Source organism: Rhodopseudomonas infernalis, assembly GCF_022271405.1.
In the GTDB taxonomy this organism is placed as follows: domain Bacteria; phylum Pseudomonadota; class Alphaproteobacteria; order Rhizobiales; family Xanthobacteraceae; genus Rhodopseudomonas; species Rhodopseudomonas infernalis.
This window is the reverse complement of record NZ_JAJNAL010000002.1, coordinates 1-56,005: the sequence shown is the minus strand read 5'-3', so window position 1 is coordinate 56,005 and position 56,005 is coordinate 1. Positions and strand designations below refer to the sequence as shown.

General features: G+C 65.8%; 53 protein-coding genes, 1 pseudogene and 1 riboswitch (1 of these 55 cut by a window edge). Of the genes and pseudogenes, 27 read left to right on the top strand and 27 right to left on the bottom strand.

From position 1 onward, the window contains the following. Together LPW26_RS01980 and LPW26_RS01975 are read right to left on the bottom strand one after the other, a co-directional pair. Window positions 1-583: the start of an acyl-CoA synthetase gene (locus tag LPW26_RS01980; RefSeq protein ID WP_238732566.1), read on the bottom strand. The gene continues 941 nt to the left of window position 1, outside the view; 583 of the gene's 1,524 nt are visible here — the first part of the coding sequence; it begins with the start codon at window positions 581-583; its stop codon lies off the left edge, out of view. 87 nt (window positions 584-670) lie between these two features. Beyond that, complete coding sequence (locus LPW26_RS01975) at window positions 671-1,780, bottom strand: AraC family transcriptional regulator (RefSeq protein WP_238732565.1); 1,110 nt, start codon at window positions 1,778-1,780, stop codon at window positions 671-673. Between the two features lie 113 nt (window positions 1,781-1,893). Between LPW26_RS01975 and LPW26_RS01970 the strand changes: the two genes are divergently transcribed. Then, window positions 1,894-2,880, top strand: a complete 987-nt coding sequence (locus LPW26_RS01970) for an NADPH:quinone oxidoreductase family protein (protein WP_238732564.1) — start codon at window positions 1,894-1,896, stop codon at window positions 2,878-2,880. A 101-nt stretch (window positions 2,881-2,981) separates the two neighbouring features. Here LPW26_RS01970 and LPW26_RS01965 read toward each other — a convergent pair whose 3' ends face one another. Continuing rightward, entirely contained in the window at window positions 2,982-3,386 is a 405-nt protein-coding gene (locus LPW26_RS01965) for a carboxymuconolactone decarboxylase family protein (RefSeq protein ID WP_238732563.1), read from the bottom strand. A 209-nt stretch (window positions 3,387-3,595) separates the two neighbouring features. Here LPW26_RS01965 and LPW26_RS01960 point away from each other — a divergent pair, with 209 nt between their 5' ends. The 3 genes from LPW26_RS01960 (at window position 3,596) to LPW26_RS01950 (ending at window position 6,430) form a co-directional block, all read left to right on the top strand. Further along, on the top strand, window positions 3,596-4,576 hold the full coding sequence (locus LPW26_RS01960) for an NADPH:quinone oxidoreductase family protein (protein ID WP_238732562.1): 981 nt from the start codon (window positions 3,596-3,598) through the stop codon (window positions 4,574-4,576). A 165-nt stretch (window positions 4,577-4,741) separates the two neighbouring features. Beyond that, on the top strand, window positions 4,742-5,167 hold the full coding sequence (locus LPW26_RS01955) for a VOC family protein (protein ID WP_238732561.1): 426 nt from the start codon (window positions 4,742-4,744) through the stop codon (window positions 5,165-5,167). 57 nt (window positions 5,168-5,224) lie between these two features. Then, window positions 5,225-6,430: an MFS transporter gene (locus tag LPW26_RS01950; protein WP_238732560.1), complete on the top strand. Its 1,206-nt coding sequence runs from the start codon at window positions 5,225-5,227 to the stop codon at window positions 6,428-6,430. A 9-nt stretch (window positions 6,431-6,439) separates the two neighbouring features. Here the strand turns inward: LPW26_RS01950 and LPW26_RS01945 are convergent, their stop codons facing one another. Beyond that, window positions 6,440-6,778 (bottom strand): 2Fe-2S iron-sulfur cluster-binding protein, encoded by a 339-nt coding sequence (locus LPW26_RS01945; RefSeq protein ID WP_238732559.1) that lies wholly within the window; start codon window positions 6,776-6,778, stop codon window positions 6,440-6,442. Further along, on the bottom strand, window positions 6,775-8,514 hold the full coding sequence (locus tag LPW26_RS01940; protein ID WP_238732558.1) for an FAD-dependent oxidoreductase: 1,740 nt from the start codon (window positions 8,512-8,514) through the stop codon (window positions 6,775-6,777). The genes LPW26_RS01945 and LPW26_RS01940 overlap by 4 nt, the downstream gene beginning before the upstream one ends. Window positions 8,515-9,093: 579 nt before the next feature. Between LPW26_RS01940 and LPW26_RS01935 the strand changes: the two genes are divergently transcribed. Further along, complete coding sequence (locus LPW26_RS01935) at window positions 9,094-10,548, top strand: sensor histidine kinase (protein WP_238732557.1); 1,455 nt, start codon at window positions 9,094-9,096, stop codon at window positions 10,546-10,548. Window positions 10,549-10,560: 12 nt separating this feature from the next. On the opposite strand, the gene LPW26_RS01930 is transcribed toward LPW26_RS01935, so the two are convergent. Further along, window positions 10,561-11,085, bottom strand: a complete 525-nt coding sequence (locus tag LPW26_RS01930) for a hypothetical protein (RefSeq protein WP_238732556.1) — start codon at window positions 11,083-11,085, stop codon at window positions 10,561-10,563. A gap of 13 nt (window positions 11,086-11,098) precedes the next feature. Then, window positions 11,099-13,345, bottom strand: a complete 2,247-nt coding sequence (locus LPW26_RS01925) for a CHASE2 domain-containing protein (protein ID WP_238732555.1) — start codon at window positions 13,343-13,345, stop codon at window positions 11,099-11,101. 238 nt (window positions 13,346-13,583) lie between these two features. On the opposite strand from LPW26_RS01925, the gene LPW26_RS01920 reads away from it, so the two are divergent. Beyond that, window positions 13,584-14,012 (top strand): hypothetical protein, encoded by a 429-nt coding sequence (locus tag LPW26_RS01920; protein ID WP_238732554.1) that lies wholly within the window; start codon window positions 13,584-13,586, stop codon window positions 14,010-14,012. Window positions 14,013-14,038: 26 nt separating this feature from the next. Here LPW26_RS01920 and LPW26_RS01915 read toward each other — a convergent pair whose 3' ends face one another. The 3 genes from LPW26_RS01915 to LPW26_RS01905 form a co-directional block, all read right to left on the bottom strand. Further along, on the bottom strand, window positions 14,039-15,787 hold the full coding sequence (locus LPW26_RS01915) for a FecR domain-containing protein (RefSeq protein WP_238732553.1): 1,749 nt from the start codon (window positions 15,785-15,787) through the stop codon (window positions 14,039-14,041). Between the two features lie 124 nt (window positions 15,788-15,911). Next, window positions 15,912-17,228, bottom strand: coding sequence for a tetratricopeptide repeat protein (locus LPW26_RS01910; protein WP_249785010.1), 1,317 nt, complete (start codon window positions 17,226-17,228; stop codon window positions 15,912-15,914). Between the two features lie 226 nt (window positions 17,229-17,454). Further along, the gene (locus tag LPW26_RS01905; protein WP_238732867.1) at window positions 17,455-18,129 is read right to left on the bottom strand and encodes a Spy/CpxP family protein refolding chaperone; all 675 of its coding nucleotides are present in this window, start codon (window positions 18,127-18,129) and stop codon (window positions 17,455-17,457) included. Between the two features lie 291 nt (window positions 18,130-18,420). Here LPW26_RS01905 and LPW26_RS01900 point away from each other — a divergent pair, with 291 nt between their 5' ends. Then, window positions 18,421-18,906 carry an anthrone oxygenase family protein gene (locus LPW26_RS01900; protein WP_238732551.1) on the top strand — a complete coding sequence of 162 codons (486 nt, stop codon included), beginning with the start codon at window positions 18,421-18,423 and terminating at the stop codon, window positions 18,904-18,906. Window positions 18,907-19,049: 143 nt separating this feature from the next. Beyond that, window positions 19,050-19,517, top strand: a complete 468-nt coding sequence (locus LPW26_RS01895) for an SRPBCC family protein (protein ID WP_238732550.1) — start codon at window positions 19,050-19,052, stop codon at window positions 19,515-19,517. Here LPW26_RS01895 and LPW26_RS01890 read toward each other — a convergent pair. Beyond that, the gene (locus tag LPW26_RS01890; RefSeq protein WP_238732549.1) at window positions 19,506-20,876 is read right to left on the bottom strand and encodes an SIR2 family NAD-dependent protein deacylase; all 1,371 of its coding nucleotides are present in this window, start codon (window positions 20,874-20,876) and stop codon (window positions 19,506-19,508) included. The genes LPW26_RS01895 and LPW26_RS01890 overlap by 12 nt on opposite strands. 876 nt (window positions 20,877-21,752) lie before the next feature. Beyond that, complete coding sequence (locus LPW26_RS01885) at window positions 21,753-23,378, bottom strand: peptide chain release factor 3 (protein ID WP_238732548.1); 1,626 nt, start codon at window positions 23,376-23,378, stop codon at window positions 21,753-21,755. Between the two features lie 241 nt (window positions 23,379-23,619). Between LPW26_RS01885 and sugE the strand changes: the two genes are divergently transcribed. Next, window positions 23,620-23,934 (top strand): quaternary ammonium compound efflux SMR transporter SugE, encoded by a 315-nt coding sequence (gene sugE / locus LPW26_RS01880; RefSeq protein WP_238732547.1) that lies wholly within the window; start codon window positions 23,620-23,622, stop codon window positions 23,932-23,934. An 18-nt stretch (window positions 23,935-23,952) separates the two neighbouring features. On the opposite strand, the gene corA is transcribed toward sugE, so the two are convergent. From corA to LPW26_RS01865, 3 genes are all read right to left on the bottom strand, one after another. Beyond that, on the bottom strand, window positions 23,953-24,987 hold the full coding sequence (gene corA / locus LPW26_RS01875) for a magnesium/cobalt transporter CorA (RefSeq protein WP_238732546.1): 1,035 nt from the start codon (window positions 24,985-24,987) through the stop codon (window positions 23,953-23,955). A gap of 80 nt (window positions 24,988-25,067) precedes the next feature. Then, on the bottom strand, window positions 25,068-26,078 hold the full coding sequence (locus LPW26_RS01870) for an inorganic phosphate transporter (RefSeq protein WP_238732545.1): 1,011 nt from the start codon (window positions 26,076-26,078) through the stop codon (window positions 25,068-25,070). A 15-nt stretch (window positions 26,079-26,093) separates the two neighbouring features. Then, complete coding sequence (locus LPW26_RS01865; RefSeq protein WP_238732544.1) at window positions 26,094-26,738, bottom strand: DUF47 domain-containing protein; 645 nt, start codon at window positions 26,736-26,738, stop codon at window positions 26,094-26,096. A gap of 572 nt (window positions 26,739-27,310) precedes the next feature. Between LPW26_RS01865 and LPW26_RS01860 the strand changes: the two genes are divergently transcribed. Further along, window positions 27,311-29,923 carry a DUF4407 domain-containing protein gene (locus LPW26_RS01860; RefSeq protein WP_238732543.1) on the top strand — a complete coding sequence of 871 codons (2,613 nt, stop codon included), beginning with the start codon at window positions 27,311-27,313 and terminating at the stop codon, window positions 29,921-29,923. 108 nt (window positions 29,924-30,031) lie between these two features. Here LPW26_RS01860 and LPW26_RS01855 read toward each other — a convergent pair whose 3' ends face one another. From LPW26_RS01855 to LPW26_RS01835, 5 genes are all read right to left on the bottom strand, one after another. Further along, the gene (locus tag LPW26_RS01855; protein WP_238732542.1) at window positions 30,032-31,003 is read right to left on the bottom strand and encodes a branched-chain amino acid ABC transporter permease; all 972 of its coding nucleotides are present in this window, start codon (window positions 31,001-31,003) and stop codon (window positions 30,032-30,034) included. A gap of 1 nt (window position 31,004) precedes the next feature. Next, complete coding sequence (locus LPW26_RS01850) at window positions 31,005-31,868, bottom strand: branched-chain amino acid ABC transporter permease (RefSeq protein WP_238732866.1); 864 nt, start codon at window positions 31,866-31,868, stop codon at window positions 31,005-31,007. 51 nt (window positions 31,869-31,919) lie between these two features. Continuing rightward, entirely contained in the window at window positions 31,920-32,666 is a 747-nt protein-coding gene (locus LPW26_RS01845; protein ID WP_238732541.1) for an ABC transporter ATP-binding protein, read from the bottom strand. Then, window positions 32,659-33,414 (bottom strand): ABC transporter ATP-binding protein, encoded by a 756-nt coding sequence (locus tag LPW26_RS01840; RefSeq protein ID WP_238732540.1) that lies wholly within the window; start codon window positions 33,412-33,414, stop codon window positions 32,659-32,661. Before LPW26_RS01840 ends, LPW26_RS01845 begins: the two co-directional genes overlap by 8 nt. Window positions 33,415-33,611: 197 nt before the next feature. Beyond that, window positions 33,612-33,959 (bottom strand): ArsC family reductase, encoded by a 348-nt coding sequence (locus tag LPW26_RS01835; protein WP_238732539.1) that lies wholly within the window; start codon window positions 33,957-33,959, stop codon window positions 33,612-33,614. 224 nt (window positions 33,960-34,183) lie between these two features. Here LPW26_RS01835 and LPW26_RS01830 point away from each other — a divergent pair, with 224 nt between their 5' ends. After that, window positions 34,184-35,662: a pyruvate kinase gene (locus tag LPW26_RS01830; RefSeq protein ID WP_238732538.1), complete on the top strand. Its 1,479-nt coding sequence runs from the start codon at window positions 34,184-34,186 to the stop codon at window positions 35,660-35,662. A gap of 279 nt (window positions 35,663-35,941) precedes the next feature. On the opposite strand, the gene LPW26_RS01825 is transcribed toward LPW26_RS01830, so the two are convergent. Continuing rightward, a complete protein-coding gene (locus LPW26_RS01825) occupies window positions 35,942-36,367 on the bottom strand; it encodes a DUF2023 family protein (RefSeq protein ID WP_238732537.1) in 426 nt (141 codons plus the stop codon). Next, window positions 36,346-36,828: a flavodoxin FldA gene (gene fldA, locus LPW26_RS01820; protein ID WP_238732536.1), complete on the bottom strand. Its 483-nt coding sequence runs from the start codon at window positions 36,826-36,828 to the stop codon at window positions 36,346-36,348. The genes LPW26_RS01825 and fldA overlap by 22 nt, the downstream gene beginning before the upstream one ends. A 734-nt stretch (window positions 36,829-37,562) precedes the next feature. Here fldA and tcuA point away from each other — a divergent pair. The 6 genes from tcuA (at window position 37,563) to cobJ (ending at window position 43,116) form a co-directional block, all read left to right on the top strand. After that, window positions 37,563-38,909: an FAD-dependent tricarballylate dehydrogenase TcuA gene (tcuA, locus tag LPW26_RS01815; RefSeq protein ID WP_319942153.1), complete on the top strand. Its 1,347-nt coding sequence runs from the start codon at window positions 37,563-37,565 to the stop codon at window positions 38,907-38,909. After that, complete coding sequence (gene tcuB, locus LPW26_RS01810) at window positions 38,896-40,020, top strand: tricarballylate utilization 4Fe-4S protein TcuB (RefSeq protein WP_238732535.1); 1,125 nt, start codon at window positions 38,896-38,898, stop codon at window positions 40,018-40,020. Before tcuA ends, tcuB begins: the two co-directional genes overlap by 14 nt. Before the next feature lie 120 nt (window positions 40,021-40,140). Beyond that, a riboswitch (cobalamin riboswitch) is annotated at window positions 40,141-40,347 on the top strand. 111 nt (window positions 40,348-40,458) lie between these two features. Continuing rightward, window positions 40,459-41,007: a hypothetical protein gene (locus LPW26_RS01805; RefSeq protein WP_238732534.1), complete on the top strand. Its 549-nt coding sequence runs from the start codon at window positions 40,459-40,461 to the stop codon at window positions 41,005-41,007. After that, window positions 41,004-41,633 carry a precorrin-8X methylmutase gene (locus LPW26_RS01800; protein ID WP_238732533.1) on the top strand — a complete coding sequence of 210 codons (630 nt, stop codon included), beginning with the start codon at window positions 41,004-41,006 and terminating at the stop codon, window positions 41,631-41,633. Before LPW26_RS01805 ends, LPW26_RS01800 begins: the two co-directional genes overlap by 4 nt. Next, entirely contained in the window at window positions 41,630-42,358 is a 729-nt protein-coding gene (locus LPW26_RS01795) for a precorrin-2 C(20)-methyltransferase (RefSeq protein WP_238732532.1), read from the top strand. Before LPW26_RS01800 ends, LPW26_RS01795 begins: the two co-directional genes overlap by 4 nt. After that, entirely contained in the window at window positions 42,355-43,116 is a 762-nt protein-coding gene (cobJ, locus tag LPW26_RS01790; RefSeq protein ID WP_238732531.1) for a precorrin-3B C(17)-methyltransferase, read from the top strand. Before LPW26_RS01795 ends, cobJ begins: the two co-directional genes overlap by 4 nt. Here cobJ and LPW26_RS01785 read toward each other — a convergent pair. Beyond that, on the bottom strand, window positions 43,083-43,865 hold the full coding sequence (locus tag LPW26_RS01785; protein ID WP_238732530.1) for a cobalt-precorrin-6A reductase: 783 nt from the start codon (window positions 43,863-43,865) through the stop codon (window positions 43,083-43,085). The genes cobJ and LPW26_RS01785 overlap by 34 nt on opposite strands. Here LPW26_RS01785 and cbiE point away from each other — a divergent pair. Genes cbiE through cobA form a run of 5 tightly spaced genes read left to right on the top strand, consistent with a single transcriptional unit; the run spans window position 43,864 to window position 48,334 of the window. Next, window positions 43,864-45,087: a precorrin-6y C5,15-methyltransferase (decarboxylating) subunit CbiE gene (cbiE, locus tag LPW26_RS01780; RefSeq protein WP_238732529.1), complete on the top strand. Its 1,224-nt coding sequence runs from the start codon at window positions 43,864-43,866 to the stop codon at window positions 45,085-45,087. The two genes, LPW26_RS01785 and cbiE, sit on opposite strands and share 2 nt — an antisense overlap. After that, window positions 45,084-45,473, top strand: coding sequence for a cobalamin biosynthesis protein (locus LPW26_RS01775; RefSeq protein WP_238732528.1), 390 nt, complete (start codon window positions 45,084-45,086; stop codon window positions 45,471-45,473). Before cbiE ends, LPW26_RS01775 begins: the two co-directional genes overlap by 4 nt. Further along, window positions 45,473-46,252, top strand: a complete 780-nt coding sequence (gene cobM, locus LPW26_RS01770; protein ID WP_238732527.1) for a precorrin-4 C(11)-methyltransferase — start codon at window positions 45,473-45,475, stop codon at window positions 46,250-46,252. Before LPW26_RS01775 ends, cobM begins: the two co-directional genes overlap by 1 nt. Then, a complete protein-coding gene (locus LPW26_RS01765; RefSeq protein WP_238732526.1) occupies window positions 46,245-47,585 on the top strand; it encodes a cobyrinate a,c-diamide synthase in 1,341 nt (446 codons plus the stop codon). The genes cobM and LPW26_RS01765 overlap by 8 nt, the downstream gene beginning before the upstream one ends. Then, a complete protein-coding gene (cobA, locus tag LPW26_RS01760) occupies window positions 47,582-48,334 on the top strand; it encodes a uroporphyrinogen-III C-methyltransferase (protein ID WP_238732525.1) in 753 nt (250 codons plus the stop codon). Before LPW26_RS01765 ends, cobA begins: the two co-directional genes overlap by 4 nt. Before the next feature lie 19 nt (window positions 48,335-48,353). Here cobA and LPW26_RS01755 read toward each other — a convergent pair whose 3' ends face one another. Then, the gene (locus tag LPW26_RS01755) at window positions 48,354-49,004 is read right to left on the bottom strand and encodes a LysE family translocator (protein ID WP_238732524.1); all 651 of its coding nucleotides are present in this window, start codon (window positions 49,002-49,004) and stop codon (window positions 48,354-48,356) included. Between the two features lie 340 nt (window positions 49,005-49,344). Here LPW26_RS01755 and LPW26_RS01750 point away from each other — a divergent pair, with 340 nt between their 5' ends. Beyond that, a complete protein-coding gene (locus LPW26_RS01750; protein ID WP_238732523.1) occupies window positions 49,345-49,755 on the top strand; it encodes a hypothetical protein in 411 nt (136 codons plus the stop codon). Window positions 49,756-49,766: 11 nt separating this feature from the next. Then, window positions 49,767-50,264 carry a hypothetical protein gene (locus LPW26_RS01745; protein ID WP_238732522.1) on the top strand — a complete coding sequence of 166 codons (498 nt, stop codon included), beginning with the start codon at window positions 49,767-49,769 and terminating at the stop codon, window positions 50,262-50,264. 146 nt (window positions 50,265-50,410) lie between these two features. Here the strand turns inward: LPW26_RS01745 and LPW26_RS01740 are convergent, their stop codons facing one another. Next, window positions 50,411-51,055, bottom strand: coding sequence for a glutathione S-transferase family protein (locus LPW26_RS01740; RefSeq protein WP_238732521.1), 645 nt, complete (start codon window positions 51,053-51,055; stop codon window positions 50,411-50,413). Window positions 51,056-51,138: 83 nt separating this feature from the next. Between LPW26_RS01740 and LPW26_RS01735 the strand changes: the two genes are divergently transcribed. The 3 genes and pseudogenes from LPW26_RS01735 to LPW26_RS01725 all read left to right on the top strand — a co-directional run. Then, window positions 51,139-52,149 carry a helix-turn-helix transcriptional regulator gene (locus tag LPW26_RS01735; protein ID WP_238732520.1) on the top strand — a complete coding sequence of 337 codons (1,011 nt, stop codon included), beginning with the start codon at window positions 51,139-51,141 and terminating at the stop codon, window positions 52,147-52,149. Further along, a complete protein-coding gene (locus tag LPW26_RS01730; RefSeq protein ID WP_238732864.1) occupies window positions 52,145-52,690 on the top strand; it encodes an AAA family ATPase in 546 nt (181 codons plus the stop codon). The genes LPW26_RS01735 and LPW26_RS01730 overlap by 5 nt, the downstream gene beginning before the upstream one ends. 500 nt (window positions 52,691-53,190) lie before the next feature. Next, window positions 53,191-53,315, top strand: a pseudogene (locus tag LPW26_RS01725) (transcriptional regulator); the annotation flags it as partial. 82 nt (window positions 53,316-53,397) lie between these two features. On the opposite strand, the gene LPW26_RS01720 reads toward LPW26_RS01725, so the two are convergent. Continuing rightward, window positions 53,398-54,054 (bottom strand): transglycosylase domain-containing protein, encoded by a 657-nt coding sequence (locus LPW26_RS01720; protein WP_238732519.1) that lies wholly within the window; start codon window positions 54,052-54,054, stop codon window positions 53,398-53,400. Window positions 54,055-54,144: 90 nt separating this feature from the next. Beyond that, a complete protein-coding gene (gene guaA, locus LPW26_RS01715; protein ID WP_238732518.1) occupies window positions 54,145-55,767 on the bottom strand; it encodes a glutamine-hydrolyzing GMP synthase in 1,623 nt (540 codons plus the stop codon). Window positions 55,768-56,005 lie beyond the last annotated feature (238 nt).

Here is a 56,005-nt window from a genome sequence, read left to right as displayed (position 1 = left end):
ACCCGAAATTCTCCCGCACCCAGTCGCCGGACGCCTGCGCCTGGCGCAGATTGGAGAACAGCGGCTGCTTGATGCCTTTCGGCCGCCCGGTGGTGCCGGACGAATAGAAGAAGTCCTTGCCGACCGGACCATCCGGGATCTCGATCATGCGATCGAACTTCGCGAGCTCCTTGACGTAATCGAGACCGCTGCCGCCCTCGCCGACCGTGAAGATCGTGCAGCCGTGCGGATTATCGGCTTCCAGCGCCTTGACCGCTTCGGTGAACCGCGCCCCGGCGAAGAACACTTTGGCGCCGCTGTCGCGGACGATGTAGGCCGCCTCCTCCGGCTTCAGATGCGTACTCACCGGCGTATAGTACACGCCATGACGGCGCGCGCCCCACAGCAGCTCGAAATAGCGCAGATCGTTGTCGAGCAGGACCGCAATGCCGTCGCCGGCGGATAATCCCATCCACATCAGCAGCTGGGTGACCGCATTGGCGCGACGATCGAGTTCGCGATAGCTGATCGCCTCGTCGGTGAACGCGATCAGCGCGGCGGTCTTGTCGGGATGGCGTTCGGCCCACTGACGTAGCGTTGGCATATCTTCCCCATCAACGGCCTTGAGAGCGGCCCATTGCGGGGAGTATCTGTTCAATAGCGGCCGCGTTGAATGACCGTGCGCGCCATTTCAGTTGGCTGAATCCGACCGCATGGCGGGATTAGCGGCGTGCCGCTCGCGGAATTCGCCCGGCGCCATTCCGGTCCAGCGCCGGAACGCGCGGTGAAACGTGCTGAGTTCGGAGAAGCCGAGCGACAACGCCACCTCCTCCAGCGGCAGCCGCGACTTCTTCAGCATGTGCGTGGCCACGTCTCGCCGCACCTGATCCTTGATCTCCTGAAAGCCGCACTGCTCCTCGTCGAGCAACCGCCGCCGCAAGGTCTGCGGCGACATCGCCACCATCCCGGCGACGTCTTCGAACGACAGCGTACGCTTCAGATTGCGCCGCAGAATGCCGCGCACGCGCTCCGCCACGCTGGCGTCGTCGCGATAGCGCACCAGCAGCGCGCTCGGCATCGACGCCAGGAAACGGCGCAGCCGCTGCTCGTCCGGCATGATCGGCAGATCGAGCAGCTCGGCATCGAACCGGATCTCGGTGCGCGGCTGATCGAACAGCATCGGCGCGCGGTACACCGGTTCGAGCTCGGAGCTGAACGCCTCCTCGGGAAATACGTAGTGCACGGTGATCAGCGGCAGCCGCCGTCCGACCAGCCAGCACATCAGCCCGTAGGTGAACATCAGGATCGCGCCATTGACCATCCGCCGCCGCTTCGGCTGCTCGATCGTGTCGGTGACGTAGACCGAGGCGTCGTGCTCCCCCTCGGCGAGACGCACCACGAAATCGTCGACCACCAGATGATAGAATTGGCAGCCGATCCGGATCGCCTGCCGCAGGCTGCCGCAATGGATCAGCAGCCGGCACATCATGCGGAAGGTGCCCGGCTTGATCGGTCGGCTGCCGAGCAGCCACAGCTCGTCGCGCGTCACCCGCGTCAGCAGCGCGATCATGCGGGCGAACTGATCCTGCGGCAGCCGCGTGCCCGGCTGCTCCAGCTCCTCCGGCCGGATGCCGGCTCGCGCCAGCAGGCGATCGAGATCTAGCCCGGCTTCGCGCGCGCCACTAAGAATGAGGCCGACATATCCCGTGTCGATCGCAGAGCGGGATGAGACCGCTTTGCGCGGTCCGGTTCGGCGTGAGGTGATGTCCGGCATGCCCACAGGATAGCGGCGCCGGCGCATGCTCGCCAGCGTAACCTTGGCGCCCGGCGCCAACCGGAACGGTCGATCCGGTCATTGCGCCGACGCCGCATCCCGGCCACCCCAGGAGACGACGCAATCGAAGGAGCCGCATGATGCGCGCATTGATGAGCTGCGAGCCGGGCGGACCGGAGACGCTGAAGCTGCTCGAGCTGCCGGCCCCGGTCGCCGGTCCCGGCCAGATCGTGATCGCCATCAAGGCCTGCGGCGTCAACTATCCGGATCTGCTGATGATCCAGGACCTCTATCAGGTGAAGGCGCCGCGTCCGTTCGCGCCGGGCGCCGAGGTCGCCGGCGTCGTGACGGCGCTGGGCCCGGACGTCACCGGCTTCCGCGTCGGCGATCGCGTCACAGCGCGGATCGGCACCGGCGGCATGGCCGAAGCGGCGGCGGTCGATGCGGCGCGCTGTGCGCCGATCCCGGACGGCATGTCGTTCGTCGATGCGGCGGTGATGCAGTTCACCTTCGAGACCGCGCTTTATGCGCTGCGCAACCGCGCCCGGTTGAAGCCCGGCGAGACCGTTCTGGTGCTCGGCGCCGGTGGCGGCGTCGGCATCGCCGCGGTGCAGGTCGCGCGTATCATCGGCGCACGCGTAATCGCGGCCGCATCGTCCGAGGACAAACTCGCTTTCGCCCGTCAGCACGGCGCAGCAGACGGCGTGCTGTATCCGGCGAGCGCGCCGGCGGACCGCAAGGAGATCGGCCAGCGCCTCAAGGCGGCGGTCGGAGCCGGCGCCGACGTGGTGATCGATCCGGCCGGCGGCTGGCTTGCCGACACTGCGATCCGCTGCGTCGCAGACGGCGGCCGCTACTGTGTGCTCGGCTTCACCGCCGGCATCCCGTCGCTGCCGCTCAACCTGCCGCTGCTGAAGAATTGCGACGTGCTCGGCGTCAACTGGCGGACCTTCACGCTCACGCAGCCGGACGCACTGGCGGTCAACAAGGCCGAGCTGCAGCTCTGGTACAAGAACGGCCTGCTCTCGGCGGGCGTGACGGCGCGGTTTCCGCTCGCTCAAGGTGGCGAGGCGATCCATCTGCTCGCGGATCGTCGCGCGGTCGGCAAGATCGTCGTGACGATCTGAGCAGTTCTGCGACCGGGCGAGTCAGCACTGAACGCTGCGACACCTGCCGGCACCGGGCCGAGGCCGAACGCGGCTCCGCGCGGTGCGCAGCGCGAGTCTCCCTATTCGACTTCGCCGAGCTCCTTGAGCACCTCGTTGGCCGCCTTGAACGCGTCGAGGCCGGCCGGGATGCCGCAATACACGGTGGCATGCAGCAGCACTTCCTTGATCTCGTCGACGGTCACCCCGTTGGTGATCGCGCCGCGGGTGTGCAGCTTGATTTCCGGCGCGCGGTTGAGCGCGGTGAGCATGGCCAGGTTGAGCATGCTGCGGGTCTTGCGGTCGAGGCCCGGGCGATTCCACGCATAGCCCCAGCACCATTCCGTGGTGATGTGCTGGAACGCCATCATGAAGTCATTGGTCGACTGCAGCGACTTGTCGACATAGTCGGCGCCGAGCACCTCGCGACGCGCCGCAAGGCCGATGTCGAACATGCCGCCGAGAGTGATGGTTTGATCGTAACTCATCCGTTCGTTCCTTCCCTGTTGCCGCGCCGGCGTCCGCCAGGTCATTCAATTCCGTCGTATGGCACGCCGAGTTTTTCGCTTGACCGACAACTCGGCACAGAACTACGCATGGGTCAACGCTCGTCCCGCCGCCCTCCGCGCGGCAATGTCACCGGCGCGCTACAGACGCCGATGTTCTCATCTGTCCATCACGCGAGGCCCACCATCCCATGAAAGCCGTCGTCGTCGAAACCTACACGGACATCGAACAGGTCGCGTTGCAGGATATCGCCGTCCCGCCGCTCCCGCCCGGATCGGTGCGCGTCCGCGTTCGTGCCGTCGGCATCGGTTTCGTCGATGGTCTCAAGGTGCAGGGGCGTTACCAGACCAAGGATCCGCTGCCCTTCATACCCGGAACGGAATTCGCCGGCGAGATCGATGCCGCTGCCGACGATGTCGCCGCCTACCAGCCGGGCATGGCGGTGATGGGCATGACGCGCTCCGGCGCGCTCGCCGAATACGTCGTCGTTCCGGCCGACGCGGTGACGCCGCTCCCGGACGGCGTGTCGCCCGAAGTCGGCGCCGGGTTTCGCGCCAACTACCTGACGGCTCACTATGCGCTGACCGAGCGCGCCAGGCTTGCGGCAGGCGAGCAACTGCTCGTCCTCGGTGCGGCCGGCGGCGTTGGATCGGCCGCGATCCAGCTCGGCAAAATTCTCGGCGCGCGCGTGATCGCGGCGGCCTCCACCGCGGCGAAGCGCGACTTCGCTGTCGGGCTCGGCGCCGACGCGGCGATCGACTACACGCGCACCGACTGGCGCGACGAACTCAAAGCGCTCACCGATGGCCATGGCTGCGACGTCATTATCGATCCGGTCGGCGGCCCGGTCTCGATCGAGGCCTTCCGCTCGATCGCCTGGAACGGCCGCCACGTCGTGGTCGGCTTCGCCGCCGGAAGCATCCCGGCGCTGCCTTTCAATCTGCCGCTGCTGAAAGGCGGCGTGCTGACCGGCGTCGATCTCGCCCAGGTGCCGCGCCGCGAACCGGAGGCTTATCGGCGCGTCAACGCCGAGCTGTTCCGATTGCTGAGCGAAGGCCGGCTGCAGCCGCCGGTCGGTCAGGTGTACGATCTCGCCGACTTCCGCGAGGCCTTCCGCACGCTCGCGGGCCGCGAGGCGCTGGGCAAGGTCGTCGTCCGCGTCACCGCGTAGCGCCGGGACGGCGCAAGGCGGTGCCGACCAGGGCGCCCCCGGAAAAAACGACCAAAAAAATCGAGCAGCCGTGTCGGGTCTCGTTACGCTGATCCGTCTTGAAGGAACTCGCGCAGGCATGTGCAGCGAGTCCGTCCTCGTCTGGCGGATCAAGGGAGACACCATATGAAGATCGTCACCAGCCTCAGCTTTCAGGGTCAATGCCGGGAAGCCTTCGAATTCTACGCCGAGGTGCTTGGCGGCAAGATCACCGCCGCGATGCCATACAGCGACGCGCCGCCGGACATGCCGATCACCGATCCGAAATATAAGACCTGGCTGATGCATTGCTGGCTCGAGGTGGGGGATCAGTCGCTGATGGGCGCCGACATGGACGTCGGCTGGGCTCCGAACATCGCCCAGCCGAAGAACGGCTTCGACGTCACGTTGCACACCACCGATCAGGCCGAAGCCCAACGCTGGCACGAACGGCTGTCCGAAGGCGGCCGGGTGATGATGCCGTTCGCTCCGACGTTCTGGTCGCCGGGTTTCGGCTCGCTGATCGACCGCTTCGGCATCCCGTGGATGATCAACACCCAGCCCGCCGCCTGAGGCGACGACGACGGTCGCACTGCTTCGACCAATCGCCGAGCCTATCGGAGACGACACATGAACCATCCCTATCGTTGGGTGATCGTCGCCGCCGGCGGCCTGCTCGGCTGCGTCGCGGTCGGGGCGATGTTTTCCCTCCCCGTCTTCCTGCAGCCGATGGCGGCCGACACCGGCTGGTCGGTCACCGGCATCTCGACCGCGATGACGATCGGCTTTCTGGCGATGGCGGCGGCCAGCATGGCCTGGGGCAATCTCTCCGACCGGTTCGGACCGCGCCCGGTCGTGCTCGCGGGCTCCGCAGTGCTGGCGGCGAGCCTCGCGCTGGCCAGCCGCGCCAGCTCACTGATCGAATTCCAGTTGCTGTTCGGGATGCTGGTCGGCGCCGCAACGGCCGCGGTGTTCGCCCCGATGATGGCCTGCGTCACCGGTTGGTTCGATACCCAGCGCGGCCTCGCCGTGTCGCTGGTCTCGGCCGGCATGGGGATGGCGCCGCTGACCATGGCGCCGCTCGCCGCCTGGCTGCTGACCGTCACCGACTGGCGCGGCGCGATGCTGATCGTTGCGGCGATCGCCGCAACGCTGATGATCCCCGCCGCGCTGCTGGTGCGTCGCCCGCCGGCGCTGGACGGCGGCTCCGCGCTCGGCGCCGATACGCCGCAAGCCGAGATGACCTTGGCGACGGCGGTGCGCTCGCCGCAATTCGCTACGCTGCTGCTGGCGAACTTCTTCTGCTGCGCAACGCATTCCGGCCCGATCTTCCACACCGTCAGCTACGCGGTCACCTGCGGCATCCCGATGATCGCCGCGGTGTCGATCTACAGCGTCGAGGGACTGTCGGGCATGTTCGGCCGGATCGGCTTCGGCGTCGCCGGCGATCGCTTCGGCGCGCAACGCGTGCTGGTGCTCGGCCTGCTGGCGCAGGCGTTCGGCGTGATGTCCTACGCGTTCGTCAGCGGGCTCGGCGGCTTCTACACGGTGGCCGTGGTGGTCGGCTTCATCTACGCCGGCACGATGCCGCTCTACGCCGTGATTATCCGCGAGAACTTCCCGCTGCGGATGATGGGCACCATCATGGGCGGCATCGGCATGGCCGGCAGTCTCGGCATGTCGACCGGCCCACTGGTCGGCGGCATGATCTACGATCAGTTCGGCAGCTACGCGCCGATGTATCTTGCCGCCTGCGGCATGGGCATCACCGCGATGCTGATCCTCGCCGCGTTCCGGCCATTTCCGCCCCGGCAGGCCGAGATGGCGATGGCTTGAGCGACCCGACTATCCGGATCGCCCGTATAGCCGCTCGTCGGGCGGCGCGATCTCGGTGACGAGGTCGCGCACCAGTGTCTTCTTCGGCAACGGCGCCAGCGCGGTCACGCCCTCCTTGAGGCGGACCGTGCAGGCGTAGTCGACGTCGCCGTCGATCAGCATCATGCATTCTTTGCAGGCGTTGGCATTGATACACGAGTAGCGGAACGACAGCGTCGCATCGGCGGTGAGGCGCAGCGCGCGCAATCCGTCCAGCACCGACTGGCCCGCCTCGAACGATACGTCGAAGCTTTCGACCCGCGGCGCTTCGCCGGGGCCGCCGCGTTGAATTTGCAGCGTCGCTTTCATGCCGCGACCTTTCCGCTCGGCGGCGCGCTGCGGGTCAGGCTCAGTTCGCCGCCCGACAAGGTGATCGTCTGATTGATGGTCCACGCCTCGTCGAGGCCCGGGTGATCCTCGCGCTGATGCGCACCGCGGCTTTCGGTCCTCGCCAACGCGGGCAGCGCAACCGATTGGGCGACCATCACCATGTTGCGCAAATCGAGCCAGTCGACCAGTTCGGCGTCATAGCCGCGCGGAGCCGCAAATGGGCCTGCGCCGACTTCCTGCTTCAGCGCGTCGAGCCCGGCGATCGCTCGGCGAAGCTTGTCCTCGGTCCGGAACGGGCCGACGAGGTCCGCCATCAGCGCCTGCAACTGCGCGATCAGCGCCGCGGGGTTGGCCCGCGGCTCCGACCCTGCGCCGCCTAGTAATTCCATCGACGGCCGCGCGGCCTCGGGCGACCACGCCAGCGACATTTTCGCGGCTCGCCGCGCCGCATTGCGGCCGGCCCGCGCACCGAACACGAAGGCTTCGGTAATCGCGTTGCCCGACAGCCGATTGGCACCGTTGGCGCCGCCGACCGCCTCGCCGCAGGCATAGAGGCCAGGCACGCCGGTTGCGAGCTCGGTGTCGACGCGAACGCCGCCCATGTGATAGTGCGCGATCGGCGCGACCTCGACCGGCGCACGCGCGAGATCGATGCCGTTGGCGGCGAGCCGATCGACCACCGGACCGAAAGCGCGACGAATGTCGGCCTCGGGAACGTGCTGGAAACTAAGATACGCACCACCGGCCGGACTGCCGCGTCCGGCTTCGACTTCCTTGGTGATCGCGTAGGTGGCGAGATCCCGGGTGAGCACGTAGCGGCCGTCGCTGCGCGTGTCCCGGGTCGCGTAGTCTTGCTCAAATTCGCGCATCTGCGCATTCAGCAGCTTGCCGCCGAGCTTGTAGCGGAATGGATCCCACATGATCGGGTCCATGCCGACCAGCCGCGGCGCCAGATGCCCGATCGGAAAGAACTGCACGAACTCCATGTCGATCAGCTCGGCACCGGCGCGCAGCGCCAGCGCGTAGCCGTCTCCCCCCATGTTGGACGACGCACTGTTACGACGATACAGCCGTGTCAGCCCGCCGGTCGCGATCACCACCGCTTTGGCGGCGATCGTCACGATCTCACCGGTGGTGAGATGCAGCGCTGTCGCGCCGCAGGCCACGCCATCGTGCACGGCGATATCGATGATCGCCAGATCGCCGACCCGCCGGATGCCGCTGGCGCCGTTGAGCTGCGTCCGCAACGTTCGCGACACGGCGGGACCGGTGGAGAGAAAATCCACATAGGCGCAGCGCGGACGATCGTGGCCCGGCGCCTGAGCCTGCTTGATATGACCGTCCTCGCGCGCCCAGCCGACCTTCCAGACGTCCATCTCGCGCAAACGATGTGGCCCGTCCTCGCACAGCAGCGCCGCGAGGCTTGGATTGCAAAGTCCGCGGCCGGCCGTCAGCGTGTCGGCCAGATGATGCTCCCAATGATCCGGCGTCTGTTCGCCGAGCGCCGCCGCGACGGTCATCTGCGCCATCACCGTAGCGCCACCGCGACCGATCAGGCTGCGGTCCGCCAGCAGCACGGACGCGCCCTCGCGCGCAGCCTCCAGCGCCGCATACATGCCGGCACCGCCGGCTCCGATGATCAGAACGTCGGTTGCGAGATGGCTCGCTTCCTGACTCGTGTCGCGTGCCCCACCCGAACTCACCATCGCCGCCATCACCTCCCCGGCGCCGCGCAGACGCCTTCAGCCGTACCGCCGCGGTACGACCTTACGGATTGTCCAGACAGGCCAGCGCCAAGTCAAAGCATAGGAGACATGCGTGCGCGGCGCGGAAACGAAGTCAGCTGATGACCTCGATCGTTGCTGTTTTATTCAGCGCCGTGCCTTCGCAATGAACTCGACACGACTTGAGAATCCTATTCTGGCGTGGATGCGTCACGCGATCTGCCGCGAAAGCGCAGGGCGTCGCCACGCCGTTCGAGAACGGCACCTCCTCGACGACGAGGGCAAGATCGTTCGCCGTCAGCCAGTCGGCGCCGGTTGTGGTCGTGAATCTGTGCTGGTTGCGGGAAACATCGACGAGTTGCCGTCGGCGGCCTGCAGGCTCCCCACTCCGTTACCGATACCGTCGAGCAAGTCGTTGATGTCGCTGGCGCGCGCTCCGGTGGAGTCTCCGCGACTTGAGCAAACCGCCGAGCGGCTTCGGCGGCGTGGGTCTCCGCCGCAACAGGTCCCGCACATTGAGCTTTGTCAGTGCGCGACCTAGGGTAGTCGGGCACTGTTCCGATGATGCCAATGACCCGCAAACCACTTGCAACTGCCACCCACGCGCCGCTCCTGCTCGGCGCGACCCTGCTGCTGTTCATCGTGATCGCGGGCGCGCTGTTCCTGAATCTGATGCGGCTGCGGGACAGCTTCTCCTGGGTGCAGCACACCAACGACGTGCTGCTGTCGCTCTCCGGTATCCAGCGTGCCGTGCTCGAAGCGGAAACCAACGAGCGCGGCTACCTCCTGACCGGCATCGACAGCTACAGCGACGGTTATCGCCACGCCCACGACTCGCTGGGGTCGCGGCTCGACAGTCTGCGGGCGCTGGTCGGCGACAATTCCGCCCATGTCGCGCGCGTCGACGAATTGCGGCTGTATGTCGATATGCGCACCGCTCAACTCGGCCGTGTCGTCGAACTCGGCCCGGAGCGGATGCGTGAGGCGCTCGACATTCTCGAACAGGCCCGCACCGACCGGCTGACCGAGCGTGTCGAAGCGAGTCTCACGGCATTCACCCGCGTCGAACAGGCGCTGCTGACCGAGCGGATGCTCAAGCACGACAGCGAAAGTCTCGCAGCCGCGTTGATCACCGCCTGCCTGCTGATCCTCGCCGTCGCCAGCGCGGCGATCGCAGCGTTTCTGCTGGAGCACCAGCGCGCCGCCGCGCGTCAGCAGGAGGCCGACCAGCGGCTGCAAAGCCTGCAGGCCGAGTTGATGAGGGTGGCGCGGCTCAGCACCATGGGCGAAATGTCCAGCGCGCTGGCGCACGAACTCAACCAGCCGCTCGGGGCCATCACCAACTACGTGCAGGGCTCGCGTCGGCTGATCGAGGCCAGCAGCCATCCCGACAAGGCCAAGATCGGCGCGGCGCTCGACAAGGCGGCGCAGCAGACGCTGCGCGCCGGCGCGGTGATCCAGCGGCTGCGCGACTTCGTCGGCCGCGGCGAGACCGACAAGAGCATCGAAAGCCTGCGGGCCATCGCTGAGGACGCATTGTCGCTCGCCTCGGTCGTGACGCGCGACCGTCCGGTCGACGTCTCGCTGGCGCTCGATCCGACGGCCGATCGTGTGCTGGTCGACAAGGTCCAGGTGCAGCAGGTGTTTCTCAACCTGATCCGAAACGCCTTCGAGGCGATGCGTGACGAACCGGAGCGCCGGCTGCGCATCTCCAGCCGTCCGGCCGCGAGCGGCATGGTCGAGATCGTGGTCTCCGACACCGGTCCCGGCCTCGACGCTCAGATCAACGACCGGATGTTCCAGCCTTTCGCCACCACCAAGGCCGACGGGATGGGCATCGGCCTGTCGATCTCGCAGACCATCGTCCAGGCCCACGGCGGCTCGATCACCGCATCGACTCCAGCCGAAGGCGGCACCGTCTTCAGCTTCACACTGCCGCGCGCGGATAACTCGGACGGACATCGAGAAACCGACGCCGCCGATCCTCAAAGAAGCATTTGTTTACGAGCCAAGATTGGCTCCTAATATATGGATAACCTACTCTAAGAGACAGCGGTTCAGCTTGTCGAAATCAAAAAGACTATTTCCATCAAATGCTAGGAACTCAAAAGGCGGAAACTCTACTTCAGCCTCAAAGATTCGAGCCCCCATCTCACAGCGTCCGGATTTTTCACGGGCGACGCTATACTCAGCCAACCCCGACGTCTTCGCCATCGCAACGATTTTTTTCTTACGACAAGGGTCGATGTCATCCACTGTTGTCGCTAAGCTGGAAATGAAGCAAGAATACATAATATACGATAGATTGTAGTAATTAGTCTGCAGACCTTGAATTGCTAAGCGAAGCGCGTTCGACTTTACGTCATTTTGGATTGCCAGATATCTCAGCTTCCGAGCATCCTCATCGAACTTTGGCTTGATATCTCCACGGATCATTTCGCGCAGATGTGATAATTGGTCTGGTGATAATGTCTGGGACGAAGCCTCGCAAGAAGCATTGAAGAACGTGACAAGACAGCCGAGAGCCAGCCCTCGGAAGATTCGAGAAATGCCTATTTTCACTTGAAATGCTTCCTTATACTAAACGTCTGTAGAAATGATCGTATAACCCGATCAACGCCGGCCCAGCATGGACGCGACAGCGCTCGAGTGCGGACCGACCGCCGACCGCATCGCCGGCCTTGAGCGCCGCGAGCAGCGCGGTGTGGGTCTGCTTGAGGGCGGCGAACCGCGACGTGCCGGCGAGTGCCTCGTCGCCGGCGAGCGCGTAGAGCCGCGTCGGCTTGGACTTGCCCTTCAGCATGATCTCGCCGGCCTCGAGCAGCGCCAGGCCGGGCGCGGCGCGCGCGACGTCTTCGGAGACGAGCAAGTCGCTGCGGAATTCCTTCGAGGCGCTTTCGATCCGCGCCGCGACGTTGACCACGTCGCCCATCGCCGAGTAGTTGAAACGCTTGGCCGAGCCCATATTGCCGACGCAGGCGGAGCCGGTGTTGATGCCGACACCGATCCGCACCAGCGGATCGGTGAGCCCGCGCGCCGCGAAGCCGAACGCGTCGGCGTCGTTGAGCTGCTCGACCACCGCCCGCATCTTCAGCGCGGCCCGACAGGCGCGCGTGGCGTGATCCGGGACGTCCACGGGAGCGTTCCAGAACGCCATGATGGAGTCGCCGATATATTTGTCGATGGTGCCGAGTTCATCCTGGATCGCGTCCGACAGCGGCGACAGCAGCGTGTTGATGAAATCGACCAGCTCGGTCGCACTCAGCGTTTCGGAGATCGGCGTGAAGCCGCGCACGTCCATGAACATGACGCTGACATCGCGGGTCTCGCCGCCGAGCCGCATCGGCTCCGTCGATTGTTCGAGCTTGGCCAACAGCGCCGGCGCGAGGTACTGCCCGAACGCCTGGCGGACGAAGGTTTTTTCGCGCACCGAGGCGACGTGCAGCACGCGCTCGACCGCCACGTAGGTCGCCAGCGTCGCCAGCGATGGAAACACCGGATCGATCAGCAGCCGGAAATGCGAAAATGCGATCCAAGAACCGCCGATCGCGTTGAGGAACACCACGCCGCAGGCGATCAGCGAGAACCGGGCGCCGGCGATCAGCAGCAGCGCCGTCACCAGCGTGCCGAGCAGCAGCGTCAGCACGATCTCGAAGCCGTCCGCCCAGTCGGGCCGCTCGATGAAATCCTGCGCGATGATCTGCTCGATCAGTTGCGCCTGGATCGCCACGCCCGGGATCACCTGCCCGAGCGGCGTGGCGCGGGCGTCGAGCAGGCCGGAGGCCGAGGTGCCGACCAGCACGATCGTGCCTTCCAGCCGCTCGCGCATCTCGGCATCCTTCGCCGGATCGAGCACATCCTTGACCGACATGGTGCGGCTGGGCTGCTCGCGGTGATAATAGACCCAGACTTCGCCGTCGCGCGTCAGCGGCAGTTTGAACTGGCCGACCCGCATGTCGACCAGCGCGGCGCGGCCGGTGTCGGCGTCGCCGCTGGCGCCGGTGCCGCGCACCACGATGCCCTTCTGGTTCTGCGCCACGCGCAGCGCCTCGATGGCGAGGCTCGGGTAGATCTGCGTGCCGTCCGACATCAGCATCGGCAGCCGCCGCACCACGCCGGCGCTGTCGCGCGCCGACAGGTTGATGGCGCCGATGCCGGCGGCGGCCTGATCGAGCAGCGGCAGATTCGACACCGCACCGCGGAACGCCGGCAGAACCTGCGTCGGCGTCACACCGACCACCGCCAGCCCGGTCTTCACCGTCGGCCGCGACGTGTTCGGGACGCGGCTGGCCGCGAAACCGAGCACGGTCGGCGTCGTCTGCATCGCCTGTGCGAAGGTCGTATCGTGATCCGGCAGGCTCTTGAGCAGCGCGATGGTGAGATCGCGGTCGGGCAGATCGGCGGTGCCGAGTTCGCCGATGAGCCGGCCCGGCGTCGTGCGGTCCGGCTCGGAGAAGATGATGTCATAAGCCACCACGCCGGCGCCGAGTTCGCCGAGCCGCCTGGTCAGCGCCGCCAGCCGCGTCCGCGGCCACGGCCACTGCCCGAACGCCGCGAGCGAGGCCTCGTCGATGTCGACGATCCGCACCGGCAGATCGGCCACCGGCCGCGGCGACAGCCGCTGATAGGCGTCGAAGGCGCGCTCCTTGATTTCGTTGACGATGCGCGGATCGTAGGCGCGGAGCGCGGTCAGCAGCATCAGCGTCGCCAACGCCGCGGCGACGGCCCTGACCGACTTGCTGCGCCCGAGCCGCCGCAACCGCACCCAGGCGGCCGCCGCACGGCTGCGCAGCGGATGCGCTCCACGGCTCAGACGCCGCATAGCTCACCCCGATTTGACGCACCGCACAGCCGGCCGCCGCGCCGCCGTCCGAACCACGAGCCATGATGAAGACGGAACCGGTTCATGCAATCGAACGTTGAGGTAGCAACGACGGGCCGGATGATTCCGGACCGCAACAACAGAGGTCGCGATGTTAGGAAGATCTGCCGGGTCTGGCCACTGCTTTCGCCGCATGACCGCGACAGTCCTGGCGACGAGGCGATGAGGGAGCGAGGCGATGCTGCGAAGGGAATCCCCGGCCGAGCGACTTGGTTCGCTCCTCGCCCTGGCAATGCTGCCGCTGGTCGCGATCGCCATCTACGCGTTCATGGCTCGCGCCCACGGCCATCCGCATCTCCAGCAGATTGCCGACGAGGCCGCTATCGCCGGCGTCCACGCCCTCGCCGCGAGCGATCATTCCACCGAAGCCGGCCGCCACGCGGCCACCACGGTCGCCGCCAGGCGCGCGATCGGTGATCAACCGGCCACGATCCGATCGGTCACGCCATCGGCGGACAAGCTGTCGGTGTCGATCGAACTGGTCGACCCTGCCAGCAACGCCGAAGCGACCTCGATCGCCCGCTACGTGCCACCCGGCGTCAGGCCGGCCGGGCAGCAAGCCGCTGCGGTTTCCGGTCATGCCGGCCCGGTGGCGCATCGTTTTTGAGCCGCGCTGGCCCACCGCCGGGGCGATTACTTCATCTTCGCGGCGAAAATCCCGGAGCCGAGATAGTTGGTACCGGTGAGCGCCACCGCGCCACCCATTTCGCCCACCGGGCTCGATACGCCTCTGAAGAAGCTGCCGGTCAGCGCCATCTGTCTGTCACCGGTGTTTCCGGCGAGCGAGCCAACGAAATTGCGCGGGTCCTGCATGAACTGCACCTGGCCGACGTAGTTGGTGCTGTCCAGCCCGGTCACCGTCACCTGGCCGGTGCGCGAGCCGAAATTCACCGTGTTGCTGAAATCGGCCGACGCCACGTAGTTGGCGCCGTTATTGTCGATATTGGCTATGACGTGACCGTTATAGGTCGCTACGCCATAGGTCGGCACCTCGGCGACCGTCGTCGGACGGCCCGCGACCCAGAAGCCGAGCGCGTTGTCGAGATAAGGCCCCTGAGTGCTTTGGCTGGTCCACAGGCCCCAGCGCGTGTAGTCGCATTCGCAGAAGGTGGTGGCGGTCGAACCACTCTCCGCGGACAGCATCCGTGCCGTCTCGGGAGTCACCGTGATCATCGCGGCGGTGTGGTTGGTGATCGCCATCCCGTTGATGGTCGACAATGGCTTGCCGGTCTTGTCATGCGCGGCGCTGCCGCCGAAATTATTGTAGTCGGCATAGACGCTTTGCGGGTCGAGCGCCGGATCGGTCGAGCCGAACTGATAGGAGAAGTCGGACGGCAGATAGGCCGAGTCCGGCGGATGCGCGACCTGACCGTTGAAGTTGGCCTGCATCCGCCCTGAGGTCCCGTCGAGCGCGACAGTCGCCGTGCCCCCGATCAGGCCCGTTGAGGGACCGCTCTCTGAATCATTGACGAACGTTCTCATCAGGCCGGTGACGAACCCGGACAGCGACAACGACGGACGCGGATCCGGCGGTGGCGGTGGAGGCGGCGGCGGATTGGGCGTCGGCCGCTGATCGATCTGCTGCTGCACCGCGGCCTGCTGGGTCGAGGTCTGGATCGTCTGGGTCAGCGTTGATGCGACCGGCGGCGGCGGTGGTGGCGGCGGCGGCGAAGGCGTCAGCGAACCCGCGACCGAACCGCCCGGCGTGCCGGTGGCGCGTGCTTCGGCGCGTCGGACATTGGCCGGCGACGCGGTGCCGCGCGCGACACCGCCGCTCTGGCCGCTACCGCTCTGGAACAGCTGGATTTGGCTCAGCACAAAATTAGGTGGCGGCGGACCGGGCGGCGACGGGCCCTGCCCCGGCTGCAACGCGGTGTATTCCCCGGCTCCAAGCGACACCGTGGTGCCGCCTGCCGACACCGTCAGGGCGCCGTAGCCGGCATAGACGTGCCCGACGCCGATCAGCGCCACGCCGCCGCGGATGCCGACCGTCGCCGACGCGGTCTTGATCTCGGCGTCGCCGCTATGGCTGATCTGGCCGCCGACGAACCGCAACGCGCCCTTGCCGAGCGTCGCCGCCAGCTTGCCGCGGCCGGCGTTCGGGTCGTAGACGTATTCGTCGATGGTCAGATCGCTGTTCGGCCCGATCGTCATCGAGGTCTTGTCGACGAACAGCAGCTGCACCGAACCAGCGGAGGTCGTCTGGATCCGCTCCTTGTGGGTGATCGACGAGCCGATCGCGATGGTGCGCATGTTCGCGGTCGCGTTCGGATTCACCGCCGACGCCTTGCCGACCTCCTGCGCCAGCGCGCTGCTGCCGAGCAAGGCGACGATGAGCGCGGCGAACGCGCTGCGGCCGACGCTCACCACCGCCTTCGTCATGGCCGGGCTCGTCCCGGCCATCCACGCCTTTGACGCCGCTGTCTCTGCAAGGCGTGGATGCCCGGCACAAGGCCGGGCATGACGGCGGAGGGAAGTGGGTCTAATCATTCGCATCGCCATCCCCTCAAAACCGCAGCGTCGGGCCGACCGAGGCCGACAGATTGTCGGTGCGGTAGTTCGGCAGATTGGAGTCGATCTTGGTGTAGGTCACCTGGGTGCGCAGGCCGATATTGTCGACGAGTTGCGCATCGAAGATCGCGCCGTAGCGATATTCCTGGTCGCGGCGGACGATCACCGGATCGACGATGAAGTTCGGTGCGTCGTAGCTGGCCTGGCTGAAGCCCGCGGTCGGCGCGAACACGAAAGCGCGCGGCGCGCCGAACACCGGCAGCACGAACTCGATCGGCAGTGCGACGTCGATCGAATAGCGCTTGTAGCTGTTGTAGTCGGCGACCGCCTTGTTGCTGTCGAAGCCCGCGCGCGTCGTCCAATGCACCCCGCCCCAGCGGAAATCCGTCAGGATGGCCGCCGTCAACAGGTCGCCGCTCTGGTCGCTGGCGGTCGGGAAGTAGTTCGAGTCGCTGAAGCGGCGATGCCGGGTTTCGACATAGCCCTCGACCAGGCCGAGGCCGCCGATCTGGGTGCGCGCCGACAGGCCGCCGCCGAGCGCGTTGAAGTAGCTGTAGTCGCCGAGCCAGACCTTGTCGCCGATCGCGTAGTACTTGAACGAGGAGTCCTGCCCCAGCCCGACGCGATGGCCGGCCGTGACCTCGATAAAGCCGAGGTTGAACTGGCGCTGTGTCATCTGCCGCGAGTTCAGGCCGAGGAAAGTCGTCTCGATCGCGTCGCCCCGCAGATTGAGCTTGTAGGCGTAAGCCGCCGCGACCGACTGGAAGGCGTTCCAGTCCGGCTTCTTGCCGAAGCGCGGGTCGAGAATTGCATCCTGGCCGAGCGCGCGCACCTGCAGATCGTTCGGGCCGATGTTGGCGTTGGTCTGGTAGCGCATGCCGGAATGCATGAAGACGCTGTATTCGTAGGGCGCTAGCCGTCGGTCGATCTCCGACAGATAGGCCATCACCTGAGCACGGATGTCGGCCGGGACGTTGCTGCCCTTGATGGCGTCGAGCAGATAGCCGCGCGCGATCTCGTAGGAGGCAAGTTTGAAATACAGCACGCCGAGTTCGAGCTTCACCCGGGGCAGATCCGGATTGAAGAACAGCATGCGCTCGAGCGCGCCGATTGCTGCTTCGTAGTCGCCGCGTGCAACCGCCTCGTGGGCGAATTTGAAGCTGACGTCGAGATCGGACGGCCGTTGATACATCTGCGCGAACAGCGCATCGTAATCCGGCTGAACCGCCGATGCGGGGACGGGTTTCACCGCACTTTGCTGTGCGGAAGCGCCCGACGCGGCGACACCCATCGCCGCCAGCAGACCCAACATGGTGGTTCGTAACGTCACGCAGCACCCCGAAATCAAATGCGATCGAAACCGATGGCTCGTGCATGAGCTAATTCGTCGGGATTTTGCTGAGAACGTTCGCGCTACGGTACCATTTTCTGCGCCATCCAGGCGGGATTGCCCGCGGTCGTGGCTTTTGTGTCACGCGGGACACGATTCAATGTCCTGAAATCGAACGAGATCACACAAGACGACGCCGATTTGAGCATCAGTCCAGCCCGCGCTCCGTGCTGAGCCGGACCATTTCTGTGACGAAGATCGCTTTCTGCTTGTCGTCGAGGGTCGCAAACAGCGGCTCCGCAGCGTCTGCGACGGCGCGCTGGTCGGCGCCCCGGTCGTACAGGAATTGCGCCTCGTTGCGCATCTGCTCGACGATGTCGTCCGGCGGATCGCGCTGCGCCCGCGCCTTGCGCAGAGCGAGCCGCTCGGCGCCGTGCTGGCCGAGATAGTGCATCGCGCTGGAGAACAGGCCCCAGTGCTTCTCCTGCTCCGGCGTGAGGTTCAGCTCACGCTTGATGCGTTCGATATTGGCGTCGGAATCGGCGACGATCTGCTCGGCGGTGAGTTCCGCGGGCACCGCGGCCGCCGGCGCCGCCTTGCCCTTGGCCTGCGCGGCCTTGGCCGCCCTCGCCTGCTTGCGCGCCTCGCGGGCGTTGCGCGGCGGTTCGGTCTGGGTCGCCGGCGCGGCCCGCGGCCGCACCGGGCCGGCCGCGCTCCGACCGTTCTGGCCGGTAACGCCGCCGAGCACCCCGCCGACGACCCCGACCACCCCGCCGATCGCCCCGCCCAGCACCCCGCCGACCGGCCCGGCCGCCTTGTTGCCCTCGCGCGCGCCCTGCTGCACGCCCTGAACGAGCCCCTGCGCGTGGGCCTGCGGCGCCATCGCCGCCAGCAACGCCGTCCCCGCGGCCAGCGTGATCAACACTCGGCCGCGTCGCAATCCAAGTCCCGGCATTCTCAAATGTCCCCATGCTCCGCGCCTGCATGCAACAGCGGACAGTGCGCAGATCGATTCGCCAGGAAGTCTGGCAGACGTCGGCGGCGGGGTGAAGGTGCAGCGCCAGGCGACGCGGCGCTTGCAGACCAATTCCAGGCTGCGATGAAGTGCCGAGTTGAAATCCCCGGCGCGATGCATTCGTCTTGCCCCGGCCGCACCCCGAAGCAGGTTCCCGCCATGACGCAGAGTCTCGTCACCATGCTGTTGTGGTTCGCCGCGATCGGCTGCGGCCTGATGGCCGGTGTGTACTTCGCATTCTCGGCCTTCGTGATGACCTCGCTGGCGCGGCTGCCGCCATCATCCGGCATCGCGGCGATGACCGCCATCAACACCGACATCGTCCGCTCGCCGTTCATGCCGCTGTTCTTCGGCACCACGCTGGCCGCGACCGTGCTGGCGGCGTTGGGCGTGCTGCACTGGGACGCGCCCGGCGCCACGGCGATGATCGCCGGCGGCGCGATCTACGTCCTCGGCATGTTCATCGTAACGATGGTCCGCAACGTGCCACTCAACAACGCATTGGACCGCGCCGATCCGGCGAGCGCAGCGGCGGCCGATTTGTGGACCAGCTACGTGCGCGACTGGACGTGGTGGAATCATGTTCGGACGAGCGCGTCGACTGTAGCGTGCGGAGTGTTCGTCGCGGGGCTGGTTGCAAGCTGACGTCGTCAGCCGCGGGTCCCCGCCGCATCGGCGCGACCGGCATCGAGGCGCACCGGACTCCGGGCATGGCGGCGGCGAAGCCGCTCGCCTAAACTGCCGCCAACGAAACCGCGCGCGGGCCAACGCGCCATCCGGGAAACGCCATGACCACCGACCGTTCACGCACGCAGACGCATCCCTTCGAAATCCGCCACGCCATCGACATCGCCGCACCGCCCGAGACCGTGTTCGACTACGTCACCAACCCGAAGTCGTGGCCCGAATGGCTGCCCTCCTCGCACGCCCTGGATTGCGACGATCGCCCGATGGGCTTCGGCGACACCTTCCACGAACACTGGTCGACCCGCACCGGCCCGGTCGACCTCGACTGGCTGGTCATCGCCTGCGACCGCCCGACCCTGTGGATCGGCCTGACCCAGACCAGCTTCATGGGCCCGGTGATGGTGCACTACACGTTCGAAGCGACCGCGGGTGGCACCACCTTCACCCGCATCCTCCGCAACCCTGCCCGCCCGAAGCCGCCGACGGCGGAGATGGTGGAGCGCATGAGCACGGAAGCGGAGTTGGGATTGGGGAATATCAAGAAGATTGTGGAGACATCAAATTCGTAAGGTGTAATCAATGCCATCCCGCACTTTTTCTAGAAGCGAGACGGCCTCCTTGGAATACTTATGAGAAACCGATTTTTGACCCGTTTTAACAGCACAATGATAGCAATTATCAGTTTCCATGATGTTGACACCCTTGTCTTCCGCAATCTTTCTTATCAATCGATGCGCCCCATGCCAAAGAGGGTATCCTAACTGCTGACCAACTTGCGTGAGAACGAACGGGTGGGTCAGATTAGCATTATTCGCCTCCACCAAGCCTAGAATTCTGGGAAGTTCCTTGTCTGAGCCGACAACATTTTCAAGAGTATCATAATCGACCTCGAATTTCTTCCTCGGAATGTCCGTTCTGATCAGGCGATACATCCTTGAAGCCATTGCACGGAGGACGCGCGTGTTGACTGCCCCTAACTCTCGCTCCTGTGCAATGGCCTTATAGATCCACCCGAAGTCGCCAGCCACGATCGCTCGTACTCTATATTGCCGCTCGCCGCTACCAACTACGTATTCCTCTCTCAGTTCATCGAGCTTGGGAGAGTCCCGCCACTGCACATAGAAGATATTCTTGATAAACCTCTCAGCGCCCCCGATGATCTCAGCGACATCCTCGATAATGTCGGTTACGTTTGGATCTCCGAAGCCATACCCAAAGATGAAGACGGGATGCTCAGCCAAATAAGTCAGAAGTTTTGCAGATATGTATTTTTTCTTGTGCCGATAGTTTCTGTAATCATCTTCAGTCAGCACTATTGTGGAAGGGTCATCCGTACTGCCATGAATCTTGAATATTTCGCCAACCATATTCAAGTTTGAACGGATGACTTGTTCACCCACAATGGGATCGTAACCATCAAACAAACTCTCGAGAAAATTGTCGTAGTTCGTCGTTATAATTGCATGAGGATTAGTGGTCTTTAATAAGAGCAACTCCTCAGCGCGCGGCAACTTTGCAATCTTCGCTTTACTGGGCATCACCTGTGAAATCAGGTCGCAAGCTAGAAATTTCAAATAATTACTTTGCGGCGTCCCCGCTTCAAAGTAGGCCTTGGGGAATCTTGCTTTTCCTTTTTTCCATGCCCACTCAAATACTCTTTCCTGAAGAACCTGCCCTAGAGGGATGGCCTCACCTCCATTCTTCTGGAGGAGATAGTTAAATTCGTCGTCATCCATTCCGATCCGGCCAGCAGCAAGCTTGAGCAATTCAATCCAACCGGGCGCCCCAAAGTACCTTCGAGAGAATCCCGAACCGATGAAAAACACCGGCTGACACTGCATCTCGTCGAGCGTGTTTCGGATTAGGGCATCCTGCTTGTCTACATAAGCCTGATGCTGCGGGCTATCTTTGACTTCCTCGGCAGGCATTCACATCACTCTGTCTGATAAAAGGCGGCCGACAAGATGACGCAACAACCAAAAGATGCAAGCATATAGAAACTCACCCGAGGAACTCATGCGAACACGGGTCTTGACAATTAGCGCGATTTGACTATATTCCTATTCATCCCGTTCGCGAGGGGCGCTTCTCGAGGGCGCTTGCGAGGCGGAGCGGGATACGGCGTCCGCGCGCGGGGTTCGCAGCCTCGCTCCCGGAGGCTTGGGGTTCCCGTCCGGGCCCACTACGGGGCCCTGCCGCTCATGCCGGCTGGACGCGGGACAGGCGAACGGCGGGAAACCGCCGGGATGGAGCGCTAAGGCGCTCCGGCCACGTCCCCGGAAGAACGGTCCCCTCGCCCATAATCGCCGGGGTGGCGCGCCGCAAGGCGACGCGCGGTCCACGCTCTCGCCGCTCGCGCTGGCGATAGCCGGATCGCGACACTACCAACGCCGCGCTTTGCGGCGCGCCGCCGCCCCTCATTTTCGGGGCGGCGCTCCTGGCAAAGCTCGGGCGCTTCGCGCCGCGAGGCTGCGGAGGCGTGGCTGTTTGAAGCTGTTATTTTTGAGCTGAGCGGCCGGGAGATTGCCGGCTGCGAGATGGCGCCGGCGGCCGTGCAGATCGAGGCATCGTCTCCAAGCACGACGTCATCGCCCGACTTGATCGGGCGACCCAGTATTGCAGAGCGCTTGTGTGCTGCCGGTGCAATCAATCGGCGCTCTGGGATACTGGGTCCCCCGCATTCGCGGGGGATGACGACGGTGGGCAAAGTAAAGGCGACGAATTAACCGGGCTATCAGAAGCTCTACTAGCCGAAGCGAGCCATCTGCAATGATGCATCATGAAACGGTGCGAGCGCCCTCGCCTCACGCCACCTTCTTCACGTCCTTGATCTCCGAGAACACGATGCCTTCGGCGCGGTCGCGGGTGTAACCGAGATAGAATTCGTTCTTGGCCAGATACACCGGGTCGCCGTCGACGTCGTCGGCGATCGAGGAATTGTTGGTGGTGATGAAGGTGTCAAGCTTCTTGCGGTCCTCGGCCGAGATCCAGCGCGCGAGCTGGAATTCGGAGACCTCGAAGTCGACCGGGAGCTGATACTCGGCTTCGAGCCGCGCCTTCAGCACGTCGAGCTGCAGCGGGCCGACGACGCCGACCAAAGCGGGCGCGCCGTCGCGCGGGCGAAACACCTGCACGACGCCCTCTTCGGACATCTGCTGCAGCGCTTCCTTCAGCTTCTTGGCCTTCATCGCGTCGCCGAGCCGGACGCGGCGGACGATTTCGGGCGCGAAGCTCGGCACGCCGACGAAGGTGACGTCCTCGCCCTCGGTCAGCGTGTCGCCGATCCGCAGCGTGCCGTGATTGGGAATGCCGACGACGTCGCCGGCGAAAGCTTCGTCGGCCACCGAGCGGTCCTGCGCGAAGAAGAATTGCGGCGCCGACAGGCTCATGTTCTTGCCGGTGCGGACCAGCTTGGCCTTCATGCCGCGCGTCAGCTTGCCGGAGCAAAGTCTGGCGAAGGCGATGCGATCCCGGTGATTGGGATCCATGTTCGCCTGGATCTTGAAGACGAAGGCGCTCATCTTCGGCTCGTCGGCCTCGACCTTGCGCAGGTTCGACTCCTGGGCGCGCGGCGGCGGCGCGTAGCGGCCGAGCCCTTGCAAGAGATCACCGACGCCGAAATTGCGCAGCGCCGAGCCGAAATACACCGGCGTCAGATGGCCTTCGCGGAAGGCCTCGAGGTCGAACGGCTTGCAGGCCTCGGTGGCGAGCGCCAGCTCCTCTTTCACCGCGGCGACGTCGAGATTGGGGTTGCGCTTGCCGAGGTCGTCGATATCGATCTGCTCGGCCGCTCCGGTCTTGGCGCCGCCGCCTTCGAGCAGGCGGATGCCGCCGGTCAGCACGTCGTAGGTGCCGAGGAAATCGCGGCCGCGGCCGACCGGCCAGGTCATCGGCGTGGTGTCGAGCGCCAGCGTCTTCTCGATCTCATCCAGGATGTCGAAGGTGTCGCGGCTTTCACGGTCCATCTTGTTGATGAAGGTGATGATCGGGATGTCGCGCAGCCGGCAGACCTCGAACAGCTTTCGCGTCCGCGCCTCGATGCCCTTGGCGGCGTCGATCACCATCACGGCGCTGTCGACCGCAGTGAGGGTCCGGTAGGTGTCTTCCGAAAAGTCTTCATGGCCCGGCGTATCGAGCAGGTTGAAGACGTGGTTCTCGAACTCGAAGGTCATCACCGAGGTGACCACCGAGATGCCGCGGTCGCGCTCGATCTTCATCCAGTCCGACCGGGTGTTGCGGCGCTCGCCCTTGGCCTTGACCTGACCGGCGAGATTGATCGCGCCGCCGAACAGCAGCAGCTTTTCGGTCAGCGTGGTCTTGCCGGCGTCGGGATGCGAGATGATCGCGAAGGTGCGCCGCCGCGCCACTTCATGGGCGAGCGAAGACGGGGTCGAGGACGGCGCGTCGGCCGGAACAGCGGTGTCGGACATACTCAGCCTGTGGCAGGGAAAGCCGGCGTAATCAAGGGCTTCCGGCGGGTCGCTGCGCGCCTGGTTGCGTGGCGCACCGCTGTCCCTCATATAGAGGTTCGAGGACGACCTCAAAATCACCTTTTCGGCCGGGACGACCCGGCTTCCTCGCAGACCGCGCCAAGCGCCGGTGCTATCCCGCTGGATGGCCTGCACATTTCCCCCGGGATCGAAACCGCCGGAGCTGCGCAAAGGAGGCCTCATGGCCTGGTTCTATCTGTTCATCGCCGGCCTGATGGAAATCGGCTGGGCGATCGGCCTGAAATATACCGAAGGCTTTACCCGTCTGGTCCCGACGGCGCTGACGCTGGCGGCGATGACGGCCAGCATCCTGCTGCTCGGCCTGGCACTGAAGACGCTGCCGATCGGCACCGCCTACGCGATCTGGACCGGCATCGGCGCGGTCGGCACCGCGGCGCTCGGCATCGCGCTGTTCGGCGATCCGGCCACGCTTGCCCGCCTCGCCTGCATCGGCCTGATCGTCGCCGGCATCATCGGGCTGAAGGTGGTCGGTTGAAGTCGCACGGGTCGGCGATCAGAGCCAGCCGACCCGCTTGAATCGGTAATACAGAAACCCGCAGACGCAGGCGATGGTGCCGAGCACGACGTAGTAGCCGTACTCCCACTTCAACTCCGGCATGTGCTCGAAATTCATCCCATAGATGCCTGCAATGGCGGTCGGCACCGCGAGGATGGCGGCCCACGCGGTCAGCCGCCTCGCGATCTCGGTTTGCTGGGCCTGTCCTGCCATCATGGCAGCTTCAAACACGAAGGCCAGGATCTGCAGAAGCTGATCGATGTCCTCTTCGGCGCGATTGACGTGGTCGAGGATGTCCCGGAACAGCGGCTTGAGCGGGGCATCGAGCGCGATCATGTCGCCATGCTCGAGCCGCTTGCAGACGTCGACCATCGGACCGACTGCCCGCTTCAGCTTGAGCAACTCGCGCCGTAGCCGATACAGACCGTCCATCTGGCCGAGATGCGAACGGCGCAGCACCTCTTCCTCGAGATTGTCGACCTCGCCCTGGATCCGGTCGATCACCGGGCGGTAGCTGTCGACGATGAAATCGAGAATGGCATAGAGGATGTAGTCTTCGCCCTCGGCGAACCAGTTCGGGCTGGCTTCGCAGCGCGATCTCACGACATTGTAGGAAGTCGACGCGCCGTGACGGACAGACACGACGTATCCCTTGCCGACGAAGATGTGCGTCTCGCCGAACGCAATCCGCTCGTGCTCCATCTGCGCGGTTCGGGCGACCACGAAGAAGGCGTCATCATATTGTTCGACCTTCGGCGGCTGGCGCGCGTTGGTAGCGTCCTCGATCGCCAGCGGGTGCAAATTGAGCTGCCCGGCAACCCGCGCCAGCAGATCCTTGCTGGGTTCGTGCAGACCGATCCAGACGACGTGGCCGTCCTTGGCGGCCCATTCGCCCGCCTGTTCGATCGTGATGTCGGCGACGAGCTGGCCGTGCGCATAAGCGCTCGCTGCGACGACACCGGGTTCACAGGACGGCGCGTGCGGTTTCGGCGGCGGCGCGTCGATGCTGCGCAATCGGGGCTGCTTCAGCATGACGGGCCGCACTTTCCTCAGCGATTGAATACCTTTGACAAGCGCGAGACGTTCGGCTGGTTCCGCCGCGTGCAGAGCGGTCAGAACGTCGGCAGCAGCCGCGTGCCCCAATAGGCTGCGGCGGCGACGATCGCCGAGGCCGGGATGGTGATCACCCAGGCATAGACGATCGAACTGGCCACGTTCCAGCGCACTGCCGACATCCGCCGCGCCGCGCCGACGCCGACGATGGCACCGGTGATGGTGTGGGTGGTCGACACCGGCACGCCGAGGAAGGTCGCCATGAACAGCGTCGCGGCGCCGCCGGTCTCGGCGCAGAATCCCTGCATCGGCGTCAGCTTGGTGATCCGCAGCCCCATGGTGCGGACGATCCGCCAGCCGCCCATCAGCGTGCCGAGCGCCATCGCCGACTGGCACGAGATCACTACCCAGAACGGCACCGAGAACTCGCTGCCGAGATAGCCCTGCGAGTACAGCAGCACGGCGATGATGCCCATCGTCTTCTGCGCGTCGTTGCCGCCATGGCCGAGCGAATACAGCGATGCGGAGGCGAACTGCAGGATGCGGAACGCGCGATCGACCGCGAACGGCGTCGAGCGTACCGACGCCCAGGACACGATCGCCACCAGCACCAGCGCCAGAAGGAAGCCGACCAGCGGCGACAGCACGATCGCCAGCAGCGCCTTCGACACCCCGCCCCACACAGCGGCCGAAAGTCCGGCCTTGGCCAGCCCGGCGCCGAGCAACCCGCCGATCAGCGCGTGCGACGAACTCGATGGAATCCCGAGCGCCCAGGTGACGATATTCCAGACGATCGCGCCGACCAGGGCGGCGAAGATCACCGCGGAGTCGATCACGCTCGGCTCGATGATGCCGGTGCCGATGGTGTTGGCGACGTGCAGGCCGAACACCAGGAAGGCGACGAAATTGAAGAACGCCGCCCAGAACACCGCATAGTGCGGCCGCAGCACACGGGTCGAGACGATGGTGGCGATCGAATTGGCGGCGTCGTGCAGGCCGTTCAGAAAGTCGAACAGCAGCGCGACGGCGATCAATCCGACCAGAATGGGCAGCCCGATCGAAGCATCCACAATACGGCCCTGCCCTTAGACCTGCTCGATGACGATGCTGTTGATCTCGTTCGCGACGTCATCGAAGCGGTCGGCGACCTTTTCGAGATGGTCGTAGATCTCGGCGCCGACGATGTAGTCCATGGTGTTGGCATTGCGGTGCTTCAGGAAAAGCTCCTTGAGCCCGATATCGTGCAGATCGTCGACCCGGCCCTCGAGCTTGCCGATCTCCTCGGTCATCGCCGTCAGCATTTGCAGGTTTGGCCCGATCGACTTCATCAGCGGCAGCGCCTTGCCCACCAGATTGGCGCTCTCGACCAGCAGCGCGCCGATCTCGCGCATCGGCGGCTCGAACTCGCGAACCTCGAACAGGATCACCGCCTTGGCGGTCTGCTGCATCTGGTCGATGGCGTCGTCCATCGAGGTGATCAGGTTCTTGATGTCGACGCGGTCGAACGGGGTGATGAAGGTTCGGCGCACCGCGGTCAGCACCTCGCGGGTAATGCCGTCCGCCTCGGCCTCGAAATGGCTGACCCGCTGGCAGTGCACCGGCGTCTCGTCGCCTCCCCGCAGCATGTCCTGAAGGGCATGCGCGCCGTGGACCACGGTCTCGGTATGCCGGGCGAACAGGTCGAAAAACCTCTCCTCCTTTGGCAGAAAGGCTCGAAAGTATCGCAGCATTGGAAGCTATCCGATTGATGACACTGGCCCGGGCGTCGGACGCGTCACAGGAGCGTCATAAAACACTTCAGGCGATGGCAGGCAACCCGCCGTTTCGCAGAACCGGGACCGGATCGCAACCCGCGGAAGTTCCCTCCCAGTGGCGTCGCCTCTCTCCGCCAAACGCTCTTTGCCGCTGACATTTTCGAGCCATCCCCAGAAACTGAGGAAGCTGCACTTGCATCGCAGCAAGTGCGGGCAGCCTGGCCAATCCGGCGAATCACTTGAGCCCCGACCGGGAGGCGGCACCCGAAGCCGAACGCATAGTAGCGGTAACCGAGGAAAGAACGCACCGACCGCGACCCCACCTCCCGGATTTTTTTGAGGACGGCGCGGAGCCCGAACGGCCGCTCCGCCCGATCCAAGTTTGTCTCTGACTATCACTACTTAGCAGCGCATGCTGAGCCGAAGTGAGAACTCGCGCGCGGCCCCTCAGGCGAGCGACGCGTATTGAATTCGTAAACGAACTGTTAAACTCGCGCGGACCTGTCACTTCCAACCGCGGCGCTTATCACCGCAGAATTTGGGCGGCCATGCTTCAACGCGCATTGGGTGTCATCGCCGGCGTCGATCGCAAAACGCTGTCGACCTGCCCGCCCTCGGACAAACTGTGGGCCGCGCATCTCGGCGCATCGCTCTGCCTGTCCTTCATCGTGGTGGTCGGCGTGTCGTTTCACGCCACCGGCTACATGATCGCGAATGTGTGGACAAGGCTGCTGGTCTCGGGCGTCATCGGCCTCACCGTGCTGATGTTCGACCGCGCGCTGTGCCAGTCCGACTGGTTCTATCAGGGCACGTTGTGGAATACCGCGCCAATTCAATCGAGCACCGAGGCACGGCAGACGGCGTGGCGGTTCGTCCGCGTCGGTATCAGGTTGATGATGTCGTTCGGGCTCGCCTGGGTCATCGCGATGTTTCTCGAGCTTGCGATCTTCTCCGGCACCATCAACGAGAAGATCGAGGCCGACCGGATCGCCGCCAACCAGCCGATCTATGCGAAGATCGCGCAGTACGAGGCCGGGCTGACCGCCGAGGCGGCACGCCGGCAGGCCGGGATCGACACGCTGGAAGCCCTGCACCGCGACGTCCTTACTGAAGCACCGGCGCTGGAGCCGATGCTTCAGAACCGCACCGACGATATCGATCAGCAGATGAAGGCGCTGGCCACACGCGAGTCCGATATCCGCGCCGACATCGGCCAGATCGATCGCACCATCCAGCGCTACATCGCCGACATGAACGCCGAGGAGTTCGGACTGAAAGCGGCGCCGAACAATTCCGGCCGGCCCGGCGCCGGGCCGCGCTACGAATACGCCCGGAAGCAGAAGGAAGCCTTCATCGCCCAGCGCGCCGCGCGCGAGGCCGAGATCGTCCAGCTGCACCAGAAGCGCGACGAGTTGCGCGCTGCGCAGGCCAGGGTCGCCGGCGACGCGTCGGTTTCGCGCGACCAGGAGCGCGCAGCGATCAGGGCCAAGGCGGATGCTTTGCAGGCCCGCATCGACGCAGCCCGCGCCGACCTGAAACAGTTCGAGGCCGCGAAGGCGGCCGACGTCGCCGACTTCCGTCAAAAGGCGCTGGCGCAATCCTATTATCAGGAGAAGAAGGACCGGATCGATCCGCTGACCCGGATCGCCGCCTATCAGGAATTGAAGAACGATCCCAAGGACGGCGCCACCATGACGCTGTTCTCGTGGATGACGCGCTTGTTCATCATCTTCCTGGAAATCGTTCCGGTGGTTGCGAAAATCTTCTTCTCGCCGCCCAGCGTCTATGCCGCGAAGATCCAGGCGCAGGTCGAACGCGCCCGGCAGCGCATCGAGAACAATGAAGACCTCGACGACGACAAGCCGGCCGCGCCGGCCCCTGCTCCCGCCATGGCGACGATCACGCTGCCGACCATGAGCCTCGACGCGGTCACGATGAAGCAGCCGGAGCCGCAACCAAAGGCCTCCGCGCCGGAGCCCCGCGCGGCACGTCCCTCGCCAGCGTCAACCGACCATGACGGCCGACACGCGTGGCCGGATGCTGCACGCGACGTTTACGATCCGCGCCGGATTGATCGCCGAGATGAGGAGATTTACAGCCGCTGGGACGACGAACGCCGCGCCCCGCAGCGGCACGCTTACCAAGATCGCGATCGCCGCCCGGCCGCGCGTCACGACTTCGACCGGGACTACGATCGGCGCGATTTCGAGCGCCGCAATCCGGATCGGCGGGACTATTCGGCGCGCGCCGTTGCACCGCACGACGAGCCTTCCGGATACGAGGCAGCTCCACGTTACGAACCCGCGCGCAGCCGCGCCACACGGTTCGCAGCGCGCGACTATGCGGACGATGAAGCTGTGTCCGATCACGGCGAGCCTGAGTACATTCCGAGCGAACTCGACGTCCGCAGCCTGATCCGGCCGCGACGTTCCGCACCTCGCCGCGACACGATGTACGAAGCGGACGCCGGCGAGACCTTCGCCGTCCGGAAGAACATGATGCCCGCGCGGCCGGTTGCCGAACGGATCGCGGCGGATGGAATGTCCCGGACGCAGGCCGCTCCGGTTTTCGTTGCGGACGCCAAGGTGAACGCGCTGGTGCAGGAGATGCTGGCCGTCCCGGACATAGCGCGCGTCCAGGACGCTGCGTCCGTCGCGGACCTGCCGCCGATGCCGCTGGGTACGCCCTCGGTGCGCCCGGCAGATTCGCTCGCCGCCGCACCGCTCCAGGTCACCGCGCCAGAATCGGTCCCGGCCGAGGACGCGCCGAGCCAGAGCGCATCGACGGGCGCCGAGGAGGCTGACGCATCGTTGTCCGTGGTCACGGAAGCGACGGCCGAGTCGAGCCGCCTTGAGCAGGCCCCGGCCAGCAGCGCGGAACTTCATCCTGAGCCATCTATGGCCCACACACCTACTGCCGAAGAACAGCCGCCGGCCGACGAGGTTCGCCGCGAGACCCATCTTGCCGCGGCGACCGGCAGTGCGGCTCCGAAATACGCCGCCGACGTCGAGAAGCTGATGAGCGAAGCGTTCGAGCTCACCAAGGTCCGAAAGAAGTCGTCCCGCCCGCGGCGCGAAGCTCCCGTCGCCGCCGAGCATCTCTCCGAAGCGGAACTTCCGCTCGGACCAGTTCCGGTCGACACCCTCTTGCCGAAGCCATAGGGACGCCAGCCACGAACCAAAAAAGCCGCCGCGCAATGCAGTTGCGCGGCGGCTTTGTTGTTCTGACGATCGGGCTGTCGGGCTGTTCGCTATGGTCGAAGCGACGCCCTACAGCGACCGTTTGAAGTAGTGCCCGATCTCGCCGATGATGCCGCGGCGGAAGGTCAGCACGCAGGCGACGAAGATCACACCCTGGATCACCGTGACCCATTGGCCGAAGCCGGCGAGATATTGCTGCATGGCGATGATCACGAAGGCGCCGACCACCGGGCCGAAGATGGTGCCTAGGCCGCCGACCAGCGTCATCAGCACGATTTCACCCGACATCGACCAGTGCACGTCGGTCAGCGACGCATTCTGCGCGACGAACACCTTCAGCGCGCCGGCGAAGCCCGCAAGCGTGCCTGACAGGATGAACGCCATGAGCTTGTACTGGTCGGTCTTGTAACCGAGCGAGATCGCGCGCGGCTCGTTCTCGCGGATCGCCTTGAGCACCTCACCGAACGGCGAGTTGATGGCCCGGTAGATGATCAGGAAGCCGAGCAGGAACCCGGCCAGGATCATGAAATACAGCGTGGTGGCGTTCTGCAGGTCGATCACCCCGAACATCTTGCCTTGCGGGATCCCCTGGATGCCGTCTTCGCCGTGGGTGAACGGCGCCTGCAGATAGATGAAGTACAACAGCTGCGACAGCGCCAGGGTGATCATCGCGAAGTAGATGCCCTGACGGCGGATCGCGATCAGACCAGTGATCACCGATAGCCCCAACGCGGCTGCGGTGCCGACGATGATCGCGAGTTCCGGCGACAGATCCCAGACCTTCAGCGCATGCGCGGTGACATAACCGGCGGTGCCGAGAAACATCGCGTGGCCGAACGAAAGCAGGCCGCCATAACCGATCAAGAGATTGAAGGCGCAGGCCAGCAGCGCGAAGCATAGCCCCTGCATCACGAAGAACGGGTACACCCCGGTGAACGGCACGATCACCAGAACGGCCGTCATCAGCGCGAAGGCGATCATCTCGTCACGCACCGGACGGCGCGTGGTGGTCGGAACGGATTGTTGGGTGATCGAGGTCATGTCAGGTTGTCCGTCCCGTCAGGCCCGAGGGTTTTACAAGCAGCACCAGCACCATCAGGACGAACACGACGGTGTTGGAGGCCTCGGGGTAGAAATATTTGGTCAGGCCTTCGATCACGCCGAGCGCAAAGCCGGTGATGATCGAGCCCATGATCGAGCCCATGCCGCCGATCACCACCACCGCGAACACCACGATGATCAGATCGGCGCCCATCAGCGGCCGGACCTGGTTGATCGGCGCCGACAGCACGCCGGCGAGCGCGGCGAGACCGACGCCGAGGCCGTAGGTCAGCGTGATCATCCGCGGCACGTTGATGCCGAAGGCGCGGACCAGCGTCGGGTTCTCGGTGGCGGCGCGCAGATAGGCGCCGAGTTGCGTCCGCTCGATCAGGTACCAGGTCAGCAGGCAGACCACGAGCGAGAACACGACCACCCAGCCGCGATAGATCGGCAGGAACATGAAGCCGAGATTGATGCCGCCGCGCAGCTCTTCGGGGATCGCGTAAGGCAGGCCGGACGAACCAAAATAGTTTTGGAACAGGCCCTGGATGATCAGCGCGACGCCGAATGTCAGCAGCAGGCCGTACAGATGATCGAGCCCGGACAGCCATTGCAGCAGCGTCCGCTCCATCAGCATACCGAACGCGCCGACAATCAGCGGCGCCAGGATCAGCGCCCACCAATAGCCGATGCCGAACAGGTTCAGCAGGAAGTAAGCGCAGAACGCGCCCATCATATACAGCGCACCGTGGGCGAAGTTGATGATGTTCAGCATGCCGAAGATCACGGCGAGGCCGAGACTCAGCAGCGCATAGAACGAGCCGTTGATCAGCCCGACCAGAAGCTGCGCCAACAAGGCCTGGATATTGATCGACATAGGGTTTCCAGCTCTCAGCGAGAAGTCACGTCAGCGGCGTCAGACGCCGAGATAGGTGTGCAGCTTGTCCATGTTGGCTTCGAGTTCCGAATTGGAGAAGCCGTCGATGATCTTGCCGTGCTCGACCACGTAGTAGCGGTCGGCCACCGTCGAGGCGAAACGGAAGTTCTGCTCCACCAGCAGGATCGTGAAGCCTTCCTTCTTCAGCCGCGCGATGGTGTGGCCGATCTGCTGGATGATCACCGGCGCCAGACCTTCAGTCGGCTCGTCCAGCATCAGGAAGCGCGCGCCGGTGCGCAGAATGCGGGCGATCGCCAGCATCTGTTGCTCGCCGCCGGACAACTTGGTTCCCTGGCTGTTCAGCCGCTCGCGCAGGTTCGGGAACAGTTCGAAGATCTGCTCCTGCGACAGGCCGCCCGGCCGCACCTGCGGCGGCAGCATCAGATTTTCGCGCACGTCGAGGCTGGCGAAGATGCCGCGTTCCTCCGGGCAGAATGCGATGCCGCGCTTGGCGATCTTGTCGGACGATGCGCGGCTGATATCGTGGCCGTCGAACGTGATGGCGCCGGTGCGCTTGCCGATGATGCCCATCACCGACTTCAGCGTCGTGGTCTTGCCGGCGCCGTTGCGGCCGAGCAGCGTCACCACTTCACCGGTGCGCACCTCGAAATTCATTCCGTGCAGAATGTGGGACTCGCCGTACCACGCTTGCAGATCGCGCACGTTGAGCAGCACGTTGCCGCTGGCCGCGGGCGCGGTGCGGTCCAAAGTCGTCGCCTCAACCATGGCCCGCTCCGAGATAGGCTTCCTTGACGCGCGCGTCCTGGGTCAGGTCGTTGTAATGGCCTTCGGCCAGCACCTGTCCACGGGTCAGCACGGTGATCACGTCGGACAGATTGGCGACGACGCTGAGATTATGTTCGACCATCAGGATGGTGTACTTCGCCGAGATCCGCTTGATCAGCGCGGCGATCTTGTCGATGTCCTCGTGGCCCATGCCGGCCATCGGCTCGTCGAGCAGCATCATCTCGGGATCGAGCGCCAGCGTGGTGGCGATCTCCAGGGCGCGCTTGCGGCCGTACGGCATCTCGACTGCAGGGGTGTCGGAAAATTCGCTGAGGCCGACGTCGTCGAGCAGCTCGCGCGCGCGATCATTGTAGCGGTCGAGCACGCTCTTGGACCGCCAGAAATCGAACGAATGGCCGTGCTGGCGCTGCAGTGCGACGCGCACGTTTTCCAGCGCGGTGAAATGCGGGAACACGGCGGAGATCTGGAAAGAACGCACCAGCCCGAGCCGCGCGACGTCCGCCGGCGCAGCTGCGGTGATGTCCTGTCCCTTATAGAGAATCTTGCCCGCTGACGGATGCAGGAACTTGGTGAGCAAATTGAAACACGTCGTCTTGCCGGCACCGTTGGGGCCGATCAACGCGTGGATATGCCCACGGCGCACGCGCAGATTGACGTCGCGGACCGCAAAGAAGCCCGCAAACTCCTTCGTCAGCCCGTGCGTCTCGAGGATGATGTCATCGGCCAAGTAGCACTTCCCCCTGCCCGGTCCGCGGCGGAGGCACGTCCGCGGCCGAATTTTTGTTACTGTCGGTGTCGCCACGCCGTCTCCGGCGAGCCGCCCGTCGATCTGCGGCGGACTATGCCGCTATTCGCCAGCCGTGCGCAAGATGCAATGCAGGCCAGCGTTAGTGAGCTGTCGGTTGTGGAAAAAAACCAGTCAGATCAGGTCAGCGCCTCTTCGTAAGCGTCCGGCCGGAACCCCACCAATAGCTTCGTGCCCTTCTGCAGCACGGGGCGCTTGATCATCGACGGTTGCGCCAGCATCAGGGCAATCGCCTTGGCCGCCGTCAGCCCCTCCTTGTCTGCATCGGGCAGCTTGCGGAAGGTGGTGCCGGCGCGGTTGAGCAGCGTCTCCCATCCGACCTGCTCCGCCCATCGCTTCAGGTGCGCCTCGTCGATGCCCGCCGTCTTATAGTCGTGGAAGTCGTACGCGACGCCGTGACCGTCGAGCCAGGCGCGCGCCTTCTTCATGGTGTCGCAGTTCTTGATGCCGAAGATGATGACGGACAAGCGGAAGCCTCGGGTTCGCAGGGTTGGCCGCATTCAGGCCGCGCGCGCTGTTGCCGTCAAGCGCCGCACCGCGGACGCTGTGGACAGCGGGGCAGCGGGCGTCGGCCGGCGTGCGCATAAGGTCGCAGACGCAGGCCGTCTCGCTGTCACAGGAGTTACATCAACGGCTCCTAGAGCGGGCTGACGCGGTTCGTTCCGGCCGTGTCTGACCAAGCGAGCCCGCCATGTCGACCGAAATTGAGCGCCTGAAGCAGAAACTCGACCGGCTGATCGCCGACATCGAGGCCGATAGCCGTCCGCGCATCGAGGCCTGGGCCGGCAGTATCCATCGTCCGACCTTTCCCGCCAGCGCCTCCAATCTGGCGCATTATCTGGCGCTGCGTCAGCACGACCTGCGCCCTTTGCAGCGCTCACTTTCGGCGCTCGGGCTGTCCTCGCTCGGCCGGCTCGAGAGCCGGGTGATGCCGACGCTGCACGCCGTCCGCGCCACGCTGGGCGAACTCTGCGGCGAGCCGCAGGCGGTGCGTCCCTCGTCGCGGCAATTCTTCGCCGGCGAGCACGAGCTCGAACTGCGCAGCGAGGAGATGTTCGGCGTGCCGGCGAGCGGCCGCTCGACCGCCCTGCTCGTCACCTGCCCGAGCGAAGCCGCCGACGATCCGTCGTTCATGCTCCGGCTCGCCGAGCGCAAGGTCGAGGCGGTGCGGATCAATTGCGCGCATGACGACGCCGCGGCGTGGCAGCGCATGATCAATCACCTGCACGTCGCCGAAGAAACCACCGGCCATCGCATGAAAATCCTGATGGACATCGCAGGGCCCAAGATCCGCACCGGCGCCGCGCGTGCCCCCGAGGGCCGCGAACGCATCCTCACCGGCGACCTGATCGCGATCGTGGCCGAGGGCTCGTTCCACCGCATCGATCTGGCCGATGAGCATTTCGCGATCGAATGCACGCTGAGCGATCCGTTGATCAACAGCGCGGTCGGCGCGCGGGTGTTCGTTGACGACGGCAAGCTGTGCATCCGGATCGAACGCAAGACCGCGTGGGGCCTGATCGGCCGCGTGACCTCGACCTCCGACAAGGGACTGCGGCTGAAGCCGGAGAAAGGCCTCAACTTCCCGGATACGCTGCTCGATATCCCGGCCCTCACCGCCAAGGACCGCGACGATCTCGACTTTGTCGCCGAGCACGCCGATGGCATCGAGTTCTCCTTCGTGCAGTCGGTCGCCGACGTCGAGACGCTGCAGACCGCCCTCGCCGAACGCCGGCCGGACGACTGGCGCAAGCTGGCGCTGGTGCTGAAGATCGAGACGCCCGAAGCGGTCGCCAATCTGCCGGACATTCTGGTGCAGGCCGCGGGCCAGCAGCCGACCGCGGTGATGATCGCGCGCGGCGATCTCGCGGTCGAAATCGGCTTTGCGCGACTCGCGGAGATGCAGGAGGAGATCTTGTGGATCGGCGAAGCCGCGCACGTCCCGGTGATCTGGGCGACGCAGGTACTCGAACAATTGGTCAAGAAGGGCACCCCCTCGCGCGGCGAGATGACCGATGCCGCGATGGCGGCACGCGCCGAGTGCGTGATGCTCAACAAGGGGCCGTATCTGTTCAAGGCGATCACCGAGCTCGACAATCTGCTCGGCCGCATGGCCATCCACCAGCACAAGAAGACGCCGCAGCTCCGCAAGCTGCAAAGCTGGGGCTGAGGCCGCAGCGCTGTTCTTCGATCCAGATCGAGCGCGCCCGGTTCGTCACCGATCTAGAGCATTTCTACCTTTGATAGAAACACGGCCGTCATCATGAGGTGCCCGCTGGGCCGCGCTGTGCGCGGCTGCGGGCCTCGAAGGATGAGCCGCATATCCCTTGGCCGCATCCTTCGAGGCGCGCTACGCGCGGGAGCGCATGCGGCCGCCCGGAAGCTTACCGGACCATCGCAACGCTTCTCGCCGCACAGCGACGGGCGCCGCACCACGGCGCCCGGTTTGTTACAGGGCCAGACTCTGCTGATCCGTAAGCGCGAGCGGCGGTGCGGACGGCAGCGCCACGGCGGCCTCGTCCGCATCGGCGCCGCAACGCCCCAGATAACGTTCGCACTGCATCTCGCGGTCGTAGCCGAGCAGAACGCCGAGGATGAAATCATGCTCGGCGGACAACTCGCACAGCGGCCCGATCAGAAAGCGGCCGACCGCCTTGACCGCCAGCGTGCTGCCGAACACCACATTTACCCGATCCGGGCAGGCCTCGTGGACGTGATGCGCGATGCCGCGATTTTGCAATCGCGCGATCACCGGTGCTGCGGCGTCGGCCGTCATGGTCATCAAGGCCAGCGGCCGCATTCCCTTCGAGAGTTCGTACAGATGATGATTGAAGATCTGCAGCGATGCGTTGCTCAGATCAGCCGACTGACCCATTCGGAGATCCTCTTCTCGGTCTTCGATGACTGATTGTCCTGATCCAGTGGCAGGCCGACGAACTGCCCGTCGCGCTCGGCCTTCGACCCGGTATGGTCATAGCCCGATGTGGGGGTGAAACCGACCACCGTCGACCCTTGCTCGACGACGAGATCGTACAGAACCCCCATCGCATCGACGAAGCAGTCGGGATAATTGACCTGATCGCCCGTACCGAACAACGCCACCTTCTTGCCGCTGAGCCGGGCCTGTGTCAGCTTGTCGAGATGGGCCTCCCAGTCGGCCTGCAAATCGCCCGCTCCGTAGGTCGGCGATCCGAGAATCAGCAGACTGCAATTCTCGAAGTCGGCGACGCTTGCCGTCTTGATATCGATCGCGCGACCATTGGTGTGTTTTGCAATGCGGTTCGCAACCGCTTTCGTGGCTCCGGCATCGGAGCCGAAAATGACGTTCACGCTCATGGGTCTCTAAGTGGTTCGAGGATAATTCGAGAAGCCGCAATCGCATCCGATGCTCAGCGGCGCTCTCCAAAACGAAGTATCCGGACCCTAGTGCCCGGCCTCTCTCGCCTCAAACTTAAATAATCATCTTCTGCGCAAGTTTTGATCAGACTATCACTTTACTAATTCCAAACTAACTCCACGAACGCACGACCGATCGACGATCGGTACGAATTCACCTCATCCACGGCCGAACGGCACCCGCAATTACCGATGAATTTTGATCGCACGCAATTACGCCAGACTGATTCAGGTGGCCCAATACCTGCCGGATTTCTCAGCGGAGATTCGAGAGTGCTGCAATCACCATTGCAGCCTAGCAGGCGATGAGGCGGCCCGCGGTCATGTCGCAGCCATTGCCTTCGTGACGCGCGACAGGAGAGCTCCGGCTCGTCGGGGGCTCCTCAGATCGCAACGCAAGACGGCGCACCGAACCCAGAATAATCAGCCGTCCGAATTGCCCGCATGTCGCCTCGACTGAAGAGCGCGGACGGCCCCCGGCCTGCAATCATACAGGTGGGCGATTCTGCGTGCTGCTGACGACAGGATAGCCGCGCTCTCCGGGCTCGCTGGCGCGGGTCACGTCGACACGCGCATCGGCACGATTGACAAGCGTCGCCACGCCGGCCCTAAGACGGTTCAGCATCCGCTCGTTCGGACATTCCCGCTCGAGCCATTACTCGGTACGCAGGATCGTGGTGCAGGTCGCTGGGGGCGCGGTGAATTCGACGTGGGATGTCGTGGTGGTCGGTGGCGGAATTGCCGGGCTGTGTGCGGCGATCACCGCGCGTCGGCTCGGCGCCTCGGTGCGCCTGCTCGACAATGCCCCTGCCGCCTTGCGCGGCGGCAACGCACGCCACGCCCGGAACTTCCGGGTTGTGCATTCGGTTCCGACGCCCTTTGCGCCCGACAACTATCAGGCCGACGAATTTCTCGCCGAGATTGACGCCATCACCGGCGGCGCACCCCATCGCACTTTGGCCGAACGCCTTGTCGCCGGGTCGGAGACGCTGGTGCCTTGGCTGATCGATAACGGCGTCTCGATGCAGCCGCCGTCCGTTGGCGTCGTGCCCTATTCGCGCCGCACGGTGTTTCCGCTTGGCGGTGGCAAGGCGATGATCAACGCGCTGTATCGCACGGCAGCCGCGCTGGGGATCGTATTCAGCAGCGACAGCGATGTTCGCGGGCTTCGCGAAGCCGCGTGCGGATGGATCGTGGAGATCGGCGGCAATGGAAGCGCCCCCTCCGAGGTTGAAGCCCGCACCGTGATCGTTTGCGCCGGCGGGCCCGGCGGTGATGCTGCCTGGCTTCGGGCGCATCACGGCGCGAGCGGCGACGGCCTCATGATACGCGGGATGCCTTTTGCCGACGGGCGATTACTGGAGCAGTTGTTCGCGATGGGCGCGAGCGCCGTCGGCGACCCGAGCGTCTGCCACATGGTGGCGGTCGATGCGCGCGGGCCGCGGTTCGACGGCGGCATCGTCACCCGGATCACCGCGATCCCCCATGGCATGGTCGTGGACGCCTCCGGCGCGCGGATCGACGCGGCCGGCGCCGGACAGGAACCGACACATTATGCGCGCTGGGGGCCGCGGATCGCCGCGTGCGACGGCCAGACGGCCACTCTCATTCTCGACTCCGACGCCCTGCGCCGCGCCGCGCCGCAAGCCTTCGCGCCGATCGAGGCGGAGTCGGTCGGGTCTCTGGCGACCGCGCTCGGCTGCGATCCGGCCACGCTCCACGCGGCCGTGACTTCCTTCAACGCTGCGCCGCCACCCGGCGCACGCCCGCTGACGCGCGCGCCGTTCGCGGCCTATCCGATGCGCGCCGGCATCACCTTCGTGCACCATGGCGTCGCGGTGGACGATGGGTTGCGCGTGGTGTGGGCGGATGGACGCGTCCACGACAGTCTCTATGCCGCCGGCATGATCATGGCCGCCAATGTGCTGCGCCGCGGTTATCTCGCCGGCCTCGGTCTTACGCTGGCGGCCGTGTTCGGTCGCCTCGCCGGCGAGGAGGCCGCACGCCATGTCGCCCGATGAACTCACCGCGGAAGCCGAACGCCAGTTCCGGATCTGCACCGCGTGCATGTATTGCGACGGGCTGTGCCCGGTGTTCCCGGCGATCGATAATCAGCATCGCTTCGAGCTCAGCGATCTGAACTATCTCTCCAATCTTTGTCACAACTGCCGCGGCTGCTGGACCGCCTGTCAGTACACGCCGCCGCATCCCTTCGCGATCAATCTGCCGGCGACGCTGGCCGCCGTGCGGCAGCGGTCTTATGCGGACTATCTGTGGCCGGCCGCGCTGGGGCACGCGTTTCGTCGGCCCTTTCTCAGCACCGCCCTGATGGTCGGTGCGGCGCTGTTGTTCACGCTGGCTGCCGTACTGCTCTCGACCTCGCCGGCGGCGCTGCTGACCGCCGATGCCGGCGCGGGCGCGTTCTATCGCGTGCTGCCGTGGCCGGTGATGGCTGGTGCCGCGGGTGCGTCGCTGCTCTGGGCAGTGCTATGCATTGCGCTGGCGACGCTGCGCTACTGGCGTGCGATCGCGCCGCCGCTGCCGGCGGGCGCGATCCTCCGGGCGATCCGCCCCGCCTTGCGCGACATCGTCACGCTGCGCCATCTCGGCGGCGGCGGACCAGGCTGCAACGACGTCGACGACACCCCCTCGCATCGACGCCGGATCGCTCACCACGTGATGGTCGCCGGGTTCATCGGCACTCTGCTCTCGACCATGGTGGCGGCGATCTATCACCATGGCTTCGGCTGGCTCGCACCCTATCCGCTGTTCAGCCTGCCGGTGATGCTCGGCGGAGTCGGCGGCGTTGCGATGTTGGTCGGGATCGGCGGGCTGCTGACAATCGAGCGGCGCGCCGACAAGCAGGCGTCCGATCCGCACGAAGTTCAGCTCAACGTCGCGTTCCTGATCCTGCTGGCGCTGGTGACGCTGAGTGGCCTCGCCGTGCTGGCGCTGCGCGACACGGCTGCGATGGGCGGCCTGCTGAGCCTGCACCTCGGGCTGGTGTTCGGCTTCTTCCTGGTGCTGCCGGTCACCAAGGCGATCCACGCCCCGTTCCGGGCCGCCGCGCTGTTGCGCGCCGCGGCTGAGGCGGCCGCGGCCAATCCGAGCACCGGGATGCGAGGCGACTGACCGGTTCCGGGCCATGGGCGCCCAAGGTCTTGATCTATCGCAAGCGCAGGCGAATTTATTGTGCCGGAGCGGCCCGCCACTTGGCGGCAAGCTCGATTGACACCCCGTGGTTTTCAGATCAAACATCCGCCTGCCGACGGTTCCTGTCTTCGGACGGGATGAAAAGGGAATATCGGAAGCCGCCATCCTGACCCGGATGCGACGTGCCGAAGCTGCCCCCGCAACTGTGAACGGCGAGCCATCGCAACATGCCACTGGATGCGTCCGGGAAGGCTGCGCTGGCGACGACCCGTGAGCCAGGAGACCTGCCGTCGCCTGCTGATTGACGCCATTTCGGGCGGGGTGTTCCGGAGTGAAGTTCGGCCGTTCGGAGTGCAGGTCCGTTCGCCGGTTTCGCATCATCGCCAGAGGCGATGATCAACCGACGGATCCGGCGCGATGCCGCTCTCGATTGTCAGCCCGAACGGGCGCGACGGATGCGATCCGGCGCCAGCCGACGCGCGTCCGGCTGATCTCGTGGTGATCGCCGGCTCCGATGCCGAGCTGGCCCGCTACGCGCATGCGTGGCACGGCGCCGGCCGCGAACTGCCCGCTTTGTATCTGGCGAATGCGCTGCGCCTGACGCCGCGTCAGGACGATCAACTGCGTGCGGCCGTCGCCGCTGCGCGCGGCGTGCTGATCCATCTGCCGCCCGGCCTCGCCGAACGGCAGCGCAACCTCGACGCCATCGCAGCCTCGGCCCGCGCGCAGAACATCGCGCTCGCGGTCGTCACCGGCACGGACGACGCGCCTACCGAGCTCGACGCCCTGTCCAACATGCCGCGCACCACGCTGCGCCGCCTCGCCGCGCTATGCCGCCGTCCGGATGCGCGCTCTGCCCGCGCTGTGCTTACCCAATTGTCGCTCTCCGCCGGACTGTCGATCGAGCCGTGGCTCGATGAGCCGGCGGTCGCGGTTCCCGAACAAATCCGCGGAGAAGCGCGATGAACTACGTCTACGAGACCAACGGCGACGCGATCTATCGCCAGTCCTTCGCCATCATCCGCGCCGAGGCCAGGCTGGCGCGCTTTGCGCCGGATGCCGAGACGATCGCCGTCCGCATCATCCACGCCAGCGGCATGGTCGATGTCGCCGACGATATCGTGTTCCACGGCGACTTCGTCGCCGCGGGCCGTGCGGCGCTGCGCGCCGGCGCGCCGATCCTGTGCGATGCGCGGATGGTCGCCAATGGCGTCACCCGCACGCGGCTGCCGGCCGACAACGAGGTGATCTGCACGCTGGGCGATCCGCGCGTGCTGGCACTCGCCGCCGAACTGAAGACAACGCGCTCGGCCGCCGCGCTCGAACTGTGGCGCGATCGGCTGGACGGCGCCGTGGTGGCGATCGGAAACGCGCCGACCGCGCTGTTCCGCCTTCTCGAAATTCTCGCCGAGCCCGGCGCGCCGAAGCCCGCCGCGATCATCGGCATTCCGGTCGGTTTCGTGGGCGCCGCAGAGTCCAAGGAAGCGCTGCTCGAAGCCGCACCCGTCCCCTGCGTCGTGGTGCGTGGCCGCCGCGGCGGCAGCGCGATGGCGGCGGCGGCGATCAATGCGCTGGCGAGCGAACGCGAATGAGCAAGCCCACCGTCTACGGCGTGGGCGTCGGCCCCGGCGATCCGGACCTGATGAGCGTGCGCGCCGCGCGGCTGGTCGGCGCCGCCAAGGTCGTCGCTTACTTCCGCAAGGCCGGCCGTGCCGGCCATGCGCGCACGATCGTCGAAGGCCTGCTCGCGAGCGATGTCGTCGAGGAGCCGCTCGACTATCCGGTGACGACCGAAATCCCGCTCGACGATCCGGCCTATGCGGCGACGCTGCGCAGCTTCTATGAGCAATGCGTCGCGCGGCTGTCGGCGCATGTCGCGGACGGCCGCGATGTCGTCGTGCTGTGCGAAGGCGATCCGTTTCTCTACGGCTCGTTCATGCATCTCTACGACCGGCTGGTCGGCGCCGTGCCGGTCGTGGTGGTGCCGGGCATCTCCGGCATGGCGGCCTGTTGGACCGCGAGCGGCACGCCGATTACTTATGGCGACGACGTGCTGTGCGTGGTGCCGGCGACGCTGCGTGCGGACCGGCTGGCCGAAGTAGTCCGGACGGGCGACGCAGTGGTGATCATGAAGCTCGGCCGCAACCTGCCGAAGGTGCGACGCATCCTGCAAGACGTCGGCCTGCTCGACCGCGCGATCTATGTCGAACGCGGCGCGATGGCCGGCGAAACCGTGCTGCGCCTTGCCGACAAGCCCACCGACGACGCGCCATATTTCTCGATGATCCTCGTCCACGGCCAGGGGCGACGGCCATGAGCGGATCGCTAATTGTCGTCGGCCTCGGCCCCGGTGCGCCGGAACTCATCACGCCGGAAGTCACCGCCGCGCTCGCCGCCGCGACCGATCTGGTCGGCTACGCGCCCTACGTGGCGCGCGTCGACGCCGCGCCCGACGTGCGCCGACATGCCTCGGATAATCGCGAGGAGATCGACCGTGCGGCGTTCGCGCTGAAGCTGGCGGCCGATGGCCGCCGCGTCGTCGTCGTCTCCTCGGGCGATCCCGGCGTATTCGCGATGGCGGCAGCGCTGTTTGAGGCGATCGAAAGCGGCGAGCCGTCGTGGCGCGATCTCGATATCCGCGTGCTGCCCGGCGTCAGCGCGATGTTCGCCGCCGCGGCGCGGATCGGCGCCCCGCTCGGCCACGATTTCTGCGCCATCAATCTGTCGGACAATCTCAAGCCGTGGACCACCGTGGAGAAGCGGCTGCGGGCAGCCGCCGAAGCCGACTTCGTGATCGCCTTGTACAACCCGATCTCGAAGGCGCGGCAGTGGCAGCTCGAAGCGACCTTCGCGCTGCTGCGCGGCATTCATCCCGCATCCGTGCCGGTGATCTTCGCCACCGCAGTCAGCGCACCGCAGGAGCGGATCGACGTCGTGCCGCTCGGCGATGCGCAGCCGGACCGCGCCAACATGCGCACCGTGGTGATGATCGGATCGTCGCAAACCCGCATCATCGAGCGCGCAGGCGGCACGCGCTTCGTCTACACGCCGCGTTCGGTCGGGCTGCTGTCGTGAGCGAGCCAGTCCATCACATCGGCCACGCTGGCGACGGTCGGGCGCGGCAGGATTTGCGGCCGGCGCACCATCACCACCGGCAGCCCGAGATCGCGTGCGGCCTCGATCTTCGCCACCGCGGCGTCGCCGCCGGCGTTCTTGGCCACGACAATGTCGATGCGATGCGATGCGAGCAGCGCGCGATCGCTGGCCCGATCGAATGGTCCACGCGCGACCACGACGTCCACCTGCGTCAACGGCAACGGCCCACGCGGCGGATCGACCAACCGCACCAGATAGGCATGTTGCTGAGCGACGGCGAACAGATCGAGGTTCTGCCGGCCGATGCCGAGAAACACCCGACGCGGCTCCGCGCCGAGCGCGACAGCCGCTGCCGGCAGGTTATCGACCTCGATCCAACGATCGCCGCTCTGCGCCTGCCACGGCGCGCGTTCGAGTGCGAGCAGCGCGACACCAACGGCGGCGCAGGCTTCCACCGCGTTGCGGCTCATCTGCGCCGCGAACGGATGCGTGGCGTCGACCACGCGCGCAATCCGTTCGGCTCGCAAGTAATCGATCAGTCCGGCGACGCCGCCGAAGCCACCGATGCGCGCCGGGATCGACGGCAGCTTCGGCGTCTCGGTGCGCCCGGCAAACGACAGCACCGCGTCGATACGCGGCTCAGCCGCAACGGCCGCGGCGAGACGGCTTGCATCGGCGGTGCCGCCGAGGATCAACAGACGCAGGCGCGGGTCGGAGCGAGGTGTCATGGCGACCAGCGATGACACGACGACACCGTGGCTGTCCATCGTCGGAATTGGCGAGGACGGCCTCGAAGGCCTGTCCGAGAAGGCGCGCACGCTTCTGGCGCAAGCCGAGTTGCTGATCGGCGGCGAGCGCCATCTGGCGATGGTGAGTTCGCTGGGCAAGCCGACGCTGCCCTGGCGCGTGCCGTTCGCGGCGTCGCTGCCCGAGGTGTTGGCGCAGCGCGGCCGCCGTGTCGCCGTGATGTGCTCCGGCGATCCGTTCTGGCACGGCGCCGGCGCCGTCCTGGCGGATCATCTCGCGCCGGAGGAATGGACCGCACTCCCCGCGCCCTCGACCTTTTCGTGGGCCGCGGCGCGGCTCGGCTGGCGTCTAGAAAACACCATCACGCTTGGCCTGCACGCCCAGCCGATCGCTGCCCTGCGATCCTATCTGCGGCCGCAAGCACGGCTGATCGTGCTGCTGCGTGACGGCGCCGCGGTCGCGCAGGTCGCATCCTATCTGACGACGTCGAAATTCGGCGGCTCGCAGCTCACCGTGCTCGAAGCCCTCGGCGGTCCACGCGAACGAGTCCGGCGATCGAATGCCGCCGACTTCGTTCTCACGGATATCACCGCGCCGGTCGCGCTCGGCATCGCGGTTGCGGCCGAGCCCGATGCTGCGATCCTCCCCGTCACGGCGGGCCTGCGCGACGCATTGTTTCAGAGCGACGGCCAACTCACCAAGCGCGAGGTTCGCGCCGTGACGCTGTCGAGCCTCGCACCTATCGGCGGCGAATTGCTGTGGGACGTCGGCGCCGGCTCGGGCTCGATCGGCATCGAATGGCTGCTGGCCGCACGCAGCAACCGCGCGATCGGCATCGAAGTGCGCGCGGATCGGCTGGCGAATGCTCGCGCCAACGCCGAGGCGCTGGGCGTGCCGCATTTCGATCTTCGGCTCGGACAGGCGCCGGACGCCCTCGCGGATCTGCCCACGCCGGACGCGGTGTTCGTCGGCGGCGGCGCGAGCCGGCCGGGCGTGCTTGACGCCGCATGGCAGGCGCTGCCGCAAAGCGGGCGATTGGTGGTCAACGGCGTGACGCTGGAGAGCGAAGCGCTGCTGATCGCCTGGCACGCGCGCCACGGCGGCGACTTGCTACGGTTCGGCGTCGAGCGCGCCGCGCCGGTGGGAGGCCTCACTGCGTGGCGCGCCGCGATGCCGGTGGTGCAATGGAGCGTCCGCAAATGACGCGCGTCGTGATCGGCCTCGGCTTTCGCGCGGCGGCGCCGCAGGCGTCCATCGCCGAAGCGATCGATGCCGCGCGTGACGCCGCGATGCCCGCACGACCGACGCTGCTCGCCGTGCCGGCCGACAAGAGCACATATCAGCCGTTGATCGCTGCGGCAGCGCACGCCGCCCTGCCCTGCGTGGCGATCGACGAGCCGGCATTGCGGCAGGCATCCACGCACGTCGCAACCCATTCCCCACGCGTGATCAGCGCCCGCGGCGTCGGCAGCGTCTGCGAAGCGGCGGCGCTGGCCGCGGCCGGGCCGACGGCGCGCCTTGTCGTCTCTCGCCTGCTGTCGCGCGACCGCCAGGCCACCGCCGCGGTCGCGATCGAGGAGACCAACTGATGACCGTCCACTTCATCGGCGCCGGCCCCGGCGCTCCGGACCTGATCACCGTGCGCGGGCAAGACCTGGTGCGGCGCTGTCCGGTCTGCCTCTACGCCGGATCGCTGGTGCCGCGTGAGATCATCGCGCAGTGTCCGCCGAACGCGCGCATCGTCGATACCGCGCCGCTCGATCTGGACGCCATCACAGCCGAGTTCGTCGCCGCCGATCAGGCCGGCCAAGATGTCGCCCGGCTGCACTCCGGCGACCTCTCGGTGTGGAGCGCGATGGGCGAACAGATCCGCCGGCTCGAGGCGCACGGCATCGCCTACACGGTCACGCCGGGCGTGCCCTCTTTCGCGGCTGCTGCGGCAGCGCTCGGCCGCGAACTCACACTCCCCGAAGTCGCCCAGACCGTGGTGCTGACACGAACGTCCGGCCGCGCCTCTGCGATGCCGCCGCGCGAAACGCTCGAGGCCTACGCTGCGACCGGCGCGACGCTGGCGATCCATCTGTCGATCCATGTGATCGACAAGGTCGTCGCGACGCTGCGCTCGCATTACGGCGACGACTGCGCGGTCGCGGTCGTGGTGCGCGCGAGCTGGCCCGAGGAACAGATCATTCGCGGCACGCTGAATTCAATCGCCGCGCAGGTCGCGGCCGCGGGGATCGATCGCACAGCGCTAATCCTGGTCGGCCCCGCGCTCGCGGCAAGGGATTTCCGCGACAGCGCGTTGTACGACGCGGGCTACGACCGGCGCTATCGGCGCTCCGCGCAGGACGACCGCGCCAGTGACTGATCATAGCTTCACTCATCCGCGCGGACTGATCATCGCCGCGCCATCGACGAACAGCGGCAAGACCACCGTGACGCTGGCGCTGCTCGCCGCGTTGCGCCGACGTGGCCGCGTCGTGCAGCCCTACAAATGCGGGCCGGACTACATCGACCCGGCCTTCCACGCCGCAGCGGCGGGCCGGCCTTGCTACAATCTCGACTCCTGGGCGTTCAGCCGCGGACGCATCGCCGCGCTGCTGGATGCGGCGCGGGATGCTGATCTCACGATCGCCGAGGGCGTGATGGGCCTGTTCGACGGCGGCAGCCATCCCGGCGCCTGGGGCCATGGCGCCACCGCCGATATTGCGGCCGCGACCGGATGGCCGGTGGTGCTGGTGATCGACGTCGCCGGCCAGTCGCAATCCGCCGCAGCTGTCGCGCTGGGCTTCGCACAGTATCGACGCCACGTAACCGTCGCGGGCGTCATCCTCAACAACGTCGCCAGCACGCGCCACGAAGCGCTGGTCCGCGCCGGCTTCGCGGCGCATCCGATTCCGATCCTCGGCACGCTGGCGCGCCATACCAGTCAGTCGATCAAGAACCGTCACCTCGGCCTCGTGCAGGCGCGCGAGCATGATCAGCTCGCGGATCGGCTCGATGCGCTGGCGACGCTGGCCGAGCAAGGCATCGACCTCGCCGCGCTCGAACAGGCGGCGCGACCGTTGCGGTTCGACACGCCCGCAACGCCGGCCTTCATGCCGCCGGGCCAGCGCATCGCGCTCGCCAGCGACGACGCGTTCTCGTTCATCTATCCGCACCTCCTCGCCGGCTGGCGCGCGGCCGGCGCCGAGATGGTGCCGTTCTCCCCGCTCGCCGACGAAGCGCCGGACGATAGCTGCGATGCAGCCTGGCTGCCCGGTGGCTATCCGGAGCTGCACGCTGGCAGGCTCGCCGCGGCATCGCGTTTCATGACGGGCCTGCGCCGCTTCGCCGAGACGCGGCCCGTCCACGGCGAGTGCGGCGGCTACATGACGCTCGGCGCTGGCCTGATCGATGCGGCCGGCCAGCGCCACGCCATGGCCGGCCTGCTCAGCCTGGAAACCGACTTCGCCCAGCGCAAGCTGCATCTCGGTTATCGCGTCGCCACGCTGCACGCGCCGGCCGCCGGGCAACCTGCCGGCGCCGTGCTACGCGGTCACGAGTATCACTACGCGCGCGTGCTCTCGGTTGCCGACGAGCCGCTCGCCCATATCCGCGACGCATCGGGTGCCGCGACCGCGGAGACCGGCAGCCGCCGCGGCCACGTCACCGGAACGTTCTTCCATCTGATCGACAGCGCGCAGGAGATTGCCGCGTGACCCCGGCCTCTCCAACCTCATCCTTCGCCCCTGGCACCGTGGCGCTGGTCGGCGCCGGGCCCGGAGATCCCGATCTCCTGACGCTACGCGCCATCCAGCGGCTGCAAGCCGCGGATGTCGTGCTGTACGATGACCTCGCAGGCGAGGACTTCATGTCCTTTGTCGGGCCCGACGCCGAACTGGTCGCCGTCGGCAAGCGCGCCGGCCATCCCTCACCGCGACAGGACGAAGTCAGCCGATTACTTGTCGCCTACGCGCGCAGCGGCAAGCGCGTGGTGCGGCTGAAGGCCGGCGACCCGACCGTGTTCGCGCGATCGGACGAAGAACTGCGCGCGTTGCGCGACGCCGGCATCGCCGTCGAGATCGTACCCGGGATCACCACCGCGACCGCCGCCGCGGCGGCGCTCGGCGCTTCGCTGACGAAACGCGGCGTCGCGCGCCGCGTGCAGCTCGTCACCGGGCACGATGTCGACGGCCGCCTGCCCGGGGATCTGGATATCACCGCGCTCGCCGACCCCGCCGCCACCACCTGCATCTACATGGGCAAGGCGACCTTTCCGGCCTTGGTCGAGCGCCTGCTCGCGCACGGGCTCGATCCGTCGACACCCGCCGCCATCGTCGAAAGCCTCGGCTCGCCGGCGATGCGCGTCAAGCACGGCAGCATCGTCGAGATCGCCGAGCTGCTTGCAACCGATCGCCCGCACGGCGCCTGCATGATCCTGTACGGATCTGCGTTGGCGCAGGCCTGACCGTCCGGGCGCCCGCCGCTCAGCCCCTTCGCTCGAACGCCAGCCGCAGGCCGAAGCCGATCAGGACGGCGCCGGTCAGCCCATCGATCCTCCGCGTGAATCCGGGCCGGCGCAGCAGCCGCGCGAACGGCTGCGTCGCGGCAGTCAGAGCCGCAAACCACAGCAGCCCCATCGTGCCATGAAGCGCCGCGAGACCGACGCTGAACGCAACCACCGGCACGTCGGCCGGAATGAACTGCGGCAGGAAGCTGACGTAAAACACGCCGACTTTCGGGTTGAGCAGATTGGTCAGCATCCCGCGCCAGAACCAGCCCGATCGCGACGTGCGCGGCATGTCATCGCCGACCGCCTCAAGCGCCTGATGCGCCCCGGGGTGAGACCGCAGCGCCGCGCGGATCATCTGCGCGCCGAGCCAGATCAGATAGGCGGCGCCGGCGATCTGCAGCAGCCGATAGCCGATCTCCGACACCGCCAGCAGCGCGCCGAGCCCGAGCGACACCAGCAGCCCCCACGCCAGCACGCCGGCCGATACGCCCGCCCCCGCCGCCATCGCCGACCGTGCGCCCTCCACAGTCGCGGTCCGCAGCACCAGCGCCGTGTCTAAGCCCGGTGTGATCGTCAGCAATGCGGCCGCGATCGAGAAAGCAACGACAGCAGAAATCGGATCCATGGCGTCCCTCAACGATCAGCACGATGCGTCGACAGCATAATCGACCACGGCCGGCCGAGCAGCTTGGTCAGCCGCTCGACCGCGGCGGCGCTCGCACCCGTCAACGTGTCGGGTCGTTGTGTGCGCTCTACCCGTCCCGGCAACTGCTCAGCGCGCGGGTGTCGGCATTGCTCGACTAATTGAAGCAGTCATGCCCGACAGGCACGCCGGACGAACTGGCAGTTTTTATCTGAAAGAAGGAGCGCAGGTTAATCACGCCACGAATTTTCGTTGCGCAACTCAGATATTACAACTATAGGTTGTGTCGCCAATTTTGGCAGATCTGCAAAGGAGCAGACCCATGTCACTCGGCGTAAGTCCCGACAATTGCACGGTTTTCATTCAGCTTTGGGTCGACATCAACGCCCTCGTGGTCGGCAAGATCAGCGGCTGCTACGGGGTCGATAATCTGCAGGGGAGCGGAGAAGGCACCCCCAACCTGAACTCCAAGGTGGCCACCAACACCAGCGTCTGCTGGCAGGTGCTGCCGATCGATCCGCAATACGCCGGCACGCTGTCGATCACGCAGATCTCGGCGCCGTCCGGCTGGCAGGATCAGCCCGCCCCCTACTCGAAGGGGCAGGACATCTGGACCGGCACCGTCAGCAAGTCGTCGACGAGCGGCAACATCGTCCAGAGCCTCGCCGTCAACTACAACTACGGCGCCCAATCCTGGAGCGGTGAGTTGCCGCTGACCGTCAGCTTCAAGTAGGAGGACGCACAATGGCCAACGCAAACATCGTGGTGAATATCGCCGTCGACGTGAACTACGTCTACTCGCAGAAGCCGGGCTCCTACCTCGGTGCGGGCATCTACATGATGGACAATCATGTGGTGAGCGGCAGCAGCGGCGAAGGTACGCTCGAATTGACGGTCGCAGGTTCGGCCGGCCAATCGGTCGCGTTCAACGCCTTCGCGATCAACCAGCTGCAAGGCACCAACGCGGTCGTCACCATCCAGGGCTTGCAGCAGTCCTCGGGCACCAACGTGTTCGGCAACCAGGGCTGGCCCTCAGCCCAGACCCCGCCGGCCCCGTATCAGTTCCTCGGCTATCTGATGAAGTCGGGGCAGATGACTTACCAGATCAAGATCGGCGTCTCGCCCAACGGCGTGATCTTCCCCACGCAATACTACACCTGGGATCCGTTCTTCAAAGTCGGCACCAACCTGGCCTTTCAGCAATTCAAGGACGCGCCGCGTCTGTGGGCCGACCAGGACTAGCTGCCGCATCGTGCGGCGGGTCTGACATCCGGCGCAACCCAACATCGTCCCTTGACCGCCAGCATGCAGGTGCTGGCGGTCAAGGTGCTGGCGACGCCGAAGATCGCGTCCCGTGGCACGGCCGGCCGCGCTGACATTGTCGTCGTTCAGCCTTCGGCCGCGGCGGTCTGCTGCGCCACCATCTCGGCATCGGCGGCGGTGATCCGCTGAAATGCCGGCCGCGACGCGATCCGCTCGGCGTAGCGCACGAACACATCCCTCTTCGGCACAAGGCCGAACGTCAACGTCCAGTTGAACGCGATCCCCCACAGCACATCCGCGGCCGTGAAGCGGTCGCCGAGCAAATATGGCCCGGTCGCAAGCTGCGCTTCGAGCGCGCCGAGCATCGTGTCGTAGTCGGCATAGGGCGACATCGCGATCGGAGCCGGCTCGCGCTGCATGAACCTGTCGACCACGGCCGGTTCGAACGACGAGCCGTAATAGGCGATCCAGCGCAGATACGGCCCGCGCAGCGGATCGTCCGGCGACGGCGCGAGGCTGGCCTGCGGAAACAGATCGGCCAGATAGATCGTGATGGCCACCTGTTCGGTGACAAGCGCGTCGCCGCGGCGGATCGCCGGCACCTTGCCGAGCGGATTGACGGCGAGATAACCGGGCTGACGCTGCTCCCCGGCCTTCATGTTGAGCACATGGAGATCGTAGGGCGCGCCCAGTTCCTCGAGCAGTACGCGCGTGCCGGTCGCGCGGGTCTGCGGCGAATAGAACAGGGTCACTCGGTTCGGATCGGTCACGGCGCTCTCCATCTGCAGCTTGCGAGGCGACCATCGTAGCAACCCATACCTGACATCCTGTGTCAGGTATGGTTCAATGAATCATGCGCGCGAGCCGAATGTTCTCGATCCTCACCGCCCTGCAGGCCAAGGGCCGAGCCACTGCGCCGGAACTGGCCGAGGCTTGCGAAGTCTCGGTGCGCACGATCTATCGCGACATCGACGCACTCGCCGCGTCGGGCGTGCCGGTCTACGCCGACCGCGGCGCGGACGGTGGCTATCGGCTGCTCGACGGCTATCGCGTGCGGCTCAACGGGCTGTCGCAGAGCGAGGCCGGCGCGCTGTTCCTCGCAGGCCTGCCCGGCCCCGCCGCGGCGCTCGGGCTCGATGCGGCGATGATCGCCGGGCAGAACAAGCTGATGGCCGCCCTGCCGGCGAACCTGCGCGAAGACGCCGGCCGCATGCAGGAACGCTTTCACCTCGACGCGCCCGGCTGGTTCGGCGAGGCCGAACAACCCGAGCACTTGCGCGTCATCGCCGGCGCGGTGCTGCGCGGGACGCTGGTCGAGATCCGCTACCAGAGCTGGCGCGCGCAGAAGCAGCGCCGCATCGCGCCGCTCGGCCTCGTGCTGAAAGGCGGCAGCTGGTATCTGGCCGGACAGGTCGACGGCAGCGTCCGAACCTATCGCATCGCCCGCGTGCTGGACTGCCTGCCGCTCGACGACCGCTTCGCGCGTCCGGCCGATTTCGATCTTTCGGCCTACTGGCAAAGCGCGACGCTGCGGATGGAAGCCGAATTGCACCCCAACGTCGCGACCGTCCGGCTGTCCCCGCTCGGCTTGAAGCTGCTGAACGCGCTCAGCCAGCCCTACGTCAAAACGCGCACGCAACTCGACGATGTTGCCGATGCCGATGGGTGGCGGGTCGCAAGGATCCCGGTCGGCACAACGTCGTGGCATGCGGCGGCTGAATTACTTCGACTCGGGCCTGAGGCGGAAGTGCTCGAGCCGGCGGAGCTACGGGAGACGATGGCGGAGATGACGCGGGCGATGGCGACCAGATACGGCGCTGCGTCGCCAACAGTGACATCGAGGGGAGCAAGCGGGCTTGATTAACAGACGGGTGGTGATATCGGGCTGCTCAGGCGGGGGAAAGTCGAGCCTGCTCGCCGAGTTGAAGGCGCGAGGCCACCGCGTGATCGAGGAGCCCGGACGCCGCATCATCGCCGAGGAAACGGCCGGCTGCAGCAAAGCCCTGCCTTGGGTCGACCTTCCCGCTTTCCTCTGTCGCGCGATCACAATGGCGCTGTCGGACCACGCGAACGCTGCAGAGCACGACGGCTGGACATTCTTCGACCGTGGGCTGATCGATCCGGTCTCGGCGCTGCAAGCCTTGACCGGAGAGGAACTGCTTTGCTCGCTCGGCACGGCGCATCGCTATCATTCACTGATGTTCATGGCCCCGCCTTGGCCCGAGATCTATGTGGCGGATGAAGATCGCCGCCACGACTTTGAAACCGCCGTCGCCGAGTACGAGCGCCTGATCACGAGCTATCCAGCCTTGGACTACGAGGTCCTGCCCCTGCCGAAGACAACCACCGCAGCCCGAGCCGATTTCGTCCTGTCCTTACTCGGCATCAGCAGCTTCCCCACGTGATCGATCACCTCTTTACGCGCACGGCCAGCGGGCCAGACAAAGCCGCGGCACGGAAGATACAGAACGTGACATTCCGAACGGCAACTCTCAGAACAATGACGGTTGACGCCTGGTTTGCACGCATCGAGCGGGCTGTCTCGTAGAGCTGACGGACGGCTGGGTGTGCCCCAACTACACGGGAGCTGCAGCGGGGGCGTGAGGGCTGTTGATCAATTGACGACAGCCTTGGCGCAGCCCAATTGCCGGACAACGAAGACGGCGAGCAGCGTAGCGAACGCTTATTGTCGTTCGTTCTGCGCGCGCTGATCGATGACTGACAACCCATACAGAAACTTTCGAGTGAGAGCCGCAGCCTCCATCGGTGGAAGAGATAACCCGCCGATTTGCCGCCAAACCTGCGATTTGCCCGCACCGCTCGGCGCCAGGGCTTCCAATGGGCCGCATTGATCGCCTTCTATCGCCACGCCTCAGCGGACATAGAGATCGAGATGGGCACGAGCATGAACCCAGTCGCGTCGCGGCGAACGATCCGTCGCGAGCAGCTTCGGAAGATCGTGCGGTTAGCGGACAGCACCATATTCGAGATGGAGCAACGGGGCGCTTTCCAAAGCGCTTCTACCTGACGGCGTCGTAGCGCGACGGCAGGAGATGGCTACCGAGCTGTTGCGCCCACACCGACGCTCGACATCCGCCCCAACTCGTTGGGCTCATTGCCGACACCCTTCGAGCCAAACATCCGAAAAGCCCGCAGGCGCACACACTCCGGCTGCCAGACGCTGGATACGGGCGGCGCGTTCGTCGAGCTTAGCGTCGCTTCGAACGAGATCGTATGAAGCCGGTGCTATCAGCACCGCCGTAAGCCGTATGAACTCAGCTTCGGCCAGTTCGGCTGGAGGGCGCCCATAGATCGCGGAACTTGCCGAATGGAAGCCGACCATCCAGCCATTCGGACCGTTTCCCATTTCCAGCGTCTCCAGCCACAGGGCAAGGATCTGCTCCTTGGAAAGACGCCTCTCCAGCCCAAGTGCATAGCCGGTCTGGCGTATCTTGCCGATGCCGGGATGAAATTCCTCAAAGGCGAGCCGCTTGGCAGCCGATTGAGTGATGGTGGTCAACCCAGCGCCTGGGGTCGAGAAATCTACTCCGGGATGCGTTGAAAAATTCGGGTCTTCGACGGCGAGCAGGATAGCTCGGTGGACGGCCCCCAGGGAGTCGCCACCGCGACCTTGAGCAATCAGCGCGTCGGCACGAGCGCGCAAGCCTTCTGCATCCGATAGCGCATCCCAGTATCCCTTAGCGCCATAACCGACGAGGCCGACCAGCAAGAGAGCGAATGCAACGCCCGCAAATTTAAGTATCCGCATCATTCGATCCGCTATCCTAAGATTCGCCCCCAAGAATTCACTTGCTAAAAATTCATGGCGTATAATCGGCGGCGTTCGGATCGGCCTGAATCATTCCCACTCAATCGTCCCCGGCGGCTTGCTCGTCACATCGTACACCACCCGGTTGACCCCCTTCACCTCGTTGATGATCCGCGTCGCCGTCGCGCCCAGGAACGCCATCTCGAACGGGTAGTAATCCGCCGTCATGCCGTCGGTCGAAGTCACAGCGCGCAGTCCCACCACGTACTCATACGTCCGCCCGTCGCCCATGACGCCGACGGTCTTGACCGGGAGTAGCACGGCGAAGGCCTGCCAGATCTTGTCGTAGAGGCCGGCTTTGCGGATCTGGTCGATGTAGACGGCGTCGGCGTTGCGCAGGATGTCGAGCTTCTCGGCGGTGATCTCGCCGGGGCAGCGAATGGCGAGGCCGGGGCCCGGGAACGGGTGGCGGCCGACGAACACGTCGGGCAGGCCGAGCTCGCGGCCGAGCGCCCTCACCTCGTCCTTGAACAGTTCCCGCAGCGGCTCGACCAGCTTCATGTTCATGCGTTCGGGCAGGCCGCCGACGTTGTGGTGCGACTTGATCGTCACCGACGGGCCGCCGGTGAACGACACGCTTTCGATCACGTCCGGGTACAAAGTGCCCTGCGCCAAAAAGTCGGCGCCGCCGACCACCTTGGCCTCGGCGTCGAACACGTCGATGAACAGCTTGCCGATGATCTTGCGCTTATGCTCCGGATCGGTGACGCCCTTGAGCGCGCCGAGGAAGGTCTCGGACGCATCCACGTGGACCAGCGGGATGTTGTAGTGGTGGCGGAACAGGTCGACGACGGTCTTGGCCTCGTCCTTGCGCAGCATGCCGTGATCGACGAACACGCAGGTGAGCTGATCGCCGATCGCCTCGTGGATCAGAACCGCGGCGACCGCAGAGTCGACACCGCCCGACAGGCCGCAGATCACCTTGCCGCTGCCGACCTGCGCGCGGATTTTCTCGATAGCTTCCTCGCGGAAGGCGCGCATCGTCCAGTCGCCGGTCAGGCCCGCGACCTTGCGGACGAAGTTGCGCAGCAGTTTAGCGCCGTCCGGGGTGTGCACCACCTCGGGGTGGAACTGCATCGCGTAGAACTTGCGGGTGTCGTCGGCGATCACCGAGATCGGCGAGCCCGCCGCCTTGGCGACGCCGCGAAAACCTTCGGGCAGCTTGGTGACGCGGTCGCCATGGCTCATCCAGACGTCGTATGTGCCGCCCTTCTGCCAGACGCCGTCGAACAGCGCGCAATCATCAGTGATCTCGATCTGGGCGCGGCCGAATTCGCGGTGATGGCCGCCTTCGACGGTGCCGCCGAGCTGCGCCGCCATGGTCTGCTCGCCGTAGCAGATGCCGAGCACCGGCACGCCGGCCTCGAGGATCGCCATCGGCGCGGTCGGCGCGTTGTCGTCCAGCACCGAGGCCGGGCCGCCGGACAGAATCACGGCCTTGGGCTTCATCTCGGCGAAGGCGGCTTCGGCCTTCTGGAACGGCACGATCTCGGAATAGACGCCCTCCTCGCGGACGCGGCGCGCGATCAGTTGCGTCACCTGAGAGCCGAAGTCGACGATCAGGATCTTCTCGTGGATCGCGGCGACATGCGGCGAGGTGTCGGCACCGGAGGGGACGACGGACGAAGCGGAAGATGGGTGGGGGGCTGTCATGGGCAGCAAATACGCGACCGCAGCGCGGCTCGCAACGGGGAAATGCCGCCGGGCACAGGCTCGCTCACAGGCGACCCCCAACCTCTCCCCATGCACGGCGCAACCTCTCCCCGCGCGCGGGGAGAGGTCGGATTGCGCAGCAATCCGGGTGAGGGGGCACTTCCGCGCGGCCGAGATTCCGTGCCTGCGTGGGGGGCGCCCCCCCCCCCCCCCCCCCCCCCCCCCCCCGGGGGGGGCC

What these genes read in the sequence shown, in the direction of transcription:
- LPW26_RS01975 (WP_238732565.1), bottom strand. Translation starts at nt 1,780, where the DNA reads ATGCGCCGGCGCCGCTATCCTGTGGGCATGCCGGACATCACCTCACGC.
- LPW26_RS01970 (WP_238732564.1), top strand. Translation starts at nt 1,894, where the DNA reads ATGCGCGCATTGATGAGCTGCGAGCCGGGCGGACCGGAGACGCTGAAG.
- LPW26_RS01965 (WP_238732563.1), bottom strand. Translation starts at nt 3,386, where the DNA reads ATGAGTTACGATCAAACCATCACTCTCGGCGGCATGTTCGACATCGGC.
- LPW26_RS01960 (WP_238732562.1), top strand. Translation starts at nt 3,596, where the DNA reads ATGAAAGCCGTCGTCGTCGAAACCTACACGGACATCGAACAGGTCGCG.
- LPW26_RS01955 (WP_238732561.1), top strand. Translation starts at nt 4,742, where the DNA reads ATGAAGATCGTCACCAGCCTCAGCTTTCAGGGTCAATGCCGGGAAGCC.
- LPW26_RS01950 (WP_238732560.1), top strand. Translation starts at nt 5,225, where the DNA reads ATGAACCATCCCTATCGTTGGGTGATCGTCGCCGCCGGCGGCCTGCTC.
- LPW26_RS01945 (WP_238732559.1), bottom strand. Translation starts at nt 6,778, where the DNA reads ATGAAAGCGACGCTGCAAATTCAACGCGGCGGCCCCGGCGAAGCGCCG.
- LPW26_RS01940 (WP_238732558.1), bottom strand. Translation starts at nt 8,514, where the DNA reads ATGGCGGCGATGGTGAGTTCGGGTGGGGCACGCGACACGAGTCAGGAA.
- LPW26_RS01935 (WP_238732557.1), top strand. Translation starts at nt 9,094, where the DNA reads ATGACCCGCAAACCACTTGCAACTGCCACCCACGCGCCGCTCCTGCTC.
- LPW26_RS01925 (WP_238732555.1), bottom strand. Translation starts at nt 13,345, where the DNA reads ATGCGGCGTCTGAGCCGTGGAGCGCATCCGCTGCGCAGCCGTGCGGCG.
- LPW26_RS01920 (WP_238732554.1), top strand. Translation starts at nt 13,584, where the DNA reads ATGCTGCGAAGGGAATCCCCGGCCGAGCGACTTGGTTCGCTCCTCGCC.
- LPW26_RS01915 (WP_238732553.1), bottom strand. Translation starts at nt 15,787, where the DNA reads ATGACGAAGGCGGTGGTGAGCGTCGGCCGCAGCGCGTTCGCCGCGCTC.
- LPW26_RS01910 (WP_249785010.1), bottom strand. Translation starts at nt 17,228, where the DNA reads ATGTTGGGTCTGCTGGCGGCGATGGGTGTCGCCGCGTCGGGCGCTTCC.
- LPW26_RS01905 (WP_238732867.1), bottom strand. Translation starts at nt 18,129, where the DNA reads ATGGCGCCGCAGGCCCACGCGCAGGGGCTCGTTCAGGGCGTGCAGCAG.
- LPW26_RS01900 (WP_238732551.1), top strand. Translation starts at nt 18,421, where the DNA reads ATGACGCAGAGTCTCGTCACCATGCTGTTGTGGTTCGCCGCGATCGGC.
- LPW26_RS01895 (WP_238732550.1), top strand. Translation starts at nt 19,050, where the DNA reads ATGACCACCGACCGTTCACGCACGCAGACGCATCCCTTCGAAATCCGC.
- LPW26_RS01890 (WP_238732549.1), bottom strand. Translation starts at nt 20,876, where the DNA reads ATGCCTGCCGAGGAAGTCAAAGATAGCCCGCAGCATCAGGCTTATGTA.
- LPW26_RS01885 (WP_238732548.1), bottom strand. Translation starts at nt 23,378, where the DNA reads ATGTCCGACACCGCTGTTCCGGCCGACGCGCCGTCCTCGACCCCGTCT.
- sugE (WP_238732547.1), top strand. Translation starts at nt 23,620, where the DNA reads ATGGCCTGGTTCTATCTGTTCATCGCCGGCCTGATGGAAATCGGCTGG.
- corA (WP_238732546.1), bottom strand. Translation starts at nt 24,987, where the DNA reads ATGCTGAAGCAGCCCCGATTGCGCAGCATCGACGCGCCGCCGCCGAAA.
- LPW26_RS01865 (WP_238732544.1), bottom strand. Translation starts at nt 26,738, where the DNA reads ATGCTGCGATACTTTCGAGCCTTTCTGCCAAAGGAGGAGAGGTTTTTC.
- LPW26_RS01860 (WP_238732543.1), top strand. Translation starts at nt 27,311, where the DNA reads ATGCTTCAACGCGCATTGGGTGTCATCGCCGGCGTCGATCGCAAAACG.
- LPW26_RS01855 (WP_238732542.1), bottom strand. Translation starts at nt 31,003, where the DNA reads ATGACCTCGATCACCCAACAATCCGTTCCGACCACCACGCGCCGTCCG.
- LPW26_RS01845 (WP_238732541.1), bottom strand. Translation starts at nt 32,666, where the DNA reads ATGGTTGAGGCGACGACTTTGGACCGCACCGCGCCCGCGGCCAGCGGC.
- LPW26_RS01830 (WP_238732538.1), top strand. Translation starts at nt 34,184, where the DNA reads ATGTCGACCGAAATTGAGCGCCTGAAGCAGAAACTCGACCGGCTGATC.
- LPW26_RS01825 (WP_238732537.1), bottom strand. Translation starts at nt 36,367, where the DNA reads ATGGGTCAGTCGGCTGATCTGAGCAACGCATCGCTGCAGATCTTCAAT.
- fldA (WP_238732536.1), bottom strand. Translation starts at nt 36,828, where the DNA reads ATGAGCGTGAACGTCATTTTCGGCTCCGATGCCGGAGCCACGAAAGCG.
- tcuB (WP_238732535.1), top strand. Translation starts at nt 38,896, where the DNA reads ATGTCGCCCGATGAACTCACCGCGGAAGCCGAACGCCAGTTCCGGATC.
- LPW26_RS01805 (WP_238732534.1), top strand. Translation starts at nt 40,459, where the DNA reads ATGCCGCTCTCGATTGTCAGCCCGAACGGGCGCGACGGATGCGATCCG.
- LPW26_RS01800 (WP_238732533.1), top strand. Translation starts at nt 41,004, where the DNA reads ATGAACTACGTCTACGAGACCAACGGCGACGCGATCTATCGCCAGTCC.
- LPW26_RS01795 (WP_238732532.1), top strand. Translation starts at nt 41,630, where the DNA reads ATGAGCAAGCCCACCGTCTACGGCGTGGGCGTCGGCCCCGGCGATCCG.
- cobJ (WP_238732531.1), top strand. Translation starts at nt 42,355, where the DNA reads ATGAGCGGATCGCTAATTGTCGTCGGCCTCGGCCCCGGTGCGCCGGAA.
- cbiE (WP_238732529.1), top strand. Translation starts at nt 43,864, where the DNA reads ATGGCGACCAGCGATGACACGACGACACCGTGGCTGTCCATCGTCGGA.
- LPW26_RS01785 (WP_238732530.1), bottom strand. Translation starts at nt 43,865, where the DNA reads ATGACACCTCGCTCCGACCCGCGCCTGCGTCTGTTGATCCTCGGCGGC.
- LPW26_RS01775 (WP_238732528.1), top strand. Translation starts at nt 45,084, where the DNA reads ATGACGCGCGTCGTGATCGGCCTCGGCTTTCGCGCGGCGGCGCCGCAG.
- cobM (WP_238732527.1), top strand. Translation starts at nt 45,473, where the DNA reads ATGACCGTCCACTTCATCGGCGCCGGCCCCGGCGCTCCGGACCTGATC.
- LPW26_RS01755 (WP_238732524.1), bottom strand. Translation starts at nt 49,004, where the DNA reads ATGGATCCGATTTCTGCTGTCGTTGCTTTCTCGATCGCGGCCGCATTG.
- LPW26_RS01750 (WP_238732523.1), top strand. Translation starts at nt 49,345, where the DNA reads ATGTCACTCGGCGTAAGTCCCGACAATTGCACGGTTTTCATTCAGCTT.
- LPW26_RS01745 (WP_238732522.1), top strand. Translation starts at nt 49,767, where the DNA reads ATGGCCAACGCAAACATCGTGGTGAATATCGCCGTCGACGTGAACTAC.
- LPW26_RS01735 (WP_238732520.1), top strand. Translation starts at nt 51,139, where the DNA reads ATGCGCGCGAGCCGAATGTTCTCGATCCTCACCGCCCTGCAGGCCAAG.
- LPW26_RS01720 (WP_238732519.1), bottom strand. Translation starts at nt 54,054, where the DNA reads ATGCGGATACTTAAATTTGCGGGCGTTGCATTCGCTCTCTTGCTGGTC.
- guaA (WP_238732518.1), bottom strand. Translation starts at nt 55,767, where the DNA reads ATGACAGCCCCCCACCCATCTTCCGCTTCGTCCGTCGTCCCCTCCGGT.